The organism is Streptomyces sp. 8N616, assembly GCF_052246385.1.
GTDB lineage: Bacteria > Actinomycetota > Actinomycetes > Streptomycetales > Streptomycetaceae > Streptomyces.
The window spans coordinates 1-57,671 of record NZ_JBQQBY010000048.1; the positions used below are offsets into that span (position 1 = coordinate 1).

48 protein-coding genes and 1 pseudogene (1 of these 49 running past the window's edge) are annotated in these 57,671 nt (G+C 71.6%); 19 read left to right on the forward strand and 30 right to left on the reverse strand.

All coding sequences use genetic code 11. From position 1 onward, the window contains the following. The 5 genes and pseudogenes from ACTWQC_RS31810 to ACTWQC_RS31830 all read left to right on the forward strand — a co-directional run. Positions 1-329: pseudogene (locus ACTWQC_RS31810) on the forward strand (sensor histidine kinase); the annotation flags it as partial. Positions 330-544: 215 nt separating this feature from the next. Continuing rightward, the gene (locus ACTWQC_RS31815; protein WP_443319317.1) at positions 545-1,906 is read left to right on the forward strand and encodes a sensor histidine kinase; all 1,362 of its coding nucleotides are present in this window, start codon (positions 545-547) and stop codon (positions 1,904-1,906) included. Positions 1,907-2,092: 186 nt separating this feature from the next. Next, positions 2,093-2,752 carry a response regulator transcription factor gene (locus ACTWQC_RS31820; protein ID WP_443319359.1) on the forward strand — a complete coding sequence of 220 codons (660 nt, stop codon included), beginning with the start codon at positions 2,093-2,095 and terminating at the stop codon, positions 2,750-2,752. Positions 2,753-2,999: 247 nt separating this feature from the next. Then, a complete protein-coding gene (locus tag ACTWQC_RS31825; protein ID WP_443319318.1) occupies positions 3,000-4,928 on the forward strand; it encodes a 2-oxoacid:acceptor oxidoreductase subunit alpha in 1,929 nt (642 codons plus the stop codon). Beyond that, positions 4,921-5,985, forward strand: a complete 1,065-nt coding sequence (locus ACTWQC_RS31830; protein WP_443319319.1) for a 2-oxoacid:ferredoxin oxidoreductase subunit beta — start codon at positions 4,921-4,923, stop codon at positions 5,983-5,985. The genes ACTWQC_RS31825 and ACTWQC_RS31830 overlap by 8 nt, the downstream gene beginning before the upstream one ends. Positions 5,986-6,078: 93 nt before the next feature. Here the strand turns inward: ACTWQC_RS31830 and ACTWQC_RS31835 are convergent, their stop codons facing one another. Beyond that, the gene (locus ACTWQC_RS31835; RefSeq protein ID WP_443319320.1) at positions 6,079-6,471 is read right to left on the reverse strand and encodes a winged helix-turn-helix transcriptional regulator; all 393 of its coding nucleotides are present in this window, start codon (positions 6,469-6,471) and stop codon (positions 6,079-6,081) included. Between the two features lie 100 nt (positions 6,472-6,571). Here ACTWQC_RS31835 and ACTWQC_RS31840 point away from each other — a divergent pair, with 100 nt between their 5' ends. The 3 genes from ACTWQC_RS31840 to ACTWQC_RS31850 all read left to right on the forward strand — a co-directional run bounded on the left by ACTWQC_RS31840 (position 6,572) and on the right by ACTWQC_RS31850 (position 9,935). Then, on the forward strand, positions 6,572-7,426 hold the full coding sequence (locus ACTWQC_RS31840) for an SDR family oxidoreductase (protein ID WP_443319321.1): 855 nt from the start codon (positions 6,572-6,574) through the stop codon (positions 7,424-7,426). Between the two features lie 256 nt (positions 7,427-7,682). Then, positions 7,683-8,615, forward strand: a complete 933-nt coding sequence (rarD, locus tag ACTWQC_RS31845) for an EamA family transporter RarD (RefSeq protein ID WP_443319360.1) — start codon at positions 7,683-7,685, stop codon at positions 8,613-8,615. A gap of 261 nt (positions 8,616-8,876) precedes the next feature. Further along, positions 8,877-9,935, forward strand: a complete 1,059-nt coding sequence (locus ACTWQC_RS31850; protein ID WP_443319322.1) for a M28 family metallopeptidase — start codon at positions 8,877-8,879, stop codon at positions 9,933-9,935. Between the two features lie 70 nt (positions 9,936-10,005). Here ACTWQC_RS31850 and ACTWQC_RS31855 read toward each other — a convergent pair whose 3' ends face one another. The 4 genes from ACTWQC_RS31855 to ACTWQC_RS31870 form a co-directional block, all read right to left on the reverse strand. Next, positions 10,006-10,968 carry an ABC transporter permease gene (locus ACTWQC_RS31855; protein WP_443319323.1) on the reverse strand — a complete coding sequence of 321 codons (963 nt, stop codon included), beginning with the start codon at positions 10,966-10,968 and terminating at the stop codon, positions 10,006-10,008. Further along, on the reverse strand, positions 10,955-11,998 hold the full coding sequence (locus ACTWQC_RS31860; RefSeq protein ID WP_443319324.1) for an ABC transporter ATP-binding protein: 1,044 nt from the start codon (positions 11,996-11,998) through the stop codon (positions 10,955-10,957). Before ACTWQC_RS31860 ends, ACTWQC_RS31855 begins: the two co-directional genes overlap by 14 nt. A 544-nt stretch (positions 11,999-12,542) precedes the next feature. After that, on the reverse strand, positions 12,543-13,856 hold the full coding sequence (locus tag ACTWQC_RS31865) for a LolA family protein (RefSeq protein WP_443319325.1): 1,314 nt from the start codon (positions 13,854-13,856) through the stop codon (positions 12,543-12,545). 433 nt (positions 13,857-14,289) lie between these two features. Beyond that, positions 14,290-15,309: a polyprenyl synthetase family protein gene (locus tag ACTWQC_RS31870; RefSeq protein WP_443319326.1), complete on the reverse strand. Its 1,020-nt coding sequence runs from the start codon at positions 15,307-15,309 to the stop codon at positions 14,290-14,292. A gap of 442 nt (positions 15,310-15,751) precedes the next feature. Between ACTWQC_RS31870 and fahA the strand changes: the two genes are divergently transcribed. The 7 genes from fahA (at position 15,752) to ACTWQC_RS31905 (ending at position 24,709) form a co-directional block, all read left to right on the forward strand. Then, positions 15,752-16,975 (forward strand): fumarylacetoacetase, encoded by a 1,224-nt coding sequence (gene fahA / locus ACTWQC_RS31875; protein ID WP_443319327.1) that lies wholly within the window; start codon positions 15,752-15,754, stop codon positions 16,973-16,975. Between the two features lie 312 nt (positions 16,976-17,287). After that, on the forward strand, positions 17,288-18,118 hold the full coding sequence (locus tag ACTWQC_RS31880) for a GntR family transcriptional regulator (RefSeq protein WP_443319328.1): 831 nt from the start codon (positions 17,288-17,290) through the stop codon (positions 18,116-18,118). Between the two features lie 90 nt (positions 18,119-18,208). Then, the gene (locus ACTWQC_RS31885; RefSeq protein WP_443319329.1) at positions 18,209-18,436 is read left to right on the forward strand and encodes a 4Fe-4S dicluster domain-containing protein; all 228 of its coding nucleotides are present in this window, start codon (positions 18,209-18,211) and stop codon (positions 18,434-18,436) included. Between the two features lie 29 nt (positions 18,437-18,465). Then, positions 18,466-19,881, forward strand: coding sequence for an ABC transporter substrate-binding protein (locus ACTWQC_RS31890; protein ID WP_443319330.1), 1,416 nt, complete (start codon positions 18,466-18,468; stop codon positions 19,879-19,881). Further along, on the forward strand, positions 19,878-20,792 hold the full coding sequence (locus ACTWQC_RS31895; protein ID WP_443319331.1) for an ABC transporter permease: 915 nt from the start codon (positions 19,878-19,880) through the stop codon (positions 20,790-20,792). The genes ACTWQC_RS31890 and ACTWQC_RS31895 overlap by 4 nt, the downstream gene beginning before the upstream one ends. Before the next feature lie 357 nt (positions 20,793-21,149). Then, complete coding sequence (locus ACTWQC_RS31900; protein WP_443319361.1) at positions 21,150-21,866, forward strand: ABC transporter ATP-binding protein; 717 nt, start codon at positions 21,150-21,152, stop codon at positions 21,864-21,866. A 92-nt stretch (positions 21,867-21,958) separates the two neighbouring features. Beyond that, positions 21,959-24,709: a fumarate reductase/succinate dehydrogenase flavoprotein subunit gene (locus tag ACTWQC_RS31905; RefSeq protein ID WP_443319362.1), complete on the forward strand. Its 2,751-nt coding sequence runs from the start codon at positions 21,959-21,961 to the stop codon at positions 24,707-24,709. Between the two features lie 34 nt (positions 24,710-24,743). Here ACTWQC_RS31905 and ACTWQC_RS31910 read toward each other — a convergent pair whose 3' ends face one another. From ACTWQC_RS31910 to ACTWQC_RS31980, 15 genes are all read right to left on the reverse strand, one after another. Further along, on the reverse strand, positions 24,744-25,559 hold the full coding sequence (locus tag ACTWQC_RS31910) for a glycerophosphodiester phosphodiesterase (protein WP_443319332.1): 816 nt from the start codon (positions 25,557-25,559) through the stop codon (positions 24,744-24,746). A gap of 292 nt (positions 25,560-25,851) precedes the next feature. Beyond that, positions 25,852-27,504, reverse strand: a complete 1,653-nt coding sequence (nuoN, locus tag ACTWQC_RS31915) for an NADH-quinone oxidoreductase subunit NuoN (RefSeq protein WP_443319333.1) — start codon at positions 27,502-27,504, stop codon at positions 25,852-25,854. Positions 27,505-27,509: 5 nt separating this feature from the next. After that, complete coding sequence (locus tag ACTWQC_RS31920; RefSeq protein ID WP_443319334.1) at positions 27,510-29,138, reverse strand: NADH-quinone oxidoreductase subunit M; 1,629 nt, start codon at positions 29,136-29,138, stop codon at positions 27,510-27,512. Position 29,139: 1 nt separating this feature from the next. Further along, positions 29,140-31,059 carry an NADH-quinone oxidoreductase subunit L gene (gene nuoL, locus ACTWQC_RS31925; protein WP_443319335.1) on the reverse strand — a complete coding sequence of 640 codons (1,920 nt, stop codon included), beginning with the start codon at positions 31,057-31,059 and terminating at the stop codon, positions 29,140-29,142. Positions 31,060-31,072: 13 nt separating this feature from the next. Then, a complete protein-coding gene (gene nuoK, locus ACTWQC_RS31930) occupies positions 31,073-31,372 on the reverse strand; it encodes an NADH-quinone oxidoreductase subunit NuoK (protein WP_443319336.1) in 300 nt (99 codons plus the stop codon). Further along, complete coding sequence (locus tag ACTWQC_RS31935; protein ID WP_443319337.1) at positions 31,369-32,184, reverse strand: NADH-quinone oxidoreductase subunit J; 816 nt, start codon at positions 32,182-32,184, stop codon at positions 31,369-31,371. The genes nuoK and ACTWQC_RS31935 overlap by 4 nt, the downstream gene beginning before the upstream one ends. Next, positions 32,181-32,759: an NADH-quinone oxidoreductase subunit NuoI gene (nuoI, locus tag ACTWQC_RS31940; RefSeq protein WP_443319338.1), complete on the reverse strand. Its 579-nt coding sequence runs from the start codon at positions 32,757-32,759 to the stop codon at positions 32,181-32,183. The genes ACTWQC_RS31935 and nuoI overlap by 4 nt, the downstream gene beginning before the upstream one ends. Further along, entirely contained in the window at positions 32,752-34,167 is a 1,416-nt protein-coding gene (nuoH, locus tag ACTWQC_RS31945; protein WP_443319339.1) for an NADH-quinone oxidoreductase subunit NuoH, read from the reverse strand. Before nuoH ends, nuoI begins: the two co-directional genes overlap by 8 nt. Continuing rightward, positions 34,164-36,719 (reverse strand): NADH-quinone oxidoreductase subunit G, encoded by a 2,556-nt coding sequence (locus ACTWQC_RS31950; protein ID WP_443319340.1) that lies wholly within the window; start codon positions 36,717-36,719, stop codon positions 34,164-34,166. The genes nuoH and ACTWQC_RS31950 overlap by 4 nt, the downstream gene beginning before the upstream one ends. Before the next feature lie 2 nt (positions 36,720-36,721). Beyond that, positions 36,722-38,113 (reverse strand): NADH-quinone oxidoreductase subunit NuoF, encoded by a 1,392-nt coding sequence (gene nuoF, locus ACTWQC_RS31955; protein WP_443319341.1) that lies wholly within the window; start codon positions 38,111-38,113, stop codon positions 36,722-36,724. Continuing rightward, positions 38,113-38,943: an NADH-quinone oxidoreductase subunit NuoE gene (gene nuoE, locus ACTWQC_RS31960; protein WP_443319363.1), complete on the reverse strand. Its 831-nt coding sequence runs from the start codon at positions 38,941-38,943 to the stop codon at positions 38,113-38,115. The genes nuoF and nuoE overlap by 1 nt, the downstream gene beginning before the upstream one ends. 35 nt (positions 38,944-38,978) lie before the next feature. Further along, positions 38,979-40,301, reverse strand: coding sequence for an NADH-quinone oxidoreductase subunit D (locus ACTWQC_RS31965; RefSeq protein ID WP_443319342.1), 1,323 nt, complete (start codon positions 40,299-40,301; stop codon positions 38,979-38,981). Beyond that, the gene (locus ACTWQC_RS31970) at positions 40,301-41,050 is read right to left on the reverse strand and encodes an NADH-quinone oxidoreductase subunit C (protein WP_443319343.1); all 750 of its coding nucleotides are present in this window, start codon (positions 41,048-41,050) and stop codon (positions 40,301-40,303) included. The genes ACTWQC_RS31965 and ACTWQC_RS31970 overlap by 1 nt, the downstream gene beginning before the upstream one ends. Next, entirely contained in the window at positions 41,047-41,601 is a 555-nt protein-coding gene (locus ACTWQC_RS31975) for a NuoB/complex I 20 kDa subunit family protein (protein WP_443319344.1), read from the reverse strand. The genes ACTWQC_RS31970 and ACTWQC_RS31975 overlap by 4 nt, the downstream gene beginning before the upstream one ends. A 17-nt stretch (positions 41,602-41,618) precedes the next feature. Further along, entirely contained in the window at positions 41,619-41,978 is a 360-nt protein-coding gene (locus tag ACTWQC_RS31980) for an NADH-quinone oxidoreductase subunit A (RefSeq protein WP_443319345.1), read from the reverse strand. 730 nt (positions 41,979-42,708) lie between these two features. On the opposite strand from ACTWQC_RS31980, the gene ACTWQC_RS31985 reads away from it, so the two are divergent. Then, positions 42,709-43,506 carry a C40 family peptidase gene (locus ACTWQC_RS31985; protein ID WP_443319346.1) on the forward strand — a complete coding sequence of 266 codons (798 nt, stop codon included), beginning with the start codon at positions 42,709-42,711 and terminating at the stop codon, positions 43,504-43,506. A gap of 27 nt (positions 43,507-43,533) precedes the next feature. Here ACTWQC_RS31985 and ACTWQC_RS31990 read toward each other — a convergent pair whose 3' ends face one another. From ACTWQC_RS31990 to ACTWQC_RS32005, 4 genes are all read right to left on the reverse strand, one after another. Continuing rightward, positions 43,534-44,223 (reverse strand): DUF5999 family protein, encoded by a 690-nt coding sequence (locus ACTWQC_RS31990; RefSeq protein ID WP_443319347.1) that lies wholly within the window; start codon positions 44,221-44,223, stop codon positions 43,534-43,536. Between the two features lie 190 nt (positions 44,224-44,413). Continuing rightward, entirely contained in the window at positions 44,414-46,747 is a 2,334-nt protein-coding gene (locus ACTWQC_RS31995) for an ATP-binding protein (protein WP_443319348.1), read from the reverse strand. Positions 46,748-46,895: 148 nt separating this feature from the next. Further along, entirely contained in the window at positions 46,896-48,185 is a 1,290-nt protein-coding gene (locus ACTWQC_RS32000; RefSeq protein WP_443319349.1) for a geranylgeranyl reductase family protein, read from the reverse strand. 83 nt (positions 48,186-48,268) lie between these two features. Further along, complete coding sequence (locus ACTWQC_RS32005; protein ID WP_443319350.1) at positions 48,269-49,270, reverse strand: asparaginase; 1,002 nt, start codon at positions 49,268-49,270, stop codon at positions 48,269-48,271. 172 nt (positions 49,271-49,442) lie between these two features. Between ACTWQC_RS32005 and ACTWQC_RS32010 the strand changes: the two genes are divergently transcribed. After that, positions 49,443-49,898, forward strand: coding sequence for an Lrp/AsnC family transcriptional regulator (locus ACTWQC_RS32010; RefSeq protein ID WP_443319351.1), 456 nt, complete (start codon positions 49,443-49,445; stop codon positions 49,896-49,898). Between the two features lie 31 nt (positions 49,899-49,929). Here ACTWQC_RS32010 and ACTWQC_RS32015 read toward each other — a convergent pair whose 3' ends face one another. The 5 genes from ACTWQC_RS32015 to ACTWQC_RS32035 form a co-directional block, all read right to left on the reverse strand. Further along, entirely contained in the window at positions 49,930-50,625 is a 696-nt protein-coding gene (locus tag ACTWQC_RS32015; protein WP_443319352.1) for a demethylmenaquinone methyltransferase, read from the reverse strand. Positions 50,626-50,749: 124 nt separating this feature from the next. Further along, a complete protein-coding gene (locus tag ACTWQC_RS32020) occupies positions 50,750-51,316 on the reverse strand; it encodes a hypothetical protein (protein ID WP_443319353.1) in 567 nt (188 codons plus the stop codon). A 29-nt stretch (positions 51,317-51,345) separates the two neighbouring features. After that, complete coding sequence (gene mqnC, locus ACTWQC_RS32025; RefSeq protein WP_443319354.1) at positions 51,346-52,545, reverse strand: cyclic dehypoxanthinyl futalosine synthase; 1,200 nt, start codon at positions 52,543-52,545, stop codon at positions 51,346-51,348. Between the two features lie 127 nt (positions 52,546-52,672). Further along, positions 52,673-54,481 carry a serine/threonine-protein kinase gene (locus tag ACTWQC_RS32030; protein WP_443319355.1) on the reverse strand — a complete coding sequence of 603 codons (1,809 nt, stop codon included), beginning with the start codon at positions 54,479-54,481 and terminating at the stop codon, positions 52,673-52,675. Positions 54,482-54,551: 70 nt separating this feature from the next. Then, positions 54,552-55,394 carry a menaquinone biosynthetic enzyme MqnA/MqnD family protein gene (locus ACTWQC_RS32035; protein ID WP_443319364.1) on the reverse strand — a complete coding sequence of 281 codons (843 nt, stop codon included), beginning with the start codon at positions 55,392-55,394 and terminating at the stop codon, positions 54,552-54,554. Positions 55,395-55,981: 587 nt separating this feature from the next. Between ACTWQC_RS32035 and ACTWQC_RS32040 the strand changes: the two genes are divergently transcribed. Continuing rightward, a complete protein-coding gene (locus ACTWQC_RS32040; RefSeq protein WP_030620150.1) occupies positions 55,982-56,185 on the forward strand; it encodes a cold-shock protein in 204 nt (67 codons plus the stop codon). Positions 56,186-56,342: 157 nt separating this feature from the next. Here ACTWQC_RS32040 and ACTWQC_RS32045 read toward each other — a convergent pair whose 3' ends face one another. Further along, complete coding sequence (locus ACTWQC_RS32045; protein ID WP_443319356.1) at positions 56,343-56,774, reverse strand: hypothetical protein; 432 nt, start codon at positions 56,772-56,774, stop codon at positions 56,343-56,345. A 288-nt stretch (positions 56,775-57,062) separates the two neighbouring features. On the opposite strand from ACTWQC_RS32045, the gene ACTWQC_RS32050 reads away from it, so the two are divergent. Beyond that, positions 57,063-57,671, forward strand: partial view of an AraC family transcriptional regulator gene (locus ACTWQC_RS32050; RefSeq protein ID WP_443319357.1) — the 5' portion only. 543 nt of this gene lie beyond the right edge of the window; the window shows 609 of its 1,152 coding nt (coding positions 1-609); it begins with the start codon at positions 57,063-57,065; its stop codon lies off the right edge, out of view.

The following is a 57,671-nucleotide window of genomic DNA, read 5'->3' on the forward strand; positions in this document are numbered from 1 at the left end:
CCGTCACCGTCACCGTCGACCTCCCCACCCGCCCCGCCCCCGCCATCGAAGGCATCACCTACTTCACCGTCTCCGAACTCCTCCAGAACATCAGCAAACACGCCCACGCAACCCACGCCTCAGTGGAGCTGTGGAGGTCGGAGAACCGTCTGCTCATGCAGGTGCGGGACGACGGGCACGGCGGGGCGCGGCTGGACGGCGGCAGCGGACTGGCAGGACTCGCCGGGCGGCTGGGCGCGGTGGACGGGCTGTTCGTTCTCGACTCGCCGGAGGGCGGGCCGACATCCGTGACCGCGGAGCTGCCCTGGCGGGACCGCATGGACGCCTGAGCCCGGCGCCCTCACCGAGGGACCCGTACCCGTACGCACGAAGGCCCGGGCCCGCGCGCCGTACGACGCCGAGGTGGGGGCCGAGGCGCCGGCCGAGGTAGGGAAAGCCCCACCCCCGAGACACCGAGCGGCTCCATGGTCCCGCCGGCCCCCGGTCCAGCAGCCTTGAGGCAAGCATTCGGCAGACCGCGGAAGCAGAAACGGACGACACCGCCATGGACACCGCATACGCGTACGGACCGGAGACCCGCCCGCACCGGGTGCCCCCGGCGCTGCGCGCGCCGCTCGAGGCCCGCACCTGGCGCGAGTTCCTCTACCTGATGCTCAATCTGCCGATCGCGATCGTGATGTTCGTCTACGCGGTCACGATGACCTCCCTCGGCGCCGGCCTGCTCGTCACCTTCCTCGGCGTGCCGGTGCTGGCCGCGGCGCTGACCGGCGCCCGCGCGTTCGGCTCGGTGGAGCGCACCCGGGCCCGGGCCCTGCTGCGCCTGGACGTGGCCGCGCCCGAGCCCGTACGCCCCAGCGGCCGCGGGATGATGGCCTGGGTCGGCGCGCTGCTCAAGAGCGGGGCCTCCTGGCGCCACCTGCTCTACTGCCTGCTGCACTTCCCCTGGGCGGTCTTCGCCTTCTGCGTCTCGCTCGTCCTGTGGGCGAACGGCTGGGCGCTGCTGCTCTACCCGGTGTGGCACTGGACGCTCCACCGCTACGCCGACCAGCCGGGCATCCAGCTGTACGGGAGCGAGGACCCCAGGGACGACTTCTACCTCGACACTCCCTTCGAGATCGCCGCCGCCTCCGCCACCGGGCTGCTGCTCGTCCTCGCCACCCCATGGGTGATCCGCGCCCTCACGCAGGTCGACCGGGTGATGGTGTCCGGGCTGCTCGGCCCCTCCCGGCTGGCCACGCGCGTGACGGAGCTGGAGTCGGACCGGGGCACGGTGGTCGACACCGCGGCCGCCGACCTGCGCCGCATCGAACGCGACCTCCACGACGGCGCCCAGGCCCGCCTCGTCGCCCTCGCCATGGACCTCGGCCTCGCCAAGGAAAAACTCCAGGAAGACCCCGACGCCGCAGCCCGCATGGTCGACGAAGCCCACGGCGAAGTGAAACTCGCCCTCCAAGAACTCCGCGACCTCGCCCGCGGCATCCACCCCGCCATCCTCACCGACCGCGGCCTCGGCCCCGCCCTCACCACCCTCGCCACCCGCTGCACCGTCCCCGTCACCGTCACCGTCGACCTCCCCACCCGCCCCGCCCCCGCCATCGAAGGCATCACCTACTTCACCGTCTCCGAACTCCTCCAGAACATCAGCAAACACGCCCACGCAACCCACGCCTCAGTGGACGTGTGGCGGGCAGAGGGCCGGATCATGCTGCAGGTGACGGACGACGGGCACGGCGGAGCGGGGGCCTCGATCAGTGCCGCTGGGACGGAGAGCCCGGGCACGGAGAGCTCCGGCACGGGCCTGGCCGGTCTCGCCGAGCGGCTCGACTCGGTCGACGGCCTCCTCGCCGTGGAGTCCCCTGCGGGCGGCGGCACCACCGTCACCGCCGAGCTCCCCTGGCGCGGATAAGCCGTACCGGCCGATCCTCCTGTCCCGCTCCCCGGCAAGTCGGGAGAGACGTGCTTTCCTTTCGCGCCGGGCACGCGGCCATCCGGATCCTGAGATGCTGGAGTCCGCAAGCGACAACGTCCAGGACGGTGGCGCAGGGATCGGGGGACTGGGGACGTGGCGGACGTGCAGGACGTGGGAGACAGGGTGCGGGTGGTCATCGCCGAGGACTCGGTGCTGCTCCGCGAGGGGCTGACCCGGCTGCTGACCGACCGGGGGCACCAGGTGGTCGCCGGGGTCGGCGACGCGGAGGCCCTGCTCAAGGCGATCCAGGAGATGGACGGCCAGGGCGAGCTGCCGGACGTGGTCGTCGCGGACGTACGGATGCCGCCGACGCACACCGACGAGGGCGTGCGGGCCGCGGTGCGGCTCCGCCGCGACCACCCGGACCTCGGCGTGCTGGTCCTGTCGCAGTACGTGGAGGAGCAGTACGCGACGGAGCTGCTGGCCGGGAGCAGCCGGGGCGTGGGCTATCTGCTCAAGGACCGGGTGGCCGAGGTGCGCGAGTTCGTGGACGCGGTGGTGCGGGTGGCCGGCGGCGGCACGGCGCTGGACCCGGAGGTCGTGGCGCAGCTGCTGGGCCGCAGCCGCAAACAGGACGTGCTCGCCGGGCTGACCCCGCGGGAGCGGGAGGTCCTGGGCCTGATGGCGGAGGGGCGTACCAACTCGGCGATCGCGCGGCAGCTGGTGGTGAGCGACGGCGCGGTGGAGAAGCACGTCAGCAACATCTTCATGAAGCTGGGCCTGTCACAGAGTGACGGGGATCACCGTCGCGTGTTGGCGGTCCTCACGTATCTCAACTCCTGAACCATGGGGGACGCGTTCACTCGAGCCGTGGTCGTAGGCCCAAAGAATGAGCCTCGGGCCTCGGGTGAGGCAGGGCCCCGCGAGGCGGGAAAATCATGACGAACCGGCACAAAAGGGCGTCTCATCCCCGTGCCCACTATGTGACACTTCCAGGGAAGGCGGCCCTTACCGACGTACAGTTGCCGTTGGAACAACCGGTCGGTATGTCGGAGGACACCAGCCGCCGCCTCGAAGGAGGTCCAGTTCAGTGACCAGCCAGGTCAGCACCCAGGCCGAGCAGGCCGATGGGGCAGACACCGGTGAGCAGCACGCTCCCGGCAACAAGGAAGTCAGACGTCTCGACCGGGTGATCATCCGCTTCGCGGGTGACTCGGGTGACGGTATGCAGCTGACGGGTGACCGTTTCACCTCGGAGACGGCGTCGTTCGGGAACGACCTGTCCACGCTGCCGAACTTCCCCGCCGAGATCCGTGCCCCGGCCGGAACCCTGCCCGGGGTGTCCAGCTTCCAGTTGCACTTCGCGGACCACGACATCCTCACCCCGGGCGACGCGCCGAACGTGCTGGTCGCGATGAACCCCGCCGCGCTGAAGGCGAATCTGCCGGACCTGCCGCGCGGCGCGGAGGTCATCGTCAACACCGACGAGTTCACCAAGCGCGCGCTGGCCAAGGTGGGGTACGCGGCCAGCCCCCTGGATGACGGCTCGCTGGAGGGCTACAGCGTCCACCCGGTGCCGCTGACCACGCTGACCGTCGAGGCGCTGAAGGACTTCGAGCTGTCACGGAAGGAGGCGGAGCGGAGCAAGAACATGTTCGCGCTCGGCCTGCTGTCGTGGATGTACCACCGGCCGACCGAGGGTACGGAGACCTTCCTGCGGTCGAAGTTCGCGAAGAAGCCGCAGCTGGCCGAGGCCAACGTGACGGCGTTCCGGGCGGGTTGGAACTTCGGGGAGACGACGGAGGACTTCGCGGTCTCCTACGAGGTGGCACCGGCCGCGGCGGCGTTCCCGCCGGGCACGTACCGCAACATCTCCGGGAACCTGGCACTGACCTACGGTCTGGTGGCCGCCTCGCAACAGGCCGACCTGCCGCTGTTCCTGGGCTCTTACCCGATCACCCCGGCCTCCGACATCCTGCACGAGCTGTCCAAGTACAAGAACTTCGGCGTGCGGACCTTCCAGGCCGAGGACGAGATCGCGGGCATCGGCGCGGCCCTGGGCGCGGCCTTCGGCGGCGCGCTGGGCGTGACCACCACCTCGGGCCCCGGTGTGGCGCTGAAGTCGGAGACGATCGGGCTCGCGGTGTCGCTGGAGCTGCCGCTGCTGGTGGTCGACATCCAGCGCGGCGGCCCGTCCACCGGGCTGCCGACCAAGACCGAGCAGGCGGACCTGCTGCAGGCGATGTACGGGCGCAACGGCGAGGCCCCGGTCCCGGTCGTCGCCCCGGCCACCCCCGCCGACTGCTTCGACGCGGCGCTGGAGGCGGCCCGTATCGCCCTGGCCTACCGGACCCCGGTGTTCCTGCTCTCCGACGGCTACCTGGCCAATGGATCCGAGCCGTGGCGCATCCCGGACGTGGACGAACTCCCCGACCTGCGGGTGCAGTTCGCCACCGGGCCCAACCACACCACCGAGGACGGCACCGAGGTCTTCTGGCCGTACAAACGCGACCCGCGCACCCTCGCCCGCCCCTGGGCCATCCCGGGCACGCCGGGCCTCGAGCACCGCATCGGCGGCATCGAGAAGCAGGACGGAACGGGCAACATCTCCTACGACCCGGCCAACCACGACTTCATGGTCCGCACCCGCCAGGCCAAGGTGGACGGCATCGACGTCCCGGACGTCACCGTCGACGATCCCGGCGGGAACGCCGGGGTCCTGGTGCTGGGCTGGGGTTCGACGTACGGGCCGATCACCGCGGCCGTACGGCGCATCAGGGGCGCGGGGGGCGCAGTCGCTCAGGCCCATCTGCGCCACCTCAACCCCTTCCCGCGGAATCTCGGCGAGGTGCTCGGGCGTTACGAGAAGGTGGTCGTACCCGAGATGAACCTCGGCCAGCTCGCCACCCTGCTGCGGGCCGAGTACCTGGTGGACGTCCGCTCCCACACCCAGGTGCGGGGTCTGCCGTTCAAGGCCGAGGAGCTTGCCAAGGTCCTTAAGGAGGCCATTGATGACTGAGGCGCTCTCGCTGGTGCCGAAGGCCGAAGCCAAGCAGTCGATGAAGGACTTCAAGTCCGACCAGGAAGTGCGCTGGTGCCCCGGCTGCGGTGACTACGCCGTCCTGGCCGCCGTCCAGGGCTTCATGCCCGAACTCGGCCTGGCCAAGGAGAACATCGTCTTCGTCTCCGGCATCGGCTGCTCCTCCCGCTTCCCGTACTACATGAACACCTACGGGATGCACTCCATCCACGGCCGCGCCCCCGCCATCGCCACCGGCCTCGCCGCCTCGCGCCAGGACCTCTCCGTCTGGGTGGTCACCGGTGACGGCGATGCGCTGTCCATCGGCGGCAACCACCTCATCCACGCCCTGCGCCGCAACGTCAACCTCAAGATCCTGCTGTTCAACAACCGGATCTACGGCCTGACCAAGGGGCAGTACTCGCCGACCTCCGAGATCGGGAAGATCACCAAGTCGACGCCGATGGGCTCCCTCGACGCGCCGTTCAACCCCGTATCGCTCGCGCTCGGCGCCGAGGCGAGCTTCGTGGCGCGTACGGTCGACTCCGACCGCAAGCACCTCACCGAAGTGCTGCGGCAGGCCGCGGCCCACCCCGGCACGGCGCTGGTGGAGATCTACCAGAACTGCAACATCTTCAACGACGGCGCCTTCGAGGTCCTCAAGGACAAGGAGAAAGCGCTGGAGGCCGTGATCCGGCTCGAGCACGGACAGCCGATCCGCTTCGGCACCGCGGCCGAGGACGGCCTGGGATCGAAGGGCGTCGTCCGGGACCCGGCGACCGGCGACCTCAGGATCATCGACGTGACGGCCGACCGTACGGCGGACGTGCTGGTGCACGACGCCCACGCCCAGAGCCCCACCACGGCCTTCGCGCTCTCCCGGCTCGCCGACCCCGACACGCTGCACCACACTCCGATCGGCGTGCTGCGCAGCGTCCGGCGTCCGGTCTACGACACGCTCATGGCCGACCAGCTCGAGCAGGCGGTGGAGCAGGGCGGCAAGGGCGACCTCGCCGCGCTCCTGCACGGCAACGACACCTGGACCGTCGCCGGTTGACGGATTCTCCCGGCTGCCGGCGGTCGCCGGGACGAACCGGACCTGCCACGGCTGACGCACCGGACCTGCCACGCGGCCCGTACCTGACATCGCTCAGGTGCGGGCCGCGTCGTACTGTTCGCGCGCCTCCAGCACCTGCGGGACCTTCTCCTCGGTCCAGCGGGCCAGCCCCCACACCTGGCGGGCCGCCTCCTCGCCCAGCGGGGTGAGCGAGTAGTCCACGCGCGGCGGGATGACGGGGTGCGCGTGGCGGTGCACGAAGCCGTCGCGCTCCAGGGTCTGGAGCGTCTGGGCCAGCATCTTCTCGCTGACGCCGCCGACGGTGCGGCGCAGCTCGCTGAAGCGGTGGGTGCCGGCGAGGAGGGCGGCGAGCACGAGCACGCCCCAGCGGCTGGTGACATGCTCCAGTACGCCCCGCGACGGGCACATCGGCGCGTTCACGTCCGGCTTGGCGAGCTTGGCGATCAGGCTCTCGCTAACATCCATGCCAGTACCTTACTTCAAAGTGGGTACTTTCCAAGGGTTAGTGCCGGACCTAGGGTGAGTTTCCGACCGACACGAACTGACGTGAACAGGGGAAACACACATGATCGTCGTCACCGGAGCCACCGGGAAGCTGGGCCGCCACGTCATCGACGGCCTCCTGGAGAAGGTCCCCGGGGCCGAAGTGGCCGCCGTCGTCCGCGACAAGGGCAAGGCCGCCGACCTCGCCGCGCGCGGTGTCGAGCTGCGCATCGCCGACTACAGCGAGCCGGAGACCCTGAAGGGAGCCTTCGGGTCCGGCGACAAGGTGCTGCTGATCTCCGGCAGCGAGGTGGGGCGCCGGGTGGCGCAGCACCGGGCCGTCGTGGACGCGGCAGAGGCGGCCGGGGTCGCACTGCTCGCCTACACCGGCGTACTCGGCGGCCCCGAGGCCGACTTCGAGCTCGCCGCCGAGCACAAGGCCACCGAGCAGGCGATCCTCGACTCCGGCCTGCCGTATGTCTTCCTGCGCAACGGCTGGTACCACGAGAACTACACCGAGAACCTCGCCCGGGTGCTGGAGCACGGCGCGGTCGTCGCCGGCGCGGGCGAGGGCCGCGTGGCCTCGGCAGCGCGCGCCGACTACGCCGCCGCGGCCGTCGCCGTCCTGACCGGCGAGGGCCACGAGGGCAGGGCGTACGAGCTGAGCGGCGACACGGCGTGGAGCTTCGCCGAGTACGCGGCCGAGGTCGGCCGGCAGAGCGGCAAGGAGATCGCGTACTCCAGCGTCCCGGCCGACGCCCACCGGGAGATCCTGACGGACGCGGGCCTCCCGGAGCCGCTCGCCGACATCTTCGTCGACGTGGACGTGGCGATCGGCCGCGGGCTGCTGGAGCGTACGAGCGGCGACCTGTCGCGGCTCATCGGCCGTCCCACCACGCCGGTGTCCGAGGCGATCGCGGCCGCCTTGAAGGACTGACGCCCGGCAGTCGCCGCCGGTCTTCTCGCGGGCCCGCCTGTCATAACCGTATCGCGATACGGGCATGACAGCGGGCCCGCGCGCAGCTACCGTCAAGGGCGTTGTCCCGCGCCGCACCCGGGAGTGCCTCTTGACGCCGCAGCCGCAGCCGCAGTCGCAGCCCCAACCGCAGCCGCAGGCGCCGTCGCAGTCGCAGTCGCCGCAGACGAAGAACGAGCAGCGCACCGGTCTCGTCTACGGCTTCGCCGCCTACGGCATGTGGGGGCTCGTACCGCTGTACTGGCCGCTGCTCAAGCCCGCCTCGGCGGTCGAGATCCTCGCCCACCGCATGGTGTGGTCGCTGGCCTTCGTCGGGCTGATCCTGCTCCTCATGCGGCGCTGGGCGTGGATACGCGAGCTGCTGCGGCAGCCGAAGCGGCTCGCGCTGGTCGCGGTCGCGGCCGTCGTCATCTCCCTCAACTGGGGCTTCTACATCTGGAGCGTCAACTCGGGGCAGGTCGTCGAGGCTTCGCTCGGCTACTTCATCAACCCGCTGGTCACCATCCTCTTCGGCGTCCTGCTCCTGAAGGAGCGGATGCGCCCCGCCCAGTGGGCCGCGGTCGGGATCGGCGCGGCCGCCGTCGTCGTCCTGACCGTCGGGTACGGGCGCCTCCCGTGGATCGCGCTCGTCCTCGCCTTCTCCTTCGCGACGTACGGTCTGGTGAAGAAGAAGATCGGGCTCGGCGGGATCGAGTCCCTGGCAGCGGAGACCGCCGTACAGTTCCTGCCCGCCCTGGGCTTCCTGCTGTTGCTGGGCTCGCGCGGCGACTCGACCTTCGGCGGCGAGGGCGCCGGGCACGCCCTGCTGCTGGCCTCCTGCGGCCTGGTCACCGCCGTACCGCTGGTGTGCTTCGGGGCGGCCGCCATCCGTATCCCGCTCAGCACGATCGGCCTGCTGCAGTACCTGGCCCCGGCGTTCCAGTTCCTGCTGGGCGTCACCTACTTCCACGAGGAGATGCCGCCCGAGCGGTGGGCGGGGTTCGCGCTGGTCTGGCTCGCGCTCACCCTGCTGACGTGGGACGCGCTGCGGACGGCCCGGCGCGGGCGGGCGGCTGTGCGGGCGGCGGCCGAGGCCGCCGCCGTTTCGTCACCGACCGGCGCCGCGGTCGGCCCCGGCCGCCCGGCCGCGGTGACGACTCCGCCGGAGTAGCCGGGACTGCAGGGGCCTTGCCGGGGCCGAGGCCTCTGGGGACGGGCCGTACCGGGTCGGCATACCCGGAAACCGATATCCGGGCGTCCCTGTCCGAATTCTGCCCTTGACGTCACGTCAGGGCCGCCGGAGCATCATGTTCGCGTCAACGATAGGACGCGTCACGTTCGTTCGTCAGGTTCAGCGCCCTGCGGTCGCCCAAGCCGCAGGGCTTCCCTGTTCGTTCCGTCCTGACCCCGTACGGAATCCGGAGCCCCCACCGTGTCGTCATCCACCCCCCACATACCGCGCGCCGCCCGGCGCCCCGCCCGAAGTTCATGGATCCGCAGGACCGCCGTCGCGGCAGTCGCGGCAGCGGCTGCCGCCGGTCTCGTCGTCGCCGCCCCGGGCGCGACCGCCGCACCTCCCGCTCCCGCTCCCACCGCCGCCGCGCCGGACATCCCGGTCGCCAGCGTCAAGGCGCATCTCTCCGAGCTGCAGTCGATCGCCGATGCCAACAGCGGCAACCGCGCCCACGGCCGCCCCGGCTACAAGGCCTCCATCGACTACGTGAAGGGCAAACTGGACGCCGCCGGATTCACCACCACCGTCCAGGAGTTCACGTCCAGCGGCAGGACCGGCTACAACCTCATCGCGGACTGGCCGGGCGGCGATCCCGACCAGGTCGTCTTCGCCGGAGCCCACCTCGACTCCGTCACCGAGGGTCCCGGGATCAACGACAACGGCTCCGGCTCGGCCGGCGTACTGGAGACCGCGCTCGCCGTGTCCCGCGCCAGCCTCAAGCCCGCCAAGCACCTGCGGTTCGGCTGGTGGGGCGCGGAGGAGCTCGGCCTGGTGGGCTCGGAGCACTACGTCGGCAACCTCCCGTCCGCCGAGCGGTCGAAGATCTCCGGCTACCTCAACTTCGACATGATCGGCTCGCCGAACCCGGGCTATTTCGTCTACGACGACGACCCGCAGCTCGAGTCGGTCTTCAAGGACTGGTTCGAGGGCAAGGGCGTCCCCACGGAGATCGAGACGGAGGGCGACGGCCGCTCCGACCACGCGTCCTTCAAGGACGCGGGCATCGCGGTCGGCGGACTCTTCACCGGCGCGAGCAGCAGGAAGTCCGCGGCCCAGGCCCAGAAGTGGGGCGGTACGGCGGGGCAGGCCTTCGACCGCTGCTATCACTCCTCCTGCGACACCTCGTCGAACATCGACGACACGGCCCTCGACCGCAACAGCGACGCCATCGCGCACGCGATCTGGACGCTGTCCGGTGCCTCGAAGGCCGGCACCTCCCCTGCCGCGCACAAGGCGGGCGCCGGCAGCAGGCAGTAGCCGCCGCTCCGGCCCGGCGCCCTGGGCGAAGGCCCCGCGACATGACGCCGCGGGGCCTTCGTCACGCCGCTCACGCCGTGATGTCGCGGGCGGTGAAGCGCGCCCAGGCCGCGGAGCCGAACACCGCCGCGTACAGGCCCTGGAGGCCCAGGTTCCGTACGAGTTCCTCCCAGTAGACCGGGTCGCGCAGTATGTCCGCGAAGCTCAGCCAGTAGTGCGGGAAGAGATACGGGTGGACGGCGTGCAGCTGCGGGATGGTGTCGAGGATCTGCACGGTGATCAGCAGCCCGACGGTCGTCGCCATCGCCGCGATCCCGCTGTTGGTGAGGGTGGAGACGAACAGGCCGAGCGCCGCGATCCCGGTCAGCGAGGCGGCCACCGCGGCCGCGACCCCCACGGCCCGTACCAGGCCCTCCGCGAACGTCACTGTCGTACCGGAGATCAGCGTGACGTCCCCGAGCGGGAAGAGCAGCGCGCCGGCGGCCAGCGCCGAGGCGGCCACGACGAGGGTCGCGACGAGACAGAAGACAAGCGTGGCCGCGTACTTGGCGCACAGCAGGCGGGTACGGCCCGCGGGCGCGACGAGGAGATAGCGCAGCGTCCCGGCGTTCGCCTCGCCCGCGATCGCGTCGCCCGCGATCACCCCGACGGCCATCGGAAGGAAGAAGGGCAGGGTCGCGGCGAGCGAGGTGAAGACCAGGAAGAGGCCGTTGTTGGTGATCTGGGCGATGAAGGCCGGGCCACCGCCGTCGCCCCCGCCCGCCGTGCCGCCGTCGCTCGTCTCGATCCTCACCGCGACGCCGACGAGTACGGGCACGGCCGCGAGGACCGCGAGCAGCGCGAGCGTCCGCCAGCGGCGGAAGGTGGTGCCCAGCTCACTGCGGAAGAGGCCGAGAGCCCACGTCCGGCTCGGGTGGCGGGCCCCGGTTTCCTCGGCCCGCGCAGCCGCCGCCCCGGCCTCTGCTCCTGCCCCTGTCCTTGGCCCCGTCTTCGCCCCTGCCCTTGTCCCCGCCCTCGTCTCAGCCTGCGACATCGAAGCCCTCCCCGGTCAGGGCGACGAACGCGTCCTCGAGCGAGGCCCGTTCGGCGCCGAAGGCACGGACGCGCACGTCGGCCCGTACGAGCGCGGCGTTGAGGTCCGCGAGGTCGGGGGCCTCGGCGGCGGAGGGGGCAGGGGCGGCGGGGGCGGACAGGGCGGGAAGTTCGCCCGTCACGCGGTCGCCGGTGACGACGAGGTCCGTCACGCCGTGCTCCTTGAGCACCCGTACGGCGACGGCCGCGTCCGGCGTCGTGACGGCCACCCTGCCGCGCGCACCCGCGGACAGCTCGGCGACCGGACCCTGCGCGATGAGGCGGCCCTGTGCCATCACCGCCGCGTGCGTGCACACCTGCTCGATCTCGTCCAGCAGGTGAGAGGAGAGGAAGACGGTCGTGCCGTCGGCGGCCAGCTCGCGGACCAGCGCCCGGATCTCCCGCATGCCCTGCGGGTCGAGGCCGTTGGTCGGCTCGTCGAGTACGAGCAGCCGGCGCGGCTGGAGCAGGGCCGCGGCCAGGCCGAGACGCTGCTTCATGCCCAGCGAGTACGCCCGGGCCTTCTTGCGCCCGGCGGCGGCGAGGCCGACCCGTTCGAGGGCGGCCGCGACGCGGGCGGAGCGGGTACGGGGGTCGGCGGTCGGGTCGGCGGAGTCGTAGCGGACGAGGTTGGCACGGCCGGAGAGGAAGCCGTAGAGGGCCGGGCCCTCGATGAGCGCCCCGATGTGGGGCAACACGTCGCGCGCGGCGCGCGGCATGGGGCGGCCGAGGACGCGGACGCTGCCGGAGGTGGGGCCGATCAGGCCCACGAGCATGCGGATGGTCGTGGTCTTGCCGGAGCCGTTGGGCCCCAGGAAACCGAAGACGCTGCCGCGCGGCACGGCGAGATCGAGCGCATTGACGGCGAGCTGCCCGCCCCGGAACCGCTTGGTGAGCCCGCGCGCCACGATGACCGCCTCGTCGTCCGCGGCGGGCGCCGCGTCCGAGGCCGCCCGCCGGGCGCCGGGTACGGCGGGCGGAGCCGACGGCAAAACCGCGCCCGGACCGCGTGCGACCGGCTCAGCCCCGGCCCGGGGCGAAGGCCCCTCGGACCCCGCCGTCGACGGCCCGGGCTCGCCCGCGCCGAACGCGCCCCGCGCCGCGCGCCCCTGCCGCGCGGACCCTCCTGGCTCAGCCTCTTCGGTCGACGATCGCTCCATCCCTCTCCCCGTTGTCGAGCGCACTTCCGGACGGACGGCCAAGGCGGCCGTCCGGCCCCATCTTGCCCCCAGGCCCTTCCCGAAGCGCCCGGCCGCCACGCGGTCCGCCTCCGGACGACGGCCGAATTCCCGGCCCGAGGACCACGGGCGTGCGGCCGCGGACAACGCGGCTTCGCGCCCGCATCGTGCTCCGGGCTTCGAGCGGGCCACCGATGTCGGCGACACGGCAGCGGCCCCCTGAGACGCGGCGGAGGTCCAGGCATATCCGCTGAACATGCCGCGAGTTGGGCAGCGAGACGCCGGCTGTCCGCCGCCGCCCTCAGCCGCCGATGCCCCACCGCGCAGTGCGCAGTGGGGCATCGGCAGCCCGGGGGGGCTACTTGGCCTGGTTGGCGGCCTTTACCAGGGCCGACTTGTCGACGGCGCCGACGTAGACCGCACCGTCGTCCGTCATCAGGGCGTTGATCAGGCGGGTGCTGTAGACCGTGCCCGAGCCGAACTTGCCGGTGACCTTCTCGCCGAGGCTGTCCATGAACGACCGCGCCTCGGCCGGCATCTCGTCCTTGCCGGACGGCGCGCCCGGGTTGCCCGCGCCGCGCGCCCCCTCCGCGCCCTTGATCCGGACGACGGTCGCCCAGCCCTCGCCGAGGCCGCCGAGCCCGGACAGCTTGTCCAGGCCCCGGGCCGACGGGTCGACCGGGACGGCCACGTCCCGCCCGTTCCTGCGGCTGTGAGCGGAGTCCTCCTGCTCGGTGACGTCGGCGCCCTTCGGCGGCGTGAACTCGAAGGTCTTCGCATCCGGCTTGGCGAAGTCGACCGAGGTGAAGCCCGCGTCGACCACCGGCTTGCCGCCGGACTTCGGCGAGAGCGTGAACTTCAGCGGCACACCGTTCTCGGCATCCACGGCGATACGGACCGACCCGACCGTGGACTCCGACTGCTTCGGCTTGATCAGCAGCTGGTACGCATCGCGCCCGGCGACCCGCGCCGTCCCGTCGACCGTCACGGACGTCGTAGCGTCCACGGCCTTCAGCGCCTGCTTCGCGAACTCCTGCGGTGTGGCCTCCTCCAGCGAGCCGTCCGCCTCCGGCCGGCCCACGCCGCCGTCGCGGTCGCCGTTCTTGCCGTCCGCGCCCTCCGGAGCCGTCGCGTGGTACGCGGAGTTGGTGGCGGAGTCGTACGCCCACACCTCGTCGTCGTTGTGGATCAGGCTGTACTCGGCCGCGTCGTCGATGATCGAGACGCGCTGCTTCTCAGGCCCGTCCGCGGCCACCCGCAGCGTATGCGAGCCGGACAGCATGCCCATCAGCTTCGCCTGGGGATCGGCGGCCTCGCCCCCGCCGCCCTTGCCGCCCCGCTCTCCGCCGCCCCCGAAGAAGCCGCCCGCGCCGCCGCCCGATTCAGCACCCGGCAGCGACGGGAGGCCGAGGTCCGTCTCGACCTTGACGGTGCCCGACAGCTGCTCCGCGTCGGACGCGGCCGCCTTCGCGACGAGCTCCTCGGCCGAGATCTTGGGCAGGTCGGGGTCACCGGAGCCGGCGAACGCGGGGACGAGTCCGATCGTCGCCGCCGCCATCCCCGCCACCGCGACCGGGACGACGTACCGGACCGCCCTGCGACTCGGTGTCACCGCAGCGTCGTCGTCGGTGTCCCATTCGTCGGTGACCTGCGTCGGTCGCATTCCTGGCATCTGCCCTACCTCCGTGGTCGGCGGCGGTTGATCGCATCGAGCAGGGGCACCGTCGCGCATATTGTCACCCTAGTCCGCCGCGCTTGTGCTACTAATCCCACCAAACCGGCCACGCCGCAGGCGTCAGCCGACGGGATCAACTCCGCGTACGCCTACGGGATGAGACGCCCCATCCGCCGGGAGGAGGGGATACCGCGGGAGGTGCAGCGACCCCCTAGGTGTGCGGCGCATCGTTCCCCTGCCCCGCCCTCCCCCCAGCTACCGCTGGGAGGTGCCCCATCCCGAGACTGGGGGCTCCACCCCAGACCCCGGGGTCCAGGGGCGCTTGTGTCCGATAGCGCCTGCGCCGTGCAGGCAGGTGCAGGCAGGTGCAGGAGGTCAACAGGAGATGCGGGAACCAGGTGCCGCGGCAGAACAGCGGCCTGAGGGGGCGTCAGCCCGCGCGGTGCACCACCGCGTCGCACAGCGCCTCGAGCGCGGCCTTCGCCGGGCACGCGGGCAGCGGCGCCAGCGTCGCGCGCGCCTCCTCCGCGTAGCGGACGGTGTCGCGGCGGGCCTGCTCGAGCGCCGGGTGGACCCGCAGTCTGCGCAGCGCCTCGGCGTGGAGCGCGTCGTCCGTGAGGTCGCCGTCGAGCAGCTCGCACAGCTCCAGGTCCGCGGGCTCCGCGGCCTCGCCGCCGGCCGCCACCCGGGCCCGCAGGTGCAGCACGGGCAGGGTCGGGACGCCCTCGCGCAGATCCGTGCCGGGCGTCTTGCCCGACTCGTGGCTGTCGCTCGCGATGTCCAGTACGTCGTCCGCGAGCTGGAAGGCGACGCCGAGCCGCTCGCCGTACTGGGTCAGGATGTCCACGACGCTCTCGTCGGCGCCGGACATCATCGTGCCGAAGCGCCCCGATACGGCGATGAGCGAGCCCGTCTTGCCCGCGATGACATCGAGGTAGTGACTGACGGGGTCGCGGCCGTCGCGCGGACCCGCGGTCTCCAGGATCTGGCCGGTGACCAGCCGCTCGAACGCCTCGGCCTGGATGCGGACGGCCTCGGGGCCGAGGTCGGCCAGGATGTGCGAGGCGCGGGCGAAGAGGAAGTCACCGGTGAGCACTGCGACCGAATTGTCCCAGTTCGCATTGGCGCTGGGCACTCCGCGCCGCACGTCCGCCTCGTCCATGACGTCGTCGTGGTAGAGCGTCGCGAGGTGCGTCAGCTCGACGACGACGGCGGACGGCACGACCCCCGGCGCATGCGGGTCGCCGAACTGCGCCGCCAGCATCACCAGCAGCGGGCGGAACCGCTTGCCCCCGGCCTTGACGAGGTGCTGCGCCGCCTCCGTGATGAACGGCACATCGCTCTTGGTGGCCTCCAGCAGGCCCTCTTCGACAGCCGCCAACGCGGCCTGGACATCGGCTTCCAGAGCCTGGTCCCGCACGCTCAGCCCAAATGGCCCGACGACGGTCACGAGGGGATCTCCTGTCTGCGGACGACTACGCGGAATGTCGATGTGTCGCTGTCACCACTGGCAGCGTATCCGGTCGCCTGTGGATCACAGCGGGCGGCCGCCCGTCCAGCCGAGGGGCGGCGGACGGGGAACCGACCGGGAGGCGACGGGAAGCCGACCGGGAGGCTGGAAGATCCGCCGCGAGCCCCGGTACGAACAGGTGCTCCACCGGAACCACCCGTTTCCCGGCTCGGCCATCCGGCCCAGTGCCCGGGGCGGCCCGGCGGTCCCGCACCGCCATCGGACGAACCGGCTACTGCTTCGCAATTTCCTCTTCCAGCGCTGCTTTTCCCGGCATTTACCGTGCATTGGTGATTCCTTGCCTATCGGCCCGTGGCCCGCCCACCAGGCCTTAACCTGTGGGCCCGGCCCCACGGCGGACAGGAAGGCGAGGCAGCGATCCATGCCCGAGCAGCGCAAGCGGAGCCCGCTCGATCTCCCCGAAGGCGACGCCTTCGGCCTGCACAACCTCCCGTACGGCGTCTTCAGCACGGCGGACGAGCCCGGCAACCGCCGCATCGGCGTGCGCTACGGCGACCACGTGCTGGATGTCCATACGGCGGCGACCGCGCTGGGCTCCCCGCACTCCGACCTGCTCGCCCACCCCACCCTCAACGCCCTGATGGCCGCGGGCCGTCCCATCTGGCAGGCCGTACGAGCCGGCATCCGCACCTGGCTCGGCTACCCGGCGATCGAGCCCTTCCTGCACCCGCTCACCGACGTCACCCTGCACCTCCCCTTCGAGGTCGCGGACTATGTCGACTTCTACGCCAGCGAGCACCACGCCACCAACGTCGGCCGGATCTTCCGGCCCGACAGCGAGCCGCTCACCCCCAACTGGAAGCACCTGCCCATCGGCTACCACGGCCGGGCGGGCACGGTCGTCGTCTCCGGCACCCCGGTCGTACGGCCCAGCGGGCAGCGCAAGGCGCCCGCCGACCGCGCGCCCGTCTTCGGGCCCTCGCAGCGCCTCGACATCGAAGCGGAGGTCGGCTTCGTCGTCGGCACGCCGTCGGCGCTCGGCGAGCCGGTTCCGCAGTCCGCGTTCCGCGACCACGTCTTCGGGGTCTGCCTGCTCAACGACTGGTCGGCGCGGGACATCCAGGCCTGGGAGTACGTGCCGCTGGGGCCGTTCCTCGGGAAGTCCTTCGCCACGTCGGTGTCGGCGTGGGTGACCCCGCTGGAGGCGCTGGACACGGCCCGTACGACGCCGCCGGCCCGCGACCACGAGCTGCTCCCGTACCTGGACGAATCCGGCCTGGAGCCCGGCGGTCTCGATATCCGGATCACGGTCTCGATCAACGGGTACCCGGTCTCGGAGCCGCCCTTCTCCACGATGTACTGGACGGCGGCCCAGCAGCTGGCCCATATGACGGTAAACGGCGCCTCGCTGCGCACGGGCGACCTTTTCGCCTCCGGCACGGTGAGCGGGCCGCGCGCCGAGGAGCGCGGCTGCCTGCTGGAGCTCACGTGGGCGGGGCGGGATCCCGTGGAGCTGCCGGACGGCAAGCGGACGTTCCTGGAGGACGGCGACGAGGTGACCCTCACGGCCTGGGCCCCGGGCCCCGGCGGCGCCACCACCGGCCTCGGCGAGGTCACGGGCCGAATCCTCCCCGCGGCAGGCTGACGGCCCCCGGCGCCTGATGCGCATGGCTACTCGCCGCAGCGGCGGCGATAGTTTCCCGCCGCAACAGCGAGAGCTCTCGGCGGTGCCGAGCCGGCGCTCGCCCACACAGGAGAACCGGGGCGCCCATCGCAGAGAGGAAGGGTGGGTGGGAAGTGGGCCCGGCGCGGAGCGCCGGGGCTGGGCACGGGCCGGTGGCAGATCTTGCGCCGCGGGAGGCGGAAACCCCAGGTCGTAGAGCCCGCCGGGAGGGCGCTCGGTGGCGCAACACTGTGGCAACACCACCACGGCCTTCCGGTCGGTATGGTCCCGCACATGCCTGCCGAACTCCCCCAGCCGCCGCTGGGTGGGGGTGCCCCCGGTGAAGCCAGGGGGATCACCCCCGTCCGCGAGCGCACGCACACCGCGCCGCTCGCCGCCGCGCGCCGCCGCCGGCTGCGCGCGGACCGGGCCCGGCAGCTCGCCGACCTGCTGCGCCACCAGGTGCTCGCGGGCGGCTTCCCCGGCGGCGCGCTCCCCCACGAGGACGTCATCGCCGCCGACCACCGCACCTCCCGCAACACCGTGCGGCAAGCGCTCGACCTGCTCCGCGCCGAGCAGCTCGTCGAGCGCTGCCCCGGAGTCGGGACGGTCGTCGTCGCCGAGAAGTACCCGCACGGCCTGGACCGGCTGATGGGCCTCGCGGAGACCCTGTACGAGCACGGCCGGGTCACCAATGAGGTACGCACCATGGGCCCGGTGCCCGCGCCGCCGACCGTCGCCGACCGGCTCGGCCTCACCGCGTACACCGACGTGCTCTACATCGAGCGGCTGCGGCGCCTGCGCGGGGTGCCGCTCTCCCTCGACCTCACCTACATCCCGATGGACGTCGGCGTCGAGCTGCTCGGCGCCGACCTGGAGAACACCGATGTCTTCCGGCTGATCGAGAAGATCACCGGACAGCGCCTCGGCACCGCCGAGATCACCCTCGAGGCCGTCAACGCCGACGCGCACTCGGCCGCCGTCCTCCAGGCCCCGCGCGGTGCGGCGGTCCTGATGCTGGAACGGCTCACCCACCTGTCCGACGGACGGCCCGTGGACCTGGAGTTCATCCGCTTCCGCGGTGACCGGATCACCATGAGCGGGCTGCTGCGCCGCTCCCTCTGACCCGCCCGCGGACCGACCCGTACGCCCGCGGACCCGTACGCCCGTACCGCCCTTACGACCTCACGCCCTTCACCCTCCCTGGAGACAGCCATGCCTCTGGCACCGCAGCGGGCCGACGTGCCCGTGACCATCGACGAGTCCAAGTGCATCGACGGCTGCACGCTCTGCGTGGACATGTGCCCGCTGGACTCCCTGGCGATCAACCCGGAGACGAACAAGGCCTACATGCACGTCGACGAGTGCTGGTACTGCGGCCCGTGCGCGGCCCGCTGTCCCACCGACGCTGTCACGGTCAACATGCCCTATTTGCTCCGCTGATCCACGAACCAGGTGAGAGGCCCGCTCCCATGAAGCTCAGCCAGTTCAGCCGCCCGGCAACCCGCAGAACCCCGCCCGCCGCGCTTGCCGCCGCCGCACTGCTCCTCCCGCTCACCGCCTGCGGCGGCGACGCCGGCGCCCAGGGCGACGGCAAGACCGTCAAGGTCACCATCGGCTACCAGTCCAAGACGATCAACACCGTCACCGCGGGCACCCTGCTGCGCGAACTCGGCTATTTCGAGCGTGAGTTGAAGGAGCTGGGCCGCCGCGACGGCCACACGTACAAGGTGGAGTGGCAGGACTACGCCACCGGCGCGCCCATCACTGCCCAGATGGTCGCGGGGAAGCTGGACATCGGGTCCATGGGCGACTTCCCGCTGCTGATCAACGCCTCCCGCGGCAAGCAGCTGAACGCCCCCACCCGGCTGGTCGCGGTCACCGGCTACAACCTGCGCGGAGCCCTCAACACCATCGTCACCAAGCCGGACTCCCAGCTGAGCTCGGTGAAGGAGCTGCGCGGCAAGAAGGTGTCGAGCAGCGTCGGCTCCGCCTCCGACGGCACGCTCGTACGGGCCCTCCAGCGCGCGGGCCTCGACCCGAACGAGGACGTCCGCAAGCTCAACCAGCAGCCCGCGGTGGGAGCCTCGGCGCTCGAGGCGGGCAGTGTCGACGCGCTCTCGCAGTTCGTCGCCTGGCCCGGCCTGCTCACCTTCCAGGGCAAGGTGCGGCCGCTCTACGACGGCGCCTCGCTGAATCTGCCGACCTTCCACGGCACCGTCACCCGCGCGGCCTTCGCCGACGACCGCCCCGAGGTCCTGAAGGCCTTCCTCACCGCCCAGATCAAGGCCGGCGACTATCTGCACGAGCACCCGCTGGAGGCCGCGGGCAAGGTCGCCGAGGCCACCAAGCTGCCGCCCGAGGTCGTGTACCTCTACAACGGCGCGGGCGGCATCGCCACCTTCGACCCGACGATCAAGCCCCAGCTCGTCGCCGCGCTGAAGAAGGACGTGCCGTTGCTGCGGGCGGCCAAGCTGGCCGGGCCGGTCGACGTGGACGCCTTCATCGACGACAGCCACCTCAAGCGCGCGTACGGGGACGGCTACGGGAAGGCCCAGCGGTCCACCGCCAACCCGGCCGCGCTGCCGGGCCACGCGGCGACGGCGAGCGAGCTGTGGCTGAAGGGCGAGAACCGCACCCGGACCTTCCCCGATCCGGGCGCGCTGCTGACGTACGTGGCCGGGCACGGCGGTGCGGAGAAGGTGCGGGCGGCGTACGTGCCCGACGCCACCACTGGAACCCGCTGGTTCGCCGACCGGGCGGTGTGGGTCGAGGACGGCTCGGACATCAGGCCGTTCGTCACGCAGACCGCGGCCCGCGCCTGGACGGCCGAGCACTCCGGCTCGCGCATCATCGACTACGCCGAAGCGTTGAAGGCAGGATCATGACCGCTGCCCCATCCTCAGGCACGGCGGAACGGGCGGCCGCGGCAAGCGCGGCCGCCGCGGACCTCACGGACGCGGAGGAAGCCCGGAGGGACCCCGCGACGGAGCCGCCCCGGTCCGCCGCCGCTGCCCCCCGGCTCTGGCCCCGCTATGCGCTCCGTACGGCGTCGCTGCTCGCCGCACTCGGACTGTGGCAGCTGCTCACGGCGCTGGACGTGAACCTGTGGCTGCGGTTCGAGCAGTTCCCGACGGTCACGGAAGTCGCCCGCGCCTTCGGCGACCGCGTCGGCAGCGGCCCGTACTGGCAGGACCTGACGGACAGCCTGACCCGTATCCTCACGGGCTTCGCGCTCGCGGCGGTGGCCGGGGTCGCGGTCGGCACGGGCGTCGCGCGCTCCCGCATCGCCTCCGACCTGCTGAGCCCGGTCCTGGAAGTGCTCAGGCCGATCCCCGCGATCGCGCTGGTGCCGGTGGCGATCCTGCTCTTCCCCAGCAACGAGCAGGGCATCGTCTTCATCACCTTCACCGCCGCCTTCTTTCCTGTGCTGGTCAGCACCCGGCACGCGGTGCGGGCGCTGACTCCGGTGTGGGAAGAGGCCGTTCTCACCATGGGCGGCGGGCGGTGGCGGGTCCTCGGCTCGGTGGTACTGCCGGGGGCCCTGCCCGGGATCATGGGCGGTCTCTCCGTGGGGATCGGGGTCTCGTGGATCTGTGTGATCTCCGCGGAGATGATCTCGGGAGAGTACGGGGTCGGCTACCGCACCTGGCAGGACTACACGATCGTCGACTACCCGGGCGTTTTCGTCGGCATGGCCACGATCGGCATCCTCGGCTGGATCACGTCGACGGCGGTGGAGCTCCTCGGCCGCCGCCTCACCCGATGGCTCCCCCGCACGGACCGGAATGCCTCATGAGGCTTTCCGGAAGCCCGTCTTGGGCACGCGGCACCGGCAGTGCGCACCACCGCCGGTGCCTGGCGGCAGCCGCGACGACCACGGCCGGCCTGACGCCGACCGGGCGGCTTCCGGATCCGCCGCCGCGTCCTGCGCACGGCCGCGCCCGCGCGCAGGACGGCGAACTCGGCACGTGCCGGGGCGCGACCGCCCACGGCCGGTCGCCGCGAACGCCATCTCCGCGAAGCCCGCCCCGGCCTCCGGCGCGGCAGAGGCCGGCCCAACCTCCCCCAGAAAGAAGGTGCACCCGTGACCACGTCCAGTGTCACCACCACCGCCGCGAAGGCCGCGGCCGCAGCCGAGTCCGCTGTACCCGGCGTGCGGCTGCGGCTGAAGGGCGCCGCGCTCGGGCGGCCGGGGGCAGTCGTGATCGGCGGTGTCGATCTCGACGTCGCGCCCGGCGAGCTGCTGACCGTCGTGGGCCCCTCCGGCTGCGGCAAGTCCACCCTCCTGCGGACCTTCGCCGGGCTGCTGCCCGCCCTCGGGGGGCGGGTCACGCAGGACGGCGAGCCCATCGCCCGCCCCGAGGCGGACCGGGCCCTGCTCTTCCAGGAGGACGCGCTCCTCCCCTGGCGCACGCTGCGCGGCAACGTCGAACTCCCCCTCGCCATACGGGGTGTGCCGCGCGCCGAGCGCCGCGCCCGGGCCGACGACTGGCTGGCGCGCGTCGGCCTCGCCGGGCGCGAGACGCGGCTCCCGCACCGGGTCTCCGGCGGCCAGCGGCAGCGCGTACAGCTGGCCCGCGCGCTGGCCGGTGCGCCGCGGGCGCTGCTGATGGACGAGCCGTTCGGCGCGCTGGACGCGCAGACCCGCGCCGGGATGCAGCAGCTGCTCGTGGACGTGCTGCGCGGCACCCGCGCGACCGTCGTCTTCGTCACGCACGACGTGGACGAGGCGCTGTTCCTCGGCGACCGGGTGGCCCTGCTGGGGACGGGCAGAGTCCTCGACGTGCCGCGCCCCCGCGAGCGCGCCGCCCACGACGACCCGGCGACCGTCGCGCTGCGCCGCGAGGTCCTCGAATCCCTCGGCAACTGACCAGCACTGACCAGCACTGACCGGCACCGGCCGGCACCGACCGGCGACCGACTGGCAACTGACGGCACCTGAAAGGCCACCCCATGGAGACCATGGTCATCCCCGCCCTCGACAGCGCCGAGGAGCTGTCCTGCGATGTGCTCGTCATCGGCGGCGGCACGGCCGGGACCATGGCGGCGCTCACCGCCGCCGAGCACGGCGCGTCCGTCCTGCTCCTCGAAAAGGCGCACGTACGGCACTCCGGCGCGCTCGCCATGGGCATGGACGGCGTCAACAACGCCGTCGTCCCCGGCCGCGCAGAGCCCGACGACTACGTCGCCGAGATCACCCGCGCCAACGACGGCATCGTCGACCAGCGCACCGTCCGCCAGACGGCTACCCGCGGCTTCGCGATGGTGCAGCGCCTGGAGTCGTACGGGGTGAAGTTCGAGAAGGACGAGCACGGCGAGTACGCGGTCCGCCAGGTGCACCGCTCCGGCTCCTACGTCCTGCCGATGCCCGAGGGCAAGGACGTCAAAAAGGTCCTCTACCGGCAGCTGCGGCGCCGCGAGATGCGCGAGCGGATCCGGATCGAGAACCGCGTGATGCCGGTGCGGGTGCTGACCGCGGGCGGCCGGGCGATCGGCGCCGCGGGCTTCAACACCCGTACGGGGCAGTTCGTCGCGGTCCGCGCGGGCGCCGTCATCCTGGCAACCGGCGCCTGCGGCCGCCTCGGCCTGCCCGCCAGCGGCTACCTCTACGGCACGTACGAGAACCCGACGAACGCGGGCGACGGCTACGCCATGGCGTACCACGCGGGCGCCGAGCTCACCGGCATCGAGTGTTTCCAGATCAACCCGCTGATCAAGGACTACAACGGCCCGGCCTGCGCATACGTCGCCAACCCCTTCGGCGGCTACCAGGTCAACCGGCACGGCGAGCGCTTCGTCGACTCCGACTACTGGTCGGGCCAGATGATGGCGGAGTTCGCGGCCGAGGTCGCGAGCGAGCGCGGTCCGGTGTACCTGAAGCTCAGCCACCTCCCGGAGGAGTCGGTGGCCGCGCTCGAATCGATCCTGCACTCCACCGAGCGGCCCACCCGCGGCACCTTCCACGCGGGCCGCGGGCACGACTACCGCACGCACGACGTGGAGATGCACATCTCCGAGATCGGGCTGTGCAGCGGGCACTCGGCCTCGGGCGTACGGGTCGACGAGCACGCCCGTACGACGGTCCCGGGGCTGTACGCCGCCGGGGACCTGGCGTGCGTGCCGCACAACTACATGATCGGCGCATTCGTCTTCGGCGACCTGGCCGGGGCGGACGCGGCCCAGTACCGGGCGTACGAGGGCGCATTGCCGGCCGGGCAGCTCGCGGAGGCCCACGAGCTGATCTACCGCCCGCTGCGCAACCCGGACGGGCCGCCCCAGCCGCAGGTCGAGTACAAGCTCCGCCGCTTCGTCAACGACTACGTGGCCCCGCCCAAGAGCGGCGCCCGGCTGTCGCTGGCGATCGAGGCCTTCGAGCGGATGCACGGCGACATCGCCGGGATGGGGGCCCGTACGCTGCACGAGCTGATGCGCTGCGCGGAGGTCACCTTCATCCGCGACTGCGCGGAGATGGCGGCCCGGTCCTCGCTGGCGCGCACCGAGAGCCGGTGGGGGCTCTACCACGAGCGCACGGACCACCCGCTGCGGGACGACGCGTCGTGGCTGCACCACCTGGATCTGCGGAAGGCGGCGTCGGGCGCGATGGAGTTCCTGGCCCGGCCGGTCGACCCGTACCTGATCCCGGTGGAGGAGTTCGCCCCAACGGGCGGCGCCTCCCGGCTCATCGGCGAGGTCCACCCGGAGCAGACCGCGACGGCGGGGCGCCGCGATGTCCCGCCGGTGGGGTCGGGCGGCGCAACGGGCGCGGGAACTGCGCCGGGCTCGGCCGGAAGCGCTGCGGAGAGCCGTACCGGCGGCGGGGCCGAAGCCGACGCGGGCGTCGGCCGCTCCCCGCGCATCCTCGAACTGCTCGTCCTCGCCGAGGAGGAGCCCGAGCTCCCGGATCTGCGGCCGTACTTGGCGGACGACGACCCGGCGGTGCGTGCGGCGGCCGTCGCCACGCTGACCGAGACCGCGCCGCCCGGCACGGGCCCGGCTCTCGCGGCCACCCTCGCGGACGGCGATGCCGCCGTCCGCGCGGCCGCGGCCGCGTCGCTGCGTGAGCTGGTCGAGGTCCTGCCGCCGGAGCCCGAACTGCGCGAACCGCTGGTCGCGGCCCTCGGCGTGGCGGACCCGCGGGTCCGGGCCGCGGCCCTGGACGTGCTGCGCGCCCTGCGCCTCGGCAGCGCCGACCTCTTCGCGCGCACGCTCACCGACCCCGACATCGAGGTACGGATCGAAACCGTCCGCGCACTGGTGTCGGTGGACGCGATCGACGCCCTCGCCGGGGCCGCCGCCGACACCTCCCGCGAGGTCCGCGTGGCCGCGGCCAAGGGCCTCGGCAGCACCGCCGCCCGGCCGCACCACCTGCACGCCCTGGTCAGGGATCAGGACCCGCTCGTCCGCGCCGCCGCCCTCGAGGCCCTCGCCGCCACCGGCTGCCCCGACCCGTACGGCGCCACCGCGCTCGAAGCGCTGGCCGACCCTGCCTGGCAGGTCCGGGCGGGCGCGGCCACCGCCCTGTCCGCCGCACCACCCGGTATCGCGATCCCCGCCCTGGCCAAGACCCTCGCCGACGTCAACGCCGACGTCCGAAAGGCGGCCGTCCTCGCTCTCCTCCGCCACACCGACCACGAAGACGCCCGCGCCGCCCTGGCCACGGCAGCCACCGACCCCGATGCGGACGTACGGGCCTACGCGTCCCGGGGGGCGTGACGAGTGGGGCGCACCGTAAGGAGGCCGCGCCCCGTCAGCGCTCGCCGATCTGCTCCAGGACCTGCCGGGGGCGGTTGGTGATCAGTGACTCGACGCCGAGGGCCAGGCACAGCTCCACGTCCTCCGGCTCGTCCACCGTCCACACATGCACCTGATGTCCCGCCGCCCGCAGCCGGGGCACCAGGTCGGGGCGGGCACGTACGAGGTCGATGCCGGGGCCCGCGATGCGGACGCCGGGCGGGAGGGCCGTGACCAGGCCGGGCAGCGGCGAGCGCTCCGACAGCAGCACGCGGGGCAGCTCGGGCGCGAGGGCTCCCAGTCTGCGCAGGGCGAGCCGCGAGAAGCTCATCAGCCGCACGCGCGGGGGTTCGCCCGGCTTGGGCCGGTGGAGTCCGAACAGGCGGAGCTGCCGGACGAGTTCATGCTCGACCCGGCCCGCCCACCGCGTGGGGTGCTTGGTCTCGACGGCGAGCCCGACCGGCCGGGGCGCCGAGGTCGCCAGGGCCAGCAGCTCGTCGAAGGCGAGCACCCGCGCGGGCTCGGCGCCGCCGCCCTTCCAGGAGCCGAAGTCGAGCCGGTCCAGCTCGTCGAGGGTCATCGCGGAGACGGCTCCGCGCCCATCGGACGTACGGTCCACCCGGCGGTCGTGGACGCACACCAGACGCGCGTCCCGGGTCAGCCGCACATCGCACTCCAGCGCGTCGGCGCCGTCCTCGATGGCCTGCTCGTACGCGGCGAGCGTGTGCTCGGGGTGATCGTGGGAGGCGCCGCGGTGGGCGACGACCTGAGTGACCCGGCCGGTGGGGACAGCCGGGGCGCCGTACTGGCGCTGGGTCTGTGGAAAGCTCACGCAAGCAACCTTGACATCCGGCGGTAAACGGACAGCCAACGACCCGTAGTACGGAGAAATGTCCTTAATGACACCTGGCCGCCATGGCACCCCGCCGTCATGACACCTCGCCGCAATGACACCCCGCGCGCTCACGCCGCGCCGGATCGCGCACCATCGCCGTCGTCGCGGGGACCGCGAGGTGAATCGCCTGCGTCAGCGGCCGCGTTGGAGCCGGACACCAGCGGTTCCCCGGAGCCGGTCCGGCTCCGGGGCACCGCTGGCGTCCGGGCGCCCTACGAGAGGCGCACCGCTACCTCACGAAAACCCCTGCCTGACCTGCCAGGTCCAGGAAGTACTGCGGCGCGACGCCGAGCGCGATCGTGACCGCGACGCCGATGCCGATCGCCGTGATCGTCAGCGGGCTCGGCACGGCCACCGTCGGGCCCTCCGGCTTCGGCTCGCTGAAGAACATCAGCACGATCACCCGGATGTAGAAGAACGCGGCGATCGCCGACGAGATCACACCCACGATCACCAGCGGCGCCGCGCCGCCCTCCGCCGCCGCCTTGAAGACGGCGAACTTGCCGGAGAAGCCCGAGGTCAGCGGGATGCCCGCAAAGGCCAGCAGGAAGATCGCGAAGACCGCGGCGACCAGCGGCGAGCGCCGCCCCAGTCCCGCCCACTTGGACAGGTGCGTGGCCTCGCCGCCCGCGTCGCGCACCAGCGTGACGACGGCGAAGGCGCCGAGGGTCACGAACGAGTAGGCGGCCAGGTAGAAGAGCACCGACGAAACGCCGTCGGGGGTGGCCGCGATGACACCGGCGAGGATGAAGCCCGCGTGCGCGATCGAGGAGTACGCCAGCAGCCGCTTCACATCGGTCTGGGTGATGGCCACGATCGCGCCGACCAGCATGGTGATGATCGCGACGCCCCACATGACCGGCCGCCAGTCCCAGCGCATGCCCGGCAGCACCACGTACAGCAGCCGCAGCAGCGCGCCGAAGGCCGCGACCTTGGTGGCCGCCGCCATGAAGCCGGTGACCGGGGTGGGAGCGCCCTGGTAGACGTCCGGCGTCCACATGTGGAACGGCACCGCGCCGACCTTGAAGAGCAGACCCATCAGCACCATCGCGCCGCCGATCAGCAGCAGCGCGTCATTGCCCATGGTCCCGGCCAGGGCCGGGGTGATGTCCCGTACGGTGCCGTCCACGACGTCGGCGATACCGGCGTACGTGACCGTGCCCGCGTAGCCGTACAGCAGCGCGATGCCGAACAGCAGGAAGGCGGACGAGAAGGCGCCGAGCAGGAAGTACTTGACGGCCGACTCCTGCGAGAGCAGCCGCTGGCGGCGGGCCAGCGCGCACAGCACGTACAGCGGGAGGGAGAAGACCTCGAGGGCGACGAAGAGGGTCAGCAGGTCGTTGGCCGCAGGGAAGATCAGCAGGCCGCCGACCGCGAAGAGCAGGATCGGGAAAACCTCGGTCGTGGTGAACCCCGCCTTGACCGCGGCCTGTTCAGCCGGTCCGCCCGGCACGGCGCCCGCCTGCGCGGCGAAGGAGTCGACGCGCTTGCCGTGCGCCTGCGGGTCGAGCCGCCGCTCGGCGAAGGTGAAGACGGCGACCAGCGAGACCAGCAGGATCGTGCCCTGGAGGAAGAGCGCCGGGCCGTCGACCGCGACGGCGCCCATCGCAGCGATTCGCGACTTGCTGCCCGCGTAGCCGCCGGCGGCCAGCCCGATGACCGCCGCGAAGGCGGCGGCGAGGCCGACCAGCGACAGCAGCAGCTGCGCGTGGTAGCGGCTGCGGCGTGGCAGGAAGGCCTCGATGAGGATGGCGAGGACTGCGGCGCCCAGCACGATCAGCGTCGGGGCCAGCTGCCCGTACTCGATCTTCGGGCCCGGGATCTTGTCAGGGGCCTGGGCCGCTGTCGTCCACAGGCTGTGGACAACGCTTGCGTCTGCCACGGCGATCACTTCGCGGCCTCCAGGTCTCGTACCGGAACATCGGGCTTGGGATCACGCTCGTCCACGACCGACAGCGTGTGGTCGACCGCCGGGTTCACGATGTCCGCGACCGGCTTCGGGTAGACGCCCAGGAAGATCAGCAGGGCGATCAGCGGGGCGACGACCACCAGCTCGCGGACCTTGAGGTCGGGCATCTGCCGGACCGCCGCCTTGACCGGCCCGGTCATCGTGCGCTGATAGAGCACCAGCACGTAGAGCGCGGCCAGCACGATGCCGAAGGTCGCGATGACGCCGAGCGCCGGATAGCGGCTGAACGTGCCGACCAGGACCAGGAATTCGCTGATGAAGGGCGCGAGCCCGGGCAGCGAGAGGGTGGCCAGACCGCCGATCAGGAAGGTGCCCGCGAGAATCGGCGCCACCTTCTGCACGCCGCCGTAGTCGGCGATCAGGCGCGAGCCGCGGCGCGAGATCAGGAAGCCCGCGACCAGCATCAGCGCCGCGGTGGAGATCCCGTGGTTGACCATGTAGAGCGTCGCGCCGCCCTGGCCCTGGCTGGTCATCGCGAAGATGCCCAGGATGATGAAGCCGAAGTGGGAGATCGAGGCGTACGCGATCAGCCGCTTGATGTCCCGCTGGCCGATCGCCACCAGCGCCCCGTAGACGATGCTCACCAGCGCGAGCACGAGGATCGCGGGCGTCGCCCACTTCGACGCCTCCGGGAAGAGCTGGAGGCAGAAGCGGAGCATCGCGAAGGTGCCGACCTTGTCGACGACCGCCGTGATCAGGACGGCGACGGGCGCGGTCGACTCCCCCATCGCGTTCGGCAGCCAGGTGTGCAGCGGCCAGAGCGGGGCCTTGACGGCGAAGGCGAAGAAGAAGCCCAGGAACAGGGCCCGTTCGGTGACGGTCGCCATGGAGAGGTCGCCGTTCGCCCGCGCCTGGACGATCTCCTGGAGGGAGAAGGTGCCCTGCCCGAGGTCGTCGGCGGTGACGGCGAACAGCCCGATGACGGCGGCCAGCATGATCAGGCCGCCGGCCAGGTTGTAGAGCAGGAACTTCACGGCCGCGTAACTGCGCTGCTTGCTCGCCTCGTCCTCGCCGTGCGCGCCCGCCCGGTCCCCGAAGCCCCCGATGAGGAAGTACATCGGGATCAGCATGGCTTCGAAGAAGATGTAGAAGAGGAAGACGTCGGTGGCCTCGAAGGAGAGGATCACCATCGCCTCGACCATCAGGATCAGCGCGAAGAAGCCCTGGGTGGGCCGCCAGCGCGACGACTTGCCCGCGGCGGATCCGCTATCGGACTCGGCGAGGGGGTCGGCGTCGTGCCAGCCCGCCAGGATGATGAAGGGGATGAGGACGGCGGTGAGCGCGATCAGCGCGACCGCGATGCCGTCCACGCCCAGCTCGTACCGCACCCCGAAGTCCTCGATCCAGGCGTGGGATTCGGTGAGCTGGTAGCCCGCACCGCCCGGATCGAACCGTACGAGGACGACCGCCGCCAGGACGAGCGTGGCGAGCGAGAAGCCCAGCGCCAGCCACTTGGCGGTGGCGCGCTTCGCGGCGGGCACGGCGGCGGTCGCGATCGCGCCCAGCGCGGGCACCGCGGCCATGACCGTCAGCAGAGGAAATGACATCTCAGACCGCCCTCATCAGCAGGGTCGCGGCGATCAGGACCGCCGCACCGCCGAACATCGACACCGCGTAGGAGCGGGCGAAGCCGTTCTGCACCTTGCGCATCCGGCCCGACAGACCGCCGACCGAGGCCGCCGTACCGTTGACCACCCCGTCGACGACGCTGTGGTCGAGATAGACCAGACCGCGGGTCAGATACTCGCCGGGCTTGAGCAGCACCACGTGGTTGAAGTCGTCCTGCAGCAGGTCGCGGCGGGCTGCCCGGGTGAGCAGCGACCCGCGCGGCGCGGTGACGGGAACCGGCCTGCGCCCGTACTGCGCCCAGGCCAGCGCCACGCCGACGAGCAGGACGACGACCGTCGCGGTGGTGACGGTGGCGGCGCTCAACGGGGAGTGGCCGTGATCGAAGCTGGTGACCGGCTCCAGCCACTTCACGAACGCCTCGTTGATGCTGAACAGGCCGCCCGCGAAGACCGATCCGACAGCGAGGACGATCATGGGGATGGTCATCGACCTCGGCGACTCGTGGGGGTGCGGCTCGTTGCCCTGCTCGTCGGGCTGCCAGCGCTTCTCGCCGAAGAAGGTCAGCAGCATGACCCGGGTCATGTAGTACGCGGTGATGGCCGCACCCAGCAGAGCCGCGCCCCCCAGGATCCACCCTTCCGTACCGCCCTTGGCGAAGGCCGCCTCGATGATCTTGTCCTTGGAGAAGAAGCCGGACAGACCCGGGAAGCCGATGATCGCCAGATAGCCGAGCCCGAAGGTGACGAAGGTGATCGGCATGTACGACCGCAGGCCGCCGTACTTCCGCATGTCGACCTCGTCGTTCATGCCGTGCATGACCGAGCCCGCGCCGAGGAAGAGCCCGGCCTTGAAGAAACCGTGGGTGATCAGGTGCATGATCGCGAAGGCGTAGCCGATCGGGCCGAGGCCCGCGGCCAGCATCATGTAGCCGATCTGGGACATCGTCGAAGCGGCGAGCGCCTTCTTGATGTCGTCCTTCGCGCAGCCGACGATCGCACCGAAGAGGAGTGTGACCGCGCCGACGGCCACCACCGCGACCTGCGCGTCCGGCGCCGCGTTGAAGATCGCCCCGGACCGGGTGATCAGGTAGACGCCCGCGGTCACCATCGTCGCCGCGTGGATCAGGGCCGAGACCGGGGTCGGGCCCTCCATCGCGTCACCGAGCCAGGACTGCAGCGGCACTTGGGCCGACTTGCCGCACGCGCCGAGCAGTATCATCAGCCCGATCGCGGTGAGCGTGCCCTCGCCGACCGGCGCGCCGGCGCCTGATGTCGCAGCGCCGACGGAGGCCAGCACCGGCTCGAAGGCGAAGGTCCCGAAGGTCACGAACATGATCATGATGGCGATGGACAGGCCCATGTCGCCGACGCGGTTGACGATGAACGCCTTCTTCGCCGCCGTCGCCGCGCTCGGCTTGTGCTGCCAGAAGCCGATGAGCAGGTACGAGGCCAGGCCGACGCCCTCCCACCCGACGTACAGCAGCAGGTAGTTGTCCGCGAGGACCAGCAGCAGCATCGCCGCCAGGAAGAGGTTGAGGTAGCCGAAGAAGCGGCGGCGGCGCTCGTCGTGCTCCATGTAGCCGATCGAGTAGAAGTGGATCAGCGAGCCCACTCCGGTGATCAGCAGCACGAAGGTCATCGACAGCTGGTCGAGCTGGAAGGCCACGTCCGCCTGGAAGCCGCCGACCGGGATCCAGCTGAACAGGTGCTCCCGCAGGGTGCGTTCCTCGCCGCCCAGCGCCAGCATGTGGAAGAAGAGCACCGCGCCGAAGACGAAGGACAGCGACGCGAGGCCGCAGGCGATCCAGTGGCCCGTACGGTCGAGCCGCCGGCCGCCGCACAGCAGTACGGCCGCGCCGAGCAGCGGGGCCGCGATGAGCAGTCCGATGAGGTTCTCCACTGTTTGCGACCCCTTACAGCTTCATCAGGCTGGCGTCGTCGACCGAGGACGAGTGGCGGGAACGGAAGATCGTCACGATGATCGCCAGGCCGACCACGACCTCGGCCGCGGCGACGACCATCGTGAAGAACGCGATGATCTGGCCGTCGAGGTTGCCGTGCATCCGCGAGAAGGTGACGAAGGCCAGGTTGCAGGCGTTCAGCATCAGCTCGACGCACATGAACACGACGATCGCGTTCCGCCGGATCAGCACCCCGGCCGCGCCGATGCTGAACAGCAGGGCGGAGAGGTAGAGGTAGTTGACCGGGTTCACTTGCCTGCCTCCTCGGCTCGCTCGATCCGGCCGAGACGCTGCTCGGCGCGCTGCTCCAGCGCGGCGAGGTCGGCGAGCGCCTGGCCCGACACGTCGCGGATCTGGCCCCGGGCCCGCAGCGTGTCGCTGACGGTGAGCTCGGACGACGTGCCGTCGGGCAGCAGCCCGGGGATGTCCACGGCGTTGTGCCGGGCGTAGACACCGGGCGCGGGCAGCGGCGGCACCTGCTTGCCGGCGCGGACCCGGGCCTCGGCCTGCTCCCGCTGGGTCGGGGCGCGCTCGGTGCGCTCGCGGTGGGTGAGCACCATCGCGCCGACGGCCGCCGTGATCAGCAGCGCGCCGGTGATCTCGAAGGCGAACACGTACTTGGTGAAGATCAGGGACGCCAGGCCCTCGACGTTGCCGCCGGAGTTCGCCTGGCCGAGGCCGTTGAAGGTGCGGATCGACGCGTTGCCGATCCCGGCCATCAGCAGGACGCCGAAGCCGAGCCCGCAGGCCGCGGCCGCCCACCGCTGGCCCTTGATGGTCTCCTTGAGCGAGTCGGACGCGGTGACGCCGACCAGCATGACGACGAAGAGGAACAGCATCATGACCGCGCCGGTGTAGACGACGATCTGGACGACGCCCAGGAAGTACGCGCCGTTGGCGAGGTAGAACACCGCCAGCACGATCATGGTCCCGGCCAGGCACAGGGCGCTGTGCACGGCCTTCTTCATCAGGACCGTGCCGAGCGCGCCGAGGACGGCGACCACGGCGAGGACCCAGAACTGGAAGGCCTCGCCGGTGGAGGTGGTGTAAGCGGCGACGTTCACGCATCCACCCCCTGGTCCTCGGGCCGCTCGCCCTTGGAGACCGCGACCTGGCGCTCCGTACCGGGCGCGGCCTCGGTGACCAGACCCCGGTAGTAGTCCTGCTCGGTCATCCCCGGATAGATCGCGTGCGGGGTGTCGACCATGCTCTCCTCCAAGCCCGCGAGCAGCTCCTCCTTGGTGTAGATGAGCGACTCACGGGTCCTGTCGGCGAGTTCGTAATCGTTCGTCATGGTCAGCGCCCGGGTGGGGCAGGCCTCGACGCACAGGCCGCACAGGATGCAGCGCAGATAGTTGATCTGGTAGACGACGCCGTACCGCTCGCCCGGCGAGTAGCGCTCCTCGTCGGTGTTGTCCGCGCCCTCCACGTAGATCGCGTCGGCCGGGCAGGCCCAGGCGCACAGCTCGCAGCCGATGCACTTCTCAAGCCCGTCCGGGTGCCGGTTGAGCTGGTGCCGGCCGTGGAAGCGCGGCGCGGTGGGCTTCTTCTCCTCCGGGTACTGCTCGGTCAGCCGCCGCTTGAACATGGCCTTGAAGGTCACGCCGAAGCCGGCGACGGGGTTCTGGAAGTCAGGCACCGTCAGCCTCCTTTCCGTCACTGTCGCTGGGGGTTCGGGGGTCCCCCCCGGGAATGTCGCTGCCGGGGCCACCACTGACAATCAACTCGCGTTCGTGGCGCGGCCGTCGGCGTGGCACGGGCGGCAGGGTCTGTCCGGGCAGCGGCGGCACCGGGAAGCCGCCTGCCATCGGGTCGAACGCGGGCGGCGGGCCGCCCTCCGCCCCGGCGGCCTCTCCCGCCTTCTCGCCGCGCTCGCGGAAGATGTCGTAGACGAAGGAGAGCAGCAGGAGCGCGACGACCCCGCCGCCCACGTACAGCACGATCTGCTGGTAGTCGACGTTCTCGTTGCGCAGTGCCCGCACGGTCGCGACGAGCATGACCCAGACCATCGAGACCGGGATGAGGACCTTCCAGCCGAGCTTCATCAGCTGGTCGTAGCGGACCCGCGGGAGCGAGCCGCGCAGCCAGATGAAGAAGAACAGCAGCAGCTGCACCTTGATGGTGAACCAGAGCATCGGCCACCACCCGTGGTTCGCGCCCTCCCAGAAGGCGCTGATCGGGTACGGGGCCATCCAGCCGCCGAGGAAGAGGGTGATCGCGACCGCCGAGACGGTGACCATGTTGACGTACTCGGCGAGCATGAACATCGCGAACTTGATCGACGAGTACTCGGTGTTGAAGCCGCCGACGAGATCGCCCTCGGATTCCGGCATGTCGAACGGCAGCCGGTTCGTCTCACCGATCATCGACACGATGTAGATCAGGAAGGAGACCGGGAGCAGGATCGCGAACCATCGGTCGTGCTGTTCGGCGACGATCGTCGAGGTGGACATCGACCCGGAGTAGAGGAACACGGCCGCAAACGACAGGCCCATCGCGATCTCGTACGAGATCAGCTGCGCGGCCGAGCGCAGGCCGCCGAGCAGCGGGTACGTCGAGCCGGACGACCAGCCCGCGAGCACGATGCCGTAGAAGCCGACGGAGGCGACCGCGAGGATGTAGAGGATCGCGATCGGCAGGTCGGTGAGCTGCATCGCGGTGCGCTGGCCGAAGATCGAGATCTCGTTGCCCGGCGGGCCGAAGGGGATCACCGCGATGGCCATGAAGGCGGGGATCGCGGCGACGATCGGCGCCAGCACGTAGACCGCCTTGTCGGCGCGCTTGACGACCAGGTCCTCCTTCAGCATCAGCTTGATGCCGTCCGCGAGGGACTGGAGCATGCCCCAGGGGCCGTGCCGGTTGGGGCCGATGCGCAGCTGCATCCAGGCGACGACCTTGCGCTCCCAGACGATCGAGAAGAGCACGGTCACCATCAGGAAGGCGAAGCAGAAGACGGCCTTGATGACGACGAGCCACCACGGGTCGGTGCCGAACATCGACAGGTCCTCTGCGGCCAGCTGCTGGACCGGCTGGATGCCCTGGATCATGCGTCCACCTCCGTCGGGGCGGGCTCCGTCGGGGCCGCGGCGATCTTCACCAGCCGGCCGGGAAGCACGCCCAGATCGCGCTGCACCCCGCCGCCGACGGAGTTCAGCGGGAGCCACACCACCCGGTCGGGCATCGGTGTGACCTGGAGCGGCAGTTGTACGGACCCGGCCGGGCCGGAGACCCGTACGACCGCGCCGTCCGCGACCCCAGCCTCCTCGGCCGTGGCCGCCGAGAGCCGGGCGACTGCGGCGTGCCGGGTCGCGGCCAGCGCGTCGTCACCGGCCTGCAGCCGGCCCTGGTCGAGCAGGAGCCGGTGACCGGCGAGGACCGCCTCGCCCGCTTCGGGGCGGGACAGCGGCCGCGGGTGCTCCGCGGGCCCTGCGGCATACGGCCCGTCCCAGGCGCCGAGCCGCTCCATCTCCCGCCGTACCGCCTGTACGTCCGGCAGCCCCAGATGGCCCTGTCCATGAGCGTCTGCGCCGTCGGCCATGGCGTCGGCCAGCATGTTCAGCACGCGCGCGTCCGGCATCCGGTGCCGCTGGACCATCAGGTCCGGCTTGAGCGCGGCCTCGAACGGCCTCGCGCGGCCTTCCCAGTTGAGGAACGTGCCGTCCTTCTCGGCGACGGCGGCGACCGGCAGAACGACGTCCGCCCGCTCGGTGACCTCGCTGGGCCGCTGCTCCAGGCTGACCACGAAGTCCGCCGCGTCCAGGGCATGGATCGCGCGGTCCGGGTCGGGCAGGTCGGCGACCTCGACGCCCGCGACGAGCAGTGCGGACAGCTCGCCGGTGGCCGCGGCCTCGACGATCTGGCCGGCGTCGCGCCCGTGCCGGTGCGGCAGTCCCGCCACGCCCCAGGCGGCGGCCGTCTCCTCACGCGCGCGTGGATCGGTGGCCGGGCGGCCGCCGGGCAGCAGCCCGGGGAGCGCGCCCGCCTCGATCGCGCCGCGCTCGCCCGCCCGGCGCGGGATCCAGGCGAGCGTGGCGCCGGTCGCGGTGGCGGCCCGTACGGCGGCGGTCAGGGCACCTGGTACGCCTGCCAGCCGCTCACCGACGACGATCACAGCGCCCTCGGCGCGCAGTGCCTCCGCCGCCTTCTCGCCGTCCTCGTCGAGCCCGGCCCGGCCCGCGATTGCATCGAGCCACTCGGTCTCGGTGCCGGGCGCGGCGGGGAGCAGGGTTCCGCCCGCCTTCGTCAGGCCGCGGGTGGCGTGGGTGGCGATGGCGAAGGTGCGCCGGCCGTGCTTGCGCCACGCCTTGCGCAGCCGCAGGAAGACGCCGGGCGCCTCCTCCTCCGACTCCAGCCCGGCGAGCAGCACCGCCGGGGCCTTCTCCAAGGCCGTGTACGTGAGCCCGCTGCCGTCCAGGTCCCGGCCCCGGCCCGCGATGTGCGCGGCGAGGAAGTCGGCCTCCTCTGCGCTGTGGACGCGGGCCCGGAAGTCGATGTCGTTGGTGTCGAGCGCGACCCGGGCGAACTTGGCGTACGCGTACGCGTCTTCGACCGTGAGCCGTCCGCCGGTCAGCACGCCCGTACGGCCCTTGGCTGCCGCAAGCCCCCTGGCCGCGGCCTCCAGGGCCTCCGGCCAGCTCGCGGGCTCCAGTTCACCGGACTCCGCGCTCCGGACGAGCGGCGCGGTCAGCCGGTCGGGCAGCTGCGCGTAGCGGAAGCCGAAGCGGCCCTTGTCGCAGATCCACTCCTCGTTGACCTCGGGGTCGTCGGCGGCGAGGCGTCGCATGACCTTGCCGCGCCGGTGGTCCGTACGGGTCGCGCAGCCGCTCGAGCAGTGCTCGCAGACGCTCGGCGAGGAGACGAGGTCGAAGGGGCGGGAGCGGAACCGGTAGGCCTTGGAGGTGAGGGCGCCCACCGGGCAGATCTGGATGGTGTTGCCGGAGAAGTACGACTCGAAGGGCTCGCCCTCGCCGATGCCGACCTGCTCCAGCGCGCCCCGCTCCAGCAGCTCGATCATCGGGTCGCCCGCGATCTGGTCCTGGAACCGGGTGCAGCGGGCGCACAGCACGCAGCGCTCGCGGTCCAGCAGCACCTGCGCGGACAGCGGGATGGGCTTCTCGTACGTCCGCTTCCTGCCCTCGAAGCGGGTGTCGGCCTGGCCCGCGCTCATGGCCTGGTTCTGCAGCGGGCACTCGCCGCCCTTGTCGCAGACCGGGCAGTCGAGCGGGTGGTTGATCAGCAGCAGCTCCATCACTCCGCGCTGGGCCTTCTCGGCCACGGGCGAGGTGAGCTGAGTCCGCACCACCATCCCGTCCGTACAAGTGATCGTGCAGGACGCCATGGGCTTGCGCTGGCCCTCGACCTCGACGATGCACTGGCGGCAGGCGCCGACCGGGTCGAGGAGCGGGTGGTCGCAGAAGCGCGGGATCTCGATCCCGAGCAGTTCGGCCGCCCGGATCACGAGGGTCCCCTTGGGGACGGAGAGCTCGATGCCGTCGATGGTGACGGACACCAGGTCCTCCGGCGGCACCGCCGCTTCCCCGCCTCCGGTGGGGGCGTTGGCCACGCCGGCGGAGCCGCTTGATGGTTGCAGCATGGTCATGGTTACGCATGCACCCCCTTGGTGGTGGCGGTCTTGTGGTTGTCGGCCCAGAGCGTCGACTTGGCCGGGTCGAAGGGGCAGCCGCGGCCCGTGATGTGCTGCTCGTACTCCGCGCGGAAGTACTTGAGCGAGGAGAAGATGGGCGAGGCGGCGCCGTCTCCCAGCGCGCAGAAGGACTTGCCGTTGATGGTGTCGGCGATGTCGTTCAGCTTGTCGAGGTCCTCCATGCGGCCCTTGCCCGCCTCGATGTCGCGCAGCAGCTGCACCAGCCAGTACGTGCCTTCGCGGCAGGGCGTGCACTTGCCGCAGGACTCGTGGGCGTAGAACTCGGTCCAGCGGGTGACGGCCCGGACGACGCAGGTGGTCTCGTCGAAGCACTGCAGCGCCTTGGTACCGAGCATCGAACCGGCCGCGCCCACGCCCTCGTAGTCGAGCGGTACGTCCAGGTGCTCGTCGGTGAGCAGCGGGGTCGAGGAGCCGCCGGGGGTCCAGAACTTCAGCCGGTGTCCTGGGCGCATGCCCCCGCTCATGTCGAGGAGCTGGCGGAGCGTGACGCCCAGCGGGGCCTCGTACTGGCCGGGGCCCGCGACGTGTCCCGAGAGCGAGTAGAGCGTGAAGCCCGGGGACTTCTCGCTGCCCATGGAGCGGAACCAGTCGTTGCCGCGGTTCAGGATCGCGGGAACCGAGGCGATGGACTCGACGTTGTTCACGACAGTGGGGCAGGCGTAGAGGCCTGCGACAGCCGGGAAGGGGGGACGCAGCCGGGGCTGGCCGCGCCGGCCTTCGAGCGAGTCGAGCAGTGCGGTCTCCTCGCCGCAGATGTACGCGCCCGCGCCCGCGTGCACGGTGAGCTCGAGGTCGAAGCCGCTGCCCATGATGTCCTTGCCGAGGTAGCCCGCCTCGTACGCCTCGGCGACCGCGTGGTGCAGCCGGCGCAGCACGGGCACGACCTCGCCGCGCAGGTAGATGAAGGCGTGGTTGGAGCGGATGGCATGGCAGGCGATCACCATGCCCTCGATGAGCGCGTGCGGGTTGGCGAAGAGGAGGGGGATGTCCTTGCAGGTTCCGGGTTCGGACTCGTCTGCGTTGACGACGAGGTAGTGCGGCTTGCCGTCGCCCTGCGGGATGAACTGCCATTTCATGCCGGTGGGGAAGCCCGCGCCGCCGCGGCCGCGCAGACCCGAGTCCTTGACCAGGGCGATGACGTCGTCCGGCGCCATCCCCAGGGCCTTGCGCAGGCCCTTGTAGCCGTCGTGGCGCCGGTAGGTGTCCAGCGTCCAGGAGTTGGGCTGGTCCCAGAACGCGGAGAGCACGGGCACGAGCAGCTTCTCGGGGCTGGTCTCGCCCCCGGCCCCCGGCCGGGAGGGGCCGCCATGTTCCGTTGACACGGTCATCACTCCTCGCCCTCCTCGGTCACCGGACCGGCGGGGTGCTGCGGGTCGGAGGCGGAGGTCTTCTGTGGTGCGTCGTGCGAGCTGGGGTGCGTCGCGGGCGGCTCGTCCGCGGGTGTCCCTCCTGAGGGAACCGAGTGGGAGGAGCGCGGGGAGACGACGCGGCCCGGGCCTGCCTCGCCCTTGGCGAGCCGCAGTCCGGCGAGGGAGGCGGGCCCGGCTCCGCCGGTCGCCTCGACCACGCCGGGCCGCTCGTCCGGGAAGCCGGCGAGGATCCGGGCGGTCTGCTTGTACGTGCACAGGGGCGCGCCGCGGGTCGGCTCGACGTCCCGGCCCGCCCGCAGGTCGTCCACCAACTGCTTGGCGGACTCGGGGGTCTGGTTGTCGAAGAACTCCCAGTTGACCATCACGACGGGTGCGAAGTCGCAGGCCGCGTTGCACTCGACGTGCTCGAGTGTGACCTTGCCGTCCTCGGTGGTCTCGCCGTTGCCGACGCCCAGGTGCCGCTTCAGCTCGTCGAAGATGGCGTCGCCGCCCATCACCGCGCACAGCGTGTTGGTGCAGACGCCGACCTGGTAGTCGCCGGACGGCTTGCGCCGGTACATCGTGTAGAAGGTGGAGACCGCGGTGACCTCGGCGGTGGTGAGGCCGAGCATCTCGGCGCAGAACCGGATGCCGGTGCGGGAGACGTAGCCCTCCTCCGACTGCACGAGGTGCAGCAGCGGCAGCAGCGCGGAGCGGCTGTCGGGGTAGCGGGCGATCAGCTCGCGCGCGTCGGCCTCCAGCCGGGCCCGTACGTCGGCCGGGTAGTCGGGGGCGGGGAGCTGCGGCATCCCCAGGTGCACCTCTGGGTTGGCGGGGTTGGCTGTCACCGGTCGACACCTCCCATCACGGGGTCGATGGACGCCACCGCGACGATGACGTCGGCGACCTGGCCGCCTTCGCACATCGCCGCCATGGCCTGCAGGTTGGTGAAGGACGGGTCGCGGAAGTGGACCCGGTACGGACGTGTGCCGCCGTCGCTGACCGCGTGCACGCCCAGCTCGCCCTTGGGCGACTCCACGGCCGTGTAGGCCTGGCCCGGCGGGACCCGGAAGCCCTCGGTGACCAGCTTGAAGTGGTGGATCAGGGCCTCCATCGACGTGCCCATGATCTTCTTGATGTGGTCGAGCGAGTTGCCGAGACCGTCGGGGCCGAGGGCGAGCTGCGCGGGCCAGGCGATCTTCTTGTCGCCGACCATCACCGGGCCCGGCTCCAGCCGGTCCAGGCACTGCTCGACGATCCGCAGCGACTGCCGCATCTCCTCGAGCCGGATCAGGAACCGGCCGTACGCGTCGCAGGTGTCGGCGGTCGGCACCTCGAAGTCGAAGGTCTCGTAGCCGCAGTAGGGCTGTGCCTTGCGGAGGTCGTGCGGGAGGCCGGCGGCGCGCAGAATCGGTCCTGTGGCGCCGAGTGCCATGCAGCCCGCGAGGTCGAGGTAGCCGACGTCCTGCATCCGGCCCTTGAAGACGGGGTTTCCGGTGGCGAGCTTGTCGTACTCGGGGAGGTTCTTCCGCATCTGCTTGATGCACTCGCGGATGGCGTCCACCGCGCCGGGCGGCAGGTCCTGGGCGAGTCCTCCGGGGCGGATGTACGCGTGGTTCATCCGCAGCCCGGTGATCAACTCGTACAGATCCAGGATCATTTCGCGGTCCCGGAAGCCGTAGATCATGATCGTGGTGGCGCCGAGCTCCATGCCGCCGGTGGCGATGGCCACCAGGTGGGAGGAGAGCCGGTTCAGCTCCATCAGCAGCACGCGGACCAGGGTGGCGCGGTCGGGGATGTCGTCCTCGATGCCGAGGAGCTTCTCCACGGCCAGGCAGTACCCCGCCTCGTTGTAGAACGAGGTGAGGTAGTCCATGCGCGTGACGAACGTGGTGCCCTGCGTCCACGTCCGGTACTCGAGGTTCTTCTCGATGCCGGTGTGGAGGTAGCCGATGCCGCAGCGGGCCTCGGTGACCGTCTCGCCGTCGATCTCCAGGATCAGCCGGAGCACGCCGTGCGTGGACGGGTGCTGCGGTCCCATGTTGACGACGATCCGCTCGTCGTCGGCCTTGACCGCGGCGGTCGCGACCTCGTCCCAGTCGCCGCCGGTGACGGTGTAGACGGTGCCTTCTGTGGTCTCTCGTGGAGTCGCTTGCGAAGCAGACATCAGCTGTACGACCTCCGCTGGTCGGGAGCCGGGATCTGGGCGCCCTTGTACTCGACGGGGATGCCGCCGAGCGGGTAGTCCTTGCGCTGCGGGAAGCCCTGCCAGTCGTCCGGCATCATGATCCGCGTCAGGGCCGGGTGGCCGTCGAAGACGATGCCGAAGAAGTCATACGTCTCGCGCTCGTGCCAGTCGTTGGTCGGGTAGACCGAGACGATCGACGGGATGTGCGGTTCGGCGTCGGGGCAGCCGACCTCGAGCCGGATCAGCCGGTTGTGGGTGATCGAGCGCAGGTGGTAGACGGCGTGCAGCTCGCGGCCCTTGTCGCCCGGGAAGTGGACGCCGCTGACGCCCGTACAGAGCTCGAAGCGCAGGGCCGGGTCGTCGCGGAGGGTCCTGGCCACCTGGAGCAGGTGCTCGCGGGCGATGTGGAAGGTGATCTCGTCGCGGTCGACGACCGTCTTCTCGATCGCGTTCTCGGGGACCAAGCCCTGTTCCTCCAGGGCGCCTTCGAGCTCGTCGGCGACCTCGTCGAACCAGCCTCCGTACGGCCGGGTGGCCGCGCCGGGCAGCCGTACGGACCGCACGAGGCCGCCGTAGCCGGAGGTGTCGCCGCCGCTGCTGGGGCCGAACATGCCGCGGCGCACGTCGATGACCTCGCCGTGGTCACCGCGCTGGCCCGGCAGGTTCTGGGCGTTCAGGTCCTTGTCGGGGTTGACGCCGTTGGCGTTCGGCTCAGGTGCATCGCTCACCGCAGCAGCCCCTTCATCTCGATCGTCGGGAGCGCCTTGAGCGCCGCTTCCTCCGCTTCGCGCGCCGCCTGTTCGCGGTTGACCCCGAGCTTCTCCTCGCGGATCTTCTGGTGGAGCTTGAGGATCGCGTCCAGCAGCATCTCGGGGCGGGGCGGGCAGCCGGGCAGGTAGATGTCGACGGGGACGACATGGTCGACGCCCTGCACGATCGCGTAGTTGTTGAACATCCCGCCGGAGGAAGCGCAGACGCCCATGGAGATGACCCACTTCGGGTTCGGCATCTGGTCGTAGACCTGCCGCAGCACCGGGGCCATCTTCTGGCTCACCCGGCCCGCCACGATCATCAGGTCCGCCTGGCGCGGCGATCCGCGGAAGACCTCCATGCCGAAGCGCGCGAGGTCGTAGCGCCCGGCGCCGGTGGTCATCATCTCGATGGCGCAGCACGCCAGGCCGAAGGTGGCGGGGAAGACGGACGACTTGCGCACCCACCCCGCGGCCTGTTCGACGGTGGTCAGCAGAAAGCCGCTCGGAATTTTCTCTTCGATACCCATGATTGGCCCCTAGTCCCCTAGTCCCATTCCAGGCCGCCGCGCCGCCAGACATAGGCGTAGGCGACAAAGACGGTGAGCACGAAGAGGACCATCTCGACGAGCCCGAACAGCCCCAGCGCGTCGAAGGTGACGGCCCAGGGATAGAGGAAGACGATCTCGATGTCGAAGACGATGAAGAGCATCGCCGTCAGGTAGTACTTGATCGGGAAGCGCCCGCCTCCGGCCGGGTGCGGGGTCGGCTCGATGCCGCACTCGTACGCCTCGAGCTTGGCCCGGTTGTAGCGCTTGGGGCCGACGAGACTGGCCATGACCACGGAGAAGATCGCGAAGCCTGCCCCGAGGGCGCCTAGCACGAGGATGGGCGCATAGGCGTTCACGCTCCTCGCTCCTTCCAGTCGACGATGACTGCGGACCGCGACCGGACGTGCACACCGCCAACACAAAGATCGTGCATATGTGAGGCAGTTCACAAGCCCGAGTCGACTGCATCCTATGCCTCTCGGTCTGTGATCTGCGACACGGGGTTCGACAAGCGCTTTGTGATCTCCACCACCTGACGAACGATCATGAAGTCGGATGAGCGGTGATCTTCATACGCGAAGCGTCCGGCCGATCACGAGCGGTGACATCTTCGGGCCTTACCGCAGGTCAGGGCGGTGCGCATCTAGCAAAGAGCAACTGTCCATGCAAATTCGCAATGGACTGCGAGGGCTGATAAATAGGCGCAACCCGCGGATGCGGAAGGCGATGGAAGACGCCGGAGACGGTGGGCGCGGCGGCTCGCGAACCGGCCATGATCGCCGGTGCGTGCACGCATTCACACGCAGGGCGGCGCTGTTCAATGCGTCGCCAAACCGTGAGGTATCCCACGTCGTCTCCGCGCTCGGAAATGCCTTGCTTGGCCACCGACCGTAGGTGGTGGTAAGCGACGCGCAATTCGGGCGAAACAAAAGAAAGCCGTGACCATGGCGTGACCGGAGCTGACCCCTCCGGAGCGGAACGAGCCATCCAAGATCGGCAAGTGGCCTTTCTCGCCGCGTACGTGACAACTGTGGCGCATCACACGTTCCTTGAAGGAACCCTGGACACCCTGATAGCCGTGGTTGCATGTCCCACACCGCTCACATACGTAGCCGCCGGAAACCCCGTCGTAGCGCCAGCACCTGGGTGCTGCGCACGGGTGTGGCCGGCGGCGTCCTCAGCACCCTCGCCGTCACCGGCGGATCGGGCTCCGCTCTCGCGGCCGAGTCCACCGCCGAGACGACGGTGGAAATGCCCACGGTGACCGACACCCTCGCGGGCGCGGTCGCGCAGTCCTCCGCGGCCACGGAGCAGGCCGCCCTCGACTACGAGTACCGGGCCGAGCTCGAGAAGCAGCGTGAGCGCGCCGCGGACGCCGCGCGCAAGGCCGCCAAGAAGGCCAAGCAGGAGGCCGAGCGCAAGGCCGAGGCCGCGCGCAAGGCGAAGGCCAGGAAGGCGGCGGAGGCCCGCGAGCGCGCCTCCCGCGCCGCTGAGCGCACCACTCTGAGCACCGCCTCCTCCTCCGCGACCGGCAGCGCCGCGACCGTCCTCGCCTTCCTCGAGGCGCAGCTCGGCAAGGCGTACGTCATGGGTGCCACCGGCCCGTCGGCGTACGACTGCTCGGGGCTGACGCAGGCCGCGTTCCGGACCGTCGGCGTCGATCTGCCGCGCGTCTCGCAGGACCAGTCGACCACCGGAACGCCGGTGTCGCTGGACGCCCTTCAGAAGGGCGACCTGCTGTTCTGGGGCGGTACGGGCAGCGCGTACCACGTGGCCGTCTACGTGGGCGACGGCATGTACATCGACGCCGCCAACCCCAGCAAGGGCGTAGTGAAGCAGAAGCTCAGCGACTACCCGCCGACGAGCGCCACGCGCGTTCTCTGATTCGCGACTCCCCCCACGGGGATCCCCTCACGCCGAAGGGCCGCCGCTCTCCCAGCCCGGGAGCTGCGGCCCTTCCGCGTGGTCACCGTCACGCCCGCGGTCGTCACCGACCGGGAGGGAGACGGTCGTTGCCGAGGTCATCAGCTCGAACCACACGATCTTCCCGGTGGGTGTGCGTTCACACCCCCACCGGCAGGCCAGCGCGTCGAGCAGCTGCAGCCCTCTGCCCGTTTCGTCGTCGTCCTCGGCCTGGCATACCTGGGGCGGGTCGGGCTCCGTGTCCTCGACCTCGCAGCGCAGCGCGCCGTCCGCCTGGGAGAGGCTGAACCGGATCGGTCCCCACGCATGGCGGAGCGCGTTGGTGACCAGCTCGCTGACCAGCAGCTCGGTGTCATCGGTGTGCTCGCGGAGCGCCCAGTCGGACAGCTGGGTGCGGGCAAGGCTCCGGGCCCTGGACACCGAGGACGGGTCGGGAGGCAGCAGCCACACCGCGCGCGTGGCCGCGGGAGCCGCGGGCGTTCTCATTCCGCCCGGCCGGTGCGGACCCGGCGGGGCGCAGGCCACGCGCGCTTCGGGCAGGAGGTCCCCCGCGCTCGCGAAAACCCTCACGCCATGGCAGGTCAGGCCCCGTCCGTGCTCGGGGTGGAAGTCGATGAGACAGGCCGCGTCGTGGTCGGATGCGGCGAGGAGCGGACACGGTTGCTGGTGCTGGTACATGAGTCGGACCTTTGTACCGCCGCTGCGGCGGGATTCCTGTCGGCATGACCATCCTGTGCCGGTGGGGTCCGGGGCATCAGGGGATGAATCCCCGGACGGGTACCTGAATCGTGCGTGCGGGGCGTACAGGGCGTATGCGCGGGGATGTGTACGGGGCATGCGGCGGCGCGTCGGCAGCCGCCGACAGGACTCATCCGTGCCGGCCGGGCCCGGCCCCCTCAAGGTGCTCAGCGGCCCAGGCCGCGACCTGCGTACGCGAGTGGAACCCGAGCTTGGCGAGAATGCGCTCGATGTGGCCCTCGGCGGTGCGCTGGGCGATGACGAGCCGGGCGGCGATCTCCCGGTTGCTCAGCCCCTGGGCGACCAGCAGCGCGATCTCGCGTTCCCGGGGCGTCAGCGGGGCCGGGGCGGTCGCGGTGTCCGCGGTGGCGGCCGCCGGTTCGCCGAGCGCGCAGGCGACGGCATCGCTGAAATCCATCGTCTCGCTGCGCCTGACCGCCGCCTGGAAGGCCTTGTCCCCGAGAGCCTCCCGTGCCCGCGCCTCGCACCGCTCGTGGGCGTCGACGAAGTGCCCGTACTTGGCTGGGGAGGCTCCCACCGCATGCCAGAAGACCCGGGCGGCCCCGAGCAGCTCCGCGGCCTGCGCGTGCCGGTCCTCCGCCCCCGCGGTCCAGGCGAGCGCCTCGATGCACAGGGCGATGCCGAGCCGGTCGTGGAAGGCGTACCGGAGCCGGGTGCTGTCACGGAGCAGGCCGGCCGCCCGGGGCAGGTCCCGCTGCCGGAACATCTCGAGTCCGAGCACCCACAGTGCGTACGAGCTGGACCAGTTCAGGCCCCGTTCCTTGCAGAACGCGAGCATCTCCTCACCCAGCTCGGCGGAGCGGGGATCGCCCAGCCATGAGGTGGCCTGCGCCAGCTGGTAGAGGCCGATCACGATGCCGCCGTCGTTGCCCAGGGCGCGGTGGCGCTCCAGCGCCTCGGCGAACAGCTCGACCGCACGCGGGATGTCGCCCTGGAACATCGCTGCCTGACCGCCCCACTCGGTCGCCCAGGCGAGGGCCGTCTCGTCGCCCAGCTCCTGTGCCAGCCGACGGCATTCGGCCAGCAGCGGCAGCCCCTCTGGCACGTCGCCCTGCTGGATGGCGTACCACGCATTGGCCCACAGCGCCTTCGCCCTGACCGGGCTGGGCTCCGGATCGCGCGCGAGCGCCTGGCCGAGCCAGTGGCGGGCCTCGGTGAAATCACCCGAGGCGAGCCAGTAGGGCCACAGCGCGGAGCCGATGGCGAGCGCCGACCGCGCCCCGCCCGGCTCGGTGAGGGAGAACTCCAGTGCCGCTCGCAGATTGGGGTGCTCCCTCGCCAGCCGGGACAGCCACTCGACCTGGTCGGGGCGGGTCCAGGCGGCCTCGCCCGCCTCGGCCAGATGCCGGTACCAGTCCCGGTGCCGCCGGCGCAGACCGTCCTCCTGGCCGGACCCGGCGAGCAGCTCCCTGCCGTACTGGCGGATCGTCTCCAGCAGCCGGTACCGAGCCGGTCCGCCGTCCTGCGCACACCCGATGATCGACTTGTCGACCAGGCCGGAGATCAGCTCGAGCATCTCCCGCCGGTCGATGCCGTCGCCGGTGCACACCTCCTCGGCCGCCTCCAGATCCAGACCGCCGGAGAAGACCGACAGCCTGGCCCACAGCAGCTGCTCCTTGGGCGAGCAGAGCTCGTAGCTCCAGTCGACCGCCGCTCGCAGCGTGCGCTGACGCGGCGGCACCGCCCGCCACCCACCCGTGAGCAGGTGCAGCCGGTCGTCCAGGCGGTCCAGGATCTGCTCGAGGGACAGGCAGCGCAGGCGCACCGCCGCCAGCTCGATCGCGAGGGGGATCCCGTCGAGCCTGCGGCAGAGCCCGCTCACGGCCTGCGCGTTCCGGTCACAGAGAGCGAAGTCCGGTCGCATGGCGCGGGCCCGCTCGACGAAGAGCGTCACGGCGTCGTACTGCGCCAGCGATCCGGGCGCCGCCTGCGCCTCGGGGTCGGGTACGGGCAGAGGCGGCACGTTCAGGATCGATTCGCCCTGCACCCCCAGCGGTTGCCGGCTGGTGGCCAGGATCCGCAGGCCGGGGGCCGTACGCAGCAGCCGCCCGGCCAGACTCGCGGTCGCGTCCGGCAGGTGCTCGCAGTTGTCCAGCAGGAGCAGCAGCTGCCGGTCGGCCAGGAAGTCGCAGAGGGCCTCGACGGGCGGCCGGGACTGATGGCGGATCCCGAGCACGTCGATCACGGTGTGGGCCAGCAGCCGCTCATCCGTGAGGGCGGCCAGCTCGACCAGCCACACCCCGTCGGGGAAAGCCCGCTCCACCTCGGCCGCGACCCTGAGTCCGAGCCGGGTCTTGCCCACACCGCCGACGCCGACGAGGCTCAGCATCCGCGTGTTCGACAGCAGCCGCTTCGCTTCCGCGAGCTCCCGACGGCGGCCGACGAAGCTTGTCGCGTCGGCCGGAAGGCCCTTCCCATGCCGCCGCGGCGCCACGAAAGTCATAGTGATCTGACTCTAGATATCCGGACTGATCGTGACAACCGGGCTGGTCATGAGAATCGGCCACCAGCCCTGCGACGAGCCCGGGGTACATGCCCGGCTACGGGCCCGGGGACATGCCCCGGCTCCGGGCCCGGGATACGTGGCCCGGCTACGAGCGCGGTGCCACCTTCGACAGACCGTTGATGACGCGGTCCATGGCGTCACCGCCCTTCGGGTCCGTGAGGTTCGCGAGCAGCTTGAGCGTGAACCTCATCAGCAGCGGGTGCGTGAGGCCCCGCTGCGTGGCGACCTTCATGACCTTCGGGTTGCCGATCAGCTTCACGAAGGCGCGGCCGAGCGTGTAGTAGCCGCCGTAGGTGTCCTTGAGGATCTTCGGGTAGGCGCGGAGGGCGAGTTCCCGCTGGGCCGGGGTCGCGCGGGCGTGCGCCTGGACGATGACGTCCGCCGCGATCTGGCCGGACTCCATCGCGTAGGCGATGCCCTCGCCGTTGAACGGGTTGACGAGGCCGCCCGCGTCGCCGACCAGCAGCAGGCCCCTGGTGTAGTGCGGCTGCCGGTTGAAGGCCATCGGGAGCGCGGCGCCCCGGATCGGCCCCGTCATGTTCTCCGGCGTGTAGCCCCAGTCCTCCGGCATCGAGGCGCACCAGGCCTTGAGGACCTCGCGCCAGTCCAGGTCCTTGAACGCCTCGGAGGTGTTGAGGACGCCGAGGCCGACGTTGGACGTGCCGTCGCCCATGCCGAAGATCCAGCCGTAGCCGGGCAGCAGCCGCTCCTGGCCGCCGCGCCGGTCCCACAGCTCCAGCCAGGACTCCAGGTAATCGTCGTCGTGCCGGGGCGAGGTGAAGTACGTCCGTACGGCCACCCCCATCGGGCGGTCCTCGCGCCGGTGCAGGCCCATCGCCAGGGACAGCCGGGTGGAGTTGCCGTCGGCGGCGACGACGAGCGGCGCGTGGAAGGTGACCGGCGTCTTCTCCTCGCCGAGTTTGGCCTCGACGCCGGTGATCCGGCCGGTACGGGGGTCCAGGACCGGCGCGCCGACGTTGCACCGCTCGTACAGCCGCGCGCCCGCCTTCTGCGCCTGCCGCGCCAGCTGCTCGTCGAAGTCGTCGCGCTTGCGCACGAGTCCGTAGTCCGGATACGAGGCCAGCTCCGGCCAGTCGAGCTGGAGCCGGACGCCGCCGCCGATGATGCGCAGGCCCTTGTTGCGGAGCCAGCCCGCCTCTTCGGAGATGTCGATGCCCATCGCGACGAGCTGCTTGGTCGCGCGCGGGGTGAGGCCGTCGCCGCAGACCTTCTCGCGCGGGAACGCAGTCTTCTCCAGGAGCAGGACGTCGAGTCCGGCCTTGGCCAGGTAGTAGGCGGTCGTGGAACCGGCGGGCCCGGCTCCCACGACGATCACATCGGCGCTGCGCTCGCTGCGGGCGGCGGTGTCGGGCACGTCGGCACTCCTGGTGCTCTCGGTGGAGACGGCGGACGACCGCAGTCTAGAACGCCCACTTCGCGGCCCCGCGGGAGGAGGTGCTACGCCGCTACGGCCGCCCGGCTCGGGACCGCGATCCGGTGGAGGGCGGCGGTGCGCTCCGCCGGGTCCGGGGAGGACATGAGCGCGGAGAGTACGGCGATCCTGGCCTGGCCCGCGCGCAGCGTGCCGGTCGGCACCGCACCCGCCGCCACGAGGTCGACCGCGCCGCCGCCGCCCGCATAGATCGGGGTGACAGGGCCCGCCGGGACGCGAGTGGTCAGCGCGACGAGGACACCGCGGGAGACGGCCCGGCCGACCGCGGCCGTGAAATCCGGGGTGGCGTTGCCCGCGCCGGCGGCCACGAGCACGACGCCGCGCGCCCCCGCCTCCACGGCCGCCTCGAGGAGCAGCGGGTCGGCGTCGCTGTGGTGCATGACCATGTCCACGCGCGGCATGGCGGTGTCGACGGGCGGCAGGGCGAGGGGCTCGGAGCGCTCGGGGCGGCGGAGGATGTGGACGCGGCCGAAACCGACTTTCCCCACAGGGGTGTTGGAGGGGTCGGCGAAGGCGTCGGCGGCGAGGGTCTGGGTCTTCACGGTGCCGCGGGCGGCGTGCACCCGGCCGGCGAACACGGCGAGCGCGCCGAGGTCCTGGACGTTCGCGGCGGTCAGCAGCGCGTCGTAGAGGTTGCCCGAGGCGTCGCCGTCGACGGCCTCCAGGGGGCGCTGGGCGCCGGTGAGGACGACGGGGCGGCGGTCGCGGTGGTGCAGGTCGAGCAGGAAGGCCGACTCCTCGAGGGTGTCGGTGCCGTGGGTGACGACGACGCCGTCGACGGCCGGGTCCTCCAGGACCTCGTGGACCGCGCGGAGCAGGGCGAGTTGGTGGGCGGTGGTCAGCCGCGGGCTGTTGACGGTGAACAGGTCGACGATCTCGGTCTCGACGCCCTCGGGTACGGCCGCCGCGGCGAGTACGTCCCGCCCGGCCGCGTCGGCGGCGTAACCCTTGCCCTGCCAGCGGCTGGCTATCGTCCCGCCGGTGGTCACCACGACGATCCGTCGCATGCCCTGCTCACCTTCTTTCTTCACGTGGCTCTCGTGCTGTTCGCCGTGCTGCGTTGTGTCGTGCTGCGTTGCCCGCCTCAGATGGTCAACGAGCAAGAATAGGGAATTATGCCCGCAATCGGATGGCGGAAATTCACGTCGAGAGGGCATGACGTGGCAGATAATTGCCAACATGGATGAGATCGATCGCAGCATCTTGCGCGAGCTCCAGGAGGACGGCCGGCTGACCAACCAGGAACTCGCCCAGCGCGTCGGCCTGACCCCCTCGCCGTGCCTTCGGCGCGTACGTCAGCTGGAGGAGGACGGGGTGATCCGCGGCTACCGGGCGGTGATCGACCCGGCGACGGTCGGCCGCGGCTTCGAGGTGCTCGTCTCGGTGGAGGTGCGGCGGGACCGCGAGACGGTGGAGGCCTTCGAGGCCGCGCTGCGGGAGCTGCCGGACGTGGTCGAGGCGTACCGGCTCTTCGGCAGCCCAGGCTGCCTGCTGCGGATCGCGGTCGCGGACATCGACGCGTACGAGCGGCTGTGGATCGAGCGGATCACGGCGCTGCCGGGCGTGACGGAGGTCAACTCGCAGATCGTGATGAAGCGGATCAAGGAACCGCGCGGCTTGCCGGTCGTCCGGTAGCGGAGCGGCCCTCGGCGCGGCCCCGGCGCGGCTAGTCCGCCCTGTACGCGCGGTGCAGGGCCACGATGCCGCCCGTCAGGTTGCGCCAGGCGACCTTCGACCAGCCGGCCTTCTGCATACGGGCGGCCAGCGCGGGCTGGTCCGGCCACGCGCGGATCGACTCGGCGAGGTAGACGTACGCGTCCGGGCTGCTGCTGACCGCGGTCGCGACCGGCGGCAGGGCGCGCATCAGGTACTCGGTGTAGACGGTGCGGAACGGGGCCCACGTGGGGTGGCTGAACTCGCAGATCACCACCCGGCCGCCCGGCCTGGTCACCCGCAGCAGCTCGGCCAGGGCGGTGTCCGTGTCGTGGACGTTGCGCAGCCCGAAGGAGATCGTCACGGCGTCGAACGAGGCGTCGGCGAAGGGCAGCCGCGTCGCGTCCCCGGCGGTGAACGGCATGTGCGGGTGCCGCCTCTTGCCCTCCCGCAGCATGCCGAGCGAGAAGTCGCAGGGCACGACGTACGCGCCCGCGGCGGCGAACGGCTGCGAGGACGTGGCCGTACCGGCGGCGAGGTCGAGGATCCGCTCGGAAGGGCGGGCGCCGACCGCCTGCGCGACCGCCCGCCGCCAGAGCCGGGCCTGGCCCAGGGACAGCACGTCGTTCGTGAGGTCGTACTTCGCCGCCACGTCGTCGAACATCGCGGCGACTTCGTGCGGCTGCTTGTCCAGGGAGGCTCGGGTCACGGCGCCCATTGTGGCAGCACGGCACCACGGCTCAGGAGCGCGGCCCCTCTGCCGGGTCGTGCGCTCACGGCATGCCGGAACACTGCGGGCTACGCCTGGCACAACTCCGCTTTGGCGGGCCGCTTTACGCGCGGCGGTACACCAGCCGTCCCCCGAGAGCCGTGACGAGACAGCCCCGGTCCTCGTCGAAGACCGCGAAGTCGGCCGCGCCGGAGGGGGTCAGCGCCCGGGGCCGGGGTCCGGGCGGGACGGGCAGGGGCAGGACGCGGATGCCGGAGCGGTGGACGGCGGTGCGGACCGAGGCTCGGGTGAAAGGGCCGGACAGCGCCGTCGTCCCGGCGGCCAGCAGCCGCTGCACCCCGCGCCGCGCGCTGGCCCCCCAGCGGCTGTCGTCGAAGGCCGGCCCGGTGATCGCATCGCCGGTCAGCGGTCCGGTGCCGAGCTCACCGGCCTCACGCGGGTCGGGCCAGTACGTGCGCTCCAGCAGGGCGGTGCCGTCCGGCTCGTACCGTCCGGGCGTGAGGACGCCGTCCCACTCCCGGACACGGGCCCGCTCCCCGTACTCCGCGAACAGCTCGTCGTACGGCCCGATGGCCGCGAAACGGCCGCCCGAGACCACGACCGCGTGCCCGGCGTCCGGCTCGCCGCCCTCGGTGAGGCGGACGGCGCGCACCCGGTGAATCGTCAGCACAACAAGGCCAGTCGGCGGTCAGTCGGCGGTCAGCTGGTCTCGACGAGCTTCAGCTCGGGGTGAGCCGTGCCGCCCTCGATCGCGGTCGAGGAGAGGTGCGAGACGACGTGGTCGTCGACCGGGTCGTTCGCCGGGTCGTCGTGGACCACCAGGTGCTCGTACGTCGTCGCGCGCTGCGCCGGGACCCGCCCCGCCGCCCGGATGAGGTCGATCAGCTCCATCCGGTTGGAGCGGTGCTTCGCACCCGCCGAGGAGACGACGTTCTCCTCGAGCATCACCGAGCCGAGGTCGTCCGCCCCGTAGTGCAGCGACAGCTGGCCGGCCTCCTTGCCGACGGTGAGCCAGGAGCCCTGGATGTGCGCGACGTTGTCGAGGAAGAGCCGCGCGATGGCGATCATCCGCAGGTACTCGAAGATCGTGGCCTGCGTCCGGCCCTTCAGGTGGTTGTTCTCGGGCTGGTAGGTGTACGGGATGAAGGCGCGGAAGCCACCCGTACGGTCCTGGACGTCGCGGATCATCCGGATGTGCTCGATCCGCTCGGCGTTGGTCTCGCCGGTGCCCATCAGCATGGTGGAGGTCGACTCGACGCCGAGGCGGTGGGCGATCTCCATGATTTCCAGCCAGCGCTCGCCGGACTCCTTGAGCGGGGCGATGGCCTGGCGCGGGCGGGCCGGGAGGAGTTCGGCGCCCGCGCCCGCGAAGGAGTCCAGACCCGCGTCGCGGATCCGGCGGATCGCCTCGTCCGCCGTCACACCGGAGATCCGGGCCATGTGCTCGACCTCGGACGCGCCGAGGGAGTGGATGACCAGCTGCGGGTAGGCCTTCTTGATGGCCGAGAAGTGCTCTTCGTAGTACTCGACGCCGAAGTCGGGGTGATGGCCGCCCTGGAACATGATCTGGGTGCCGCCCAGCCTGACGGTCTCCTCGCAGCGCCGCAGGATGTCGTCGAGGTCGCGCGTCCAGCCCTTCTCGGTGTCCTTGGGCGGTGCGTAGAAGGCGCAGAACTTGCACGCCGTCACGCAGACGTTGGTGTAGTTGATGTTGCGCTCGATGATGTACGTCGCGATGTGCTCGGTCCCGGCGTAGCGGCGGCGGCGCACGGCGTCGGCGGCCGCGCCCAGCGCGTGCAGCGGCGCCGACCGGTACAGGTCGAGGGCCTCCTCAGGAGTGATACGGCCACCGGCGGCGGCGCGGTCGAGGACGGACTGAAGGTCGGCGCTCTCGCTCACCGGGACCGGTCCCTTCCGGAGGGGTACGTGACGACCGACCCAGCGTACGCCAGGGGTTCCCGGCCGCCGGGGACGGGATACGGGGATACGGCGACCACGGGGATGCGCCGGGGGCCGGCGCGCGACGTCAGTCGAGCTTGCGCAGCGTGCCGGTGGGATTGCCCGCGGGCTCGTCCTTCGCGGCGTAGCCGATGGAGCCGTCGGACTTCAGGGTGAACCGCTCCTCCGTGGAACCGCTGCTGCACAGCGGCTGGCCCTCGGTCTCCTTGAAGCGCGAGTTCATGACGAGCTCCCTCGGCTCGGCCCTGACGAGCCGCCAGAGACTGCGGCACTTCAGTGCCGAGAGCGTGATGTCGCCACTGGCGACCTTCTGCCCCACCTTGCCCCGCTCGATGGTGATGGTCATCTGGCCGCCCGGGACGCCGTTCTCGGAGGTGAGACTGCCCTGCCAGGTGCCGAGGAACGCCTTGGGCACCGCGGATCCGGCGGCGGAGGGGGCGGTGGCCGCGGGCGTGGACGTGTCATGGGAACTGTTGGTCCCGGAGTCCCCGCCGCCCCCGGTGCCGGGCATCAGGCCGAGGAAGTACGCGGTGGTCGTGCCGACGGCGAGCGCCGCCGCCACGGAGAGCACGACGGTGCAACTGAGCCGGCGGGGGCGGCGGGCTCCGGGGAGGCGCGGCGCGGCCGTGGCCGTCGCGGAGATGGAGAAACCGGGCGGCGCGGGGGGAGCGGCGGGCGCGGCGTCATCCGCGTGGTGCGCGAATGCCCCGCCCGGGGCCGGCACGGACGCGGCCCCGCCCGCGTACGAGGGGTGCGGCGGACCGTAGCCGCCCGCGGGCGCGAGATCACTCGGCGCGGCGGTACCGCTTCCGACGGCGGCCGCCTCGGGGCCCTGGGTCGGGAACTGGGCGGGCGGCAGGGTGACCAGGCCCGAGCCGCCCTGGGCCGCGCCGCCATGACCTGCCCCCGGCACCGCACTTTCCGCCTTCGCACCCGCCCCGCCGTCAGGCCCCGCGTCCGGCCCCGCGTCCGGCCCGGCTTCCAGGTCGAGGAGTTCGACGGCGCGCCGGCTCACCTGCTCGACCAGGGGCCCGGGCAGCCAGCCCGCACGTACGAGCCCCTGCGCGCCCGTCCCCCCGCCGAGACGCCGCGCCACCTCCTCCGGGGTGGGCCGGGCGGCCGGGTCCTTGGAGAGGCAGCCGGCGACCAGCTCGCGCAGCTCGCCCGTCAGCGCGCCGCCCAACTCCGGCTCCTCGTGTACCACCTTGTAGAGCAGGGCGGCCGAGCTGTCGCCCGGGAAGGGCGACTCGCCGGTGGCCGCGAACGCCAGCACCGCGCCGAGCGAGAAGACGTCGGACGCGTGCGTGACGCCCTTGCCGAGGATCTGCTCGGGCGCCATGTAGCCGGGCGAGCCGATGGAGACGCCGGTGGAGGTCAGGGAGGCCGTGGCGTCCGTGGCCCGCGCGATGCCGAAGTCGATCAGCCGCGGGCCGTCCACCGTCAACAGCACGTTCGACGGCTTGACATCGCGGTGGACGAGGCCGAGGCCGTGGACGGCGGTCAGCGCCTCGGCCAGGCCCGCGCCCAGCGTCCGTACGGTGTGCCCGGGCAGCGGGCCGACGGCGGACACCGCCTGGCCGAGGGCCGGGCCCGCGACATAGCCGGTCGCCACCCACGGCACGGACGCCTGGGGGTCGGCGTCGAGCACCGGCGCGGTCCAGTCGCCGCCGACCCGCCGCGCGGATTCGACCTCGCGCCGGAAGCGGGCGCGGAACTCCTCGTCCGTCGCGTAGTGCGGGTGCACGACCTTCACCGCGACCGTACGGCCGCCCGCGCTCCGCCCCAGATAGACCCGGCCCATGCCGCCGGCCCCGAGCCTGCGCAGCAGCCGGTACGGGCCGATGGCGCGCGGATCGTCCGCTTCCAGCGGATGCATGACGTGCTGATCCCCCCTCGGCTCGCCCCGATGCCCCCTAGCGGCGTGCCGGACAGCTTAGAGCCTGGGGTCAGGGCCCGGGAGCGACCGGATCGGCGGTCTGCGCGGGCAGCAGGCCGACACGTACGTCCGCGGGGAATCCGGTCGTTGCCCCGGTGCGGCGGGCGAACTCGGCCACGCCCGCGAGCTGGTCGGGACCGAACCGGAAGTCCAGCGTGGTGAAGTAGCGCTCCAGCAGCGCCGCGTCGAAGGCCTCCCAGCGGGCGGCCTGCTCGGCGACCTTGCCGACCTCCTGGAGGGACAGGTCGCGGGAGGCCAGGAAGGCCTCGTGCACTTTCCGCACGATCAGCGGCTCGCGCGCGAGATAGTCGCGGCGGGTCGCCCAGACGGCGAACACGAACGGCAGGCCCGTCCAGTCCTTCCACATCTGCCCCAGGTCGTGGACCTGGAGCCCGAGGCGGGGCGCGTCGTGCAGCGAGGCGCGCAGCGCCGCGTCCCCGATCAGCACGGCCGCCTGCGCCTCCAGCATCATCACGCCCAGGTCCGGCGGGCACGTGTAGTACTCGGGCTCGATGCCGTACTGCTCGGCGAGGAGCAGCTGTGCGAGCCGCACGGACGTACGGGAGGTGGAGCCCAGCGCCACGCGCGCGTGGTGCAGCTGGTCCAGCGGCACCTGGGACACGATCACGCACGACATGACGGGGCCGTCGCAGCCGACGGCGAGATCGGGGAAGGCGACGAGGTCGTCCGCGTTCCGGAGGAACTCGACCAGGGTGATGGGGGCGATGTCGAGTTCGCCGCGGACCAGCTGCTCGCTCAGCTTCTCGGGGGTGTCCTTGCTGAGCTCGAGGTCGAGCAGGGTGCCCGTGCGGGCGAGGCCCCAGTAGAGGGGCAGGCAGTTCAGGAACTGGATGTGGCCGACCCGGGGCCGGCTACGACGGTGGTCGTCGGCGGCGGGGGTGACGGGCGTGGTGACGGTGGCGCGGGTGGTGCCCGCGGCAGCTCGGTCGGCAGGATCAGCTCGGTCAGAATGGTCCACATCGGGAGGCTAGACCCGGCGGGCCCGCGGTCCGCGCCCGGGGGCTGCCACGGCGCCGTCGTGGTCCCGCGCGCGGGGAGTGGGATGGCGCGGGGGGCCGCGCGCGGGGAGGTGGGGCCGCGCGCGGGGGAGGGCGCGGGGGGCGTGGGCGCCCGGGAGGACACGCGGGCGCGAATTCACCCGGATGCTACGGGCCACGGCCGCGCGCACGAGCCCGTATGCGCGGCCTCACAGTGGGTGACCGTGCAGGTCGGGGCTGCCTTTTCGGACGGAAACCGCCCGCGCGGGTGATCTTCACCTCTTCCTCGCGCCGAGAACTGCGTGCTAGGCTCGCCGCAAGTTGCAGTTTGGTTTCCCTTGCAGTACAGAGCCTGCGGAGCATGTGACGCCGCAGGCTTTTGTAGTTTTCAGACTTCTTGCAGGTTCTGGAGCAGGGCAACCCTTTGGCCCAAGGAGGGCTTATGGCTACCGGAACCGTCAAGTGGTTCAACGCTGAAAAGGGCTTCGGCTTCATCGCCCAGGACGGCGGCGGCCCGGATGTCTTCGTCCACTACTCCGCGATCAACGCGTCTGGCTTCCGCTCCCTCGAGGAGAACCAGACCGTGACCTTCGACGTCACGCAGGGCCCGAAGGGCCCGCAGGCGGAGAACGTCACCCCGGCCTAACCTGCCCGGGACGACCGATCTCTGTCTGATCGCAGAACCAGCAGTACCCAAGGAGCCCTGCTCCCCCGCGATGGCGGGGAAGCGGGGCTCCTGCCTTTGTGCCCATGGGGCAGGCGGCGGCGGGAGCCGGCGGGCGGCGGGGTGGGCGGGGACGGCGCTAGCGCTCCGGGCAGGCGAGGTGCGGGGCCAGGCGGTTGGGGCAGGAGACGAGCGCGTACGACGCGAAGCCGCCGTCCCGCAGGTAGAAGCCCCAGGCCACGTCCCCGCCCCAGCTCAGCGTGTCCGCCGCGGTGGCCTCGCGCCGGTCGAGCGGCGGCGACCCGGCCTCCTCCGGATGCAGCAGGCCGGGCAGGACATCCTCGGCCCTGGCCCTGATCCACGCGGCGGCCTCCCCCGGGTCCGTGAACGTGGCCTGGATCAGCCGCCGGGGCTTGCGCAGCCACTCGGTGAGCCGCAGCGGCGTCACATCCGAGGCCGCGAACGCAGCCTCGTACTCCGGCCGCCGCTCGCCTTCTCTGTCGAACAGCCAGCGGGGGCCGACCCAGGCGTACGCGTGACAATGCACGGCGCCGGCCGGAGACCGTTTCACGTGTCCATTGTCCGACGCATGGGATGATTGGCCCTATTTAGCCGTATTGGCGGGTCTCAGGAGCGGGTGGCGGCCGTTCGCGACTGCGGCCCCTGTGAACGTACGCCGCGCAGCCACGACGCCATGCGCGGGCATGACGGCCAGGGATGACGGGAAGCGTCACCACGACTGGCCTCGCCGCTCCCCGGAGCCCACTGATTCCACGAAGTCCGCTGAATTCACGGAGTCCGCGAAGCCCACGGAGTGCACGAAGCCCCGGAACTCACGGAGCCCACGGAGCCGCCTTCGATGCCGAGCCGGCTGACGATCACGGTGCACCATGTGCGCGCCGCACTCCGCGGCGCGCACCGCCTCGGCATCGACACCGTGCCGCTCCTGCAAGGGGCCCGGATCCCGCCGCTGCTGCTCGGCGACGACCGGGCGCGCGTCACGCCCGAGCAGTTCAGCCGCCTCATCAGAGCGCTGCACCAGGCCACGGGCGACGAGTTCCTCGGCCTCGGCACCGCCCCCAGCAGGCGCGGCACCTTCGCGATGATGTGCTACGCCTCGCTCGGGTGCCGGGACCTCGGCGCCGCCCTGGAGCGGGCCTTCCGCTTCTACAGGCTCTTCCCCGGCGGCCCGGACCTCGCCCTGGAACGTGGCACAGGTGAGGCGATGTTCGTCGTCCGCAGCGAACTGCCCCACGACGTGGACCACTTCCTCTCCGAATGCCTGGTCGTCATCTGGCACCGGCTGTCCAGCTGGCTGGTCGGCCGCCAAATCCCGCTGCTGCGCGCCGAGTTCGCCTACCCCGCGCCCGAGCCCCCGCACCGCGACGAGTACGACCTGCTCTTCGACTGCCCGTTGCGCTTCGGCGCGGACCGCACCTCCGCCGCCCTCGACGCCCGCTGGCTCGCC

What these genes read in the sequence shown, in the direction of transcription:
- ACTWQC_RS31890 (WP_443319330.1), top strand. Translation starts at nt 18,466, where the DNA reads ATGAAGCTCAGCCAGTTCAGCCGCCCGGCAACCCGCAGAACCCCGCCC.
- ACTWQC_RS31895 (WP_443319331.1), top strand. Translation starts at nt 19,878, where the DNA reads ATGACCGCTGCCCCATCCTCAGGCACGGCGGAACGGGCGGCCGCGGCA.
- ACTWQC_RS32030 (WP_443319355.1), bottom strand. Translation starts at nt 54,481, where the DNA reads ATGCATCCGCTGGAAGCGGACGATCCGCGCGCCATCGGCCCGTACCGG.
- ACTWQC_RS31840 (WP_443319321.1), top strand. Translation starts at nt 6,572, where the DNA reads ATGATCGTCGTCACCGGAGCCACCGGGAAGCTGGGCCGCCACGTCATC.
- ACTWQC_RS31880 (WP_443319328.1), top strand. Translation starts at nt 17,288, where the DNA reads ATGCCTGCCGAACTCCCCCAGCCGCCGCTGGGTGGGGGTGCCCCCGGT.
- ACTWQC_RS31835 (WP_443319320.1), bottom strand. Translation starts at nt 6,471, where the DNA reads ATGGATGTTAGCGAGAGCCTGATCGCCAAGCTCGCCAAGCCGGACGTG.
- ACTWQC_RS31920 (WP_443319334.1), bottom strand. Translation starts at nt 29,138, where the DNA reads ATGTCATTTCCTCTGCTGACGGTCATGGCCGCGGTGCCCGCGCTGGGC.
- ACTWQC_RS31985 (WP_443319346.1), top strand. Translation starts at nt 42,709, where the DNA reads ATGTCCCACACCGCTCACATACGTAGCCGCCGGAAACCCCGTCGTAGC.
- nuoH (WP_443319339.1), bottom strand. Translation starts at nt 34,167, where the DNA reads ATGATCCAGGGCATCCAGCCGGTCCAGCAGCTGGCCGCAGAGGACCTG.
- rarD (WP_443319360.1), top strand. Translation starts at nt 7,683, where the DNA reads ATGTGGGGGCTCGTACCGCTGTACTGGCCGCTGCTCAAGCCCGCCTCG.
- ACTWQC_RS31815 (WP_443319317.1), top strand. Translation starts at nt 545, where the DNA reads ATGGACACCGCATACGCGTACGGACCGGAGACCCGCCCGCACCGGGTG.
- ACTWQC_RS32005 (WP_443319350.1), bottom strand. Translation starts at nt 49,270, where the DNA reads ATGCGACGGATCGTCGTGGTGACCACCGGCGGGACGATAGCCAGCCGC.
- fahA (WP_443319327.1), top strand. Translation starts at nt 15,752, where the DNA reads ATGCCCGAGCAGCGCAAGCGGAGCCCGCTCGATCTCCCCGAAGGCGAC.
- ACTWQC_RS31965 (WP_443319342.1), bottom strand. Translation starts at nt 40,301, where the DNA reads ATGTCTGCTTCGCAAGCGACTCCACGAGAGACCACAGAAGGCACCGTC.
- ACTWQC_RS32040 (WP_030620150.1), top strand. Translation starts at nt 55,982, where the DNA reads ATGGCTACCGGAACCGTCAAGTGGTTCAACGCTGAAAAGGGCTTCGGC.
- ACTWQC_RS31865 (WP_443319325.1), bottom strand. Translation starts at nt 13,856, where the DNA reads ATGCCAGGAATGCGACCGACGCAGGTCACCGACGAATGGGACACCGAC.
- ACTWQC_RS31905 (WP_443319362.1), top strand. Translation starts at nt 21,959, where the DNA reads ATGGTCATCCCCGCCCTCGACAGCGCCGAGGAGCTGTCCTGCGATGTG.
- ACTWQC_RS31995 (WP_443319348.1), bottom strand. Translation starts at nt 46,747, where the DNA reads ATGACTTTCGTGGCGCCGCGGCGGCATGGGAAGGGCCTTCCGGCCGAC.
- ACTWQC_RS31885 (WP_443319329.1), top strand. Translation starts at nt 18,209, where the DNA reads ATGCCTCTGGCACCGCAGCGGGCCGACGTGCCCGTGACCATCGACGAG.
- nuoE (WP_443319363.1), bottom strand. Translation starts at nt 38,943, where the DNA reads ATGCCGCAGCTCCCCGCCCCCGACTACCCGGCCGACGTACGGGCCCGG.
- ACTWQC_RS32010 (WP_443319351.1), top strand. Translation starts at nt 49,443, where the DNA reads ATGGATGAGATCGATCGCAGCATCTTGCGCGAGCTCCAGGAGGACGGC.
- ACTWQC_RS31950 (WP_443319340.1), bottom strand. Translation starts at nt 36,719, where the DNA reads ATGACCATGCTGCAACCATCAAGCGGCTCCGCCGGCGTGGCCAACGCC.
- ACTWQC_RS31830 (WP_443319319.1), top strand. Translation starts at nt 4,921, where the DNA reads ATGACTGAGGCGCTCTCGCTGGTGCCGAAGGCCGAAGCCAAGCAGTCG.
- ACTWQC_RS31855 (WP_443319323.1), bottom strand. Translation starts at nt 10,968, where the DNA reads ATGTCGCAGGCTGAGACGAGGGCGGGGACAAGGGCAGGGGCGAAGACG.
- ACTWQC_RS31975 (WP_443319344.1), bottom strand. Translation starts at nt 41,601, where the DNA reads ATGGGTATCGAAGAGAAAATTCCGAGCGGCTTTCTGCTGACCACCGTC.
- nuoF (WP_443319341.1), bottom strand. Translation starts at nt 38,113, where the DNA reads ATGACCGTGTCAACGGAACATGGCGGCCCCTCCCGGCCGGGGGCCGGG.
- ACTWQC_RS31990 (WP_443319347.1), bottom strand. Translation starts at nt 44,223, where the DNA reads ATGTACCAGCACCAGCAACCGTGTCCGCTCCTCGCCGCATCCGACCAC.